52 protein-coding genes (1 of these 52 running past the window's edge) are annotated in these 55,971 nt (G+C 68.6%); 26 read left to right on the plus strand and 26 right to left on the minus strand.

Annotated elements, in window-relative coordinates:
• The 4 genes from def to ASG62_RS20005 form a co-directional block, all read left to right on the plus strand.
• Positions 1-434, plus strand: partial view of a peptide deformylase gene (def, locus tag ASG62_RS19990; protein WP_056696602.1) — the 3' portion only. It extends 82 nt beyond the left edge of the window; the window shows 434 of its 516 coding nt (coding positions 83-516); its start codon lies off the left edge, out of view; the stop codon is at positions 432-434.
• A 10-nt stretch (positions 435-444) separates the two neighbouring features.
• Complete coding sequence (gene fmt / locus ASG62_RS19995) at positions 445-1,398, plus strand: methionyl-tRNA formyltransferase (protein ID WP_056696600.1); 954 nt, start codon at positions 445-447, stop codon at positions 1,396-1,398.
• A complete protein-coding gene (gene truA, locus ASG62_RS20000) occupies positions 1,398-2,141 on the plus strand; it encodes a tRNA pseudouridine(38-40) synthase TruA (protein WP_056696598.1) in 744 nt (247 codons plus the stop codon). Before fmt ends, truA begins: the two co-directional genes overlap by 1 nt.
• A gap of 183 nt (positions 2,142-2,324) precedes the next feature.
• Positions 2,325-3,581, plus strand: coding sequence for an MFS transporter (locus ASG62_RS20005; protein ID WP_056696596.1), 1,257 nt, complete (start codon positions 2,325-2,327; stop codon positions 3,579-3,581).
• 9 nt (positions 3,582-3,590) lie between these two features.
• Here ASG62_RS20005 and ASG62_RS20010 read toward each other — a convergent pair whose 3' ends face one another.
• Positions 3,591-4,229 (minus strand): hypothetical protein, encoded by a 639-nt coding sequence (locus tag ASG62_RS20010; RefSeq protein ID WP_056696593.1) that lies wholly within the window; start codon positions 4,227-4,229, stop codon positions 3,591-3,593.
• On the minus strand, positions 4,189-5,391 hold the full coding sequence (gene dapE / locus ASG62_RS20015; protein WP_056696591.1) for a succinyl-diaminopimelate desuccinylase: 1,203 nt from the start codon (positions 5,389-5,391) through the stop codon (positions 4,189-4,191). Before dapE ends, ASG62_RS20010 begins: the two co-directional genes overlap by 41 nt.
• A gap of 172 nt (positions 5,392-5,563) precedes the next feature.
• On the opposite strand from dapE, the gene ASG62_RS27710 reads away from it, so the two are divergent.
• Positions 5,564-6,958, plus strand: coding sequence for a lytic transglycosylase domain-containing protein (locus ASG62_RS27710; protein WP_156382270.1), 1,395 nt, complete (start codon positions 5,564-5,566; stop codon positions 6,956-6,958).
• A gap of 432 nt (positions 6,959-7,390) precedes the next feature.
• Here ASG62_RS27710 and dapD read toward each other — a convergent pair whose 3' ends face one another.
• Positions 7,391-8,245, minus strand: coding sequence for a 2,3,4,5-tetrahydropyridine-2,6-dicarboxylate N-succinyltransferase (gene dapD, locus ASG62_RS20025; RefSeq protein WP_056696586.1), 855 nt, complete (start codon positions 8,243-8,245; stop codon positions 7,391-7,393).
• Between the two features lie 139 nt (positions 8,246-8,384).
• Between dapD and ASG62_RS20030 the strand changes: the two genes are divergently transcribed.
• Positions 8,385-9,242: an LOG family protein gene (locus tag ASG62_RS20030; RefSeq protein ID WP_056696584.1), complete on the plus strand. Its 858-nt coding sequence runs from the start codon at positions 8,385-8,387 to the stop codon at positions 9,240-9,242.
• A 71-nt stretch (positions 9,243-9,313) separates the two neighbouring features.
• Positions 9,314-9,613 (plus strand): hypothetical protein, encoded by a 300-nt coding sequence (locus ASG62_RS20035; protein ID WP_056696581.1) that lies wholly within the window; start codon positions 9,314-9,316, stop codon positions 9,611-9,613.
• A gap of 12 nt (positions 9,614-9,625) precedes the next feature.
• Here the strand turns inward: ASG62_RS20035 and ASG62_RS20040 are convergent, their stop codons facing one another.
• Positions 9,626-10,351 (minus strand): pyrimidine 5'-nucleotidase, encoded by a 726-nt coding sequence (locus tag ASG62_RS20040; RefSeq protein ID WP_056696579.1) that lies wholly within the window; start codon positions 10,349-10,351, stop codon positions 9,626-9,628.
• A 94-nt stretch (positions 10,352-10,445) separates the two neighbouring features.
• On the opposite strand from ASG62_RS20040, the gene ASG62_RS20045 reads away from it, so the two are divergent.
• Positions 10,446-11,354, plus strand: coding sequence for a DMT family transporter (locus ASG62_RS20045; protein WP_056696577.1), 909 nt, complete (start codon positions 10,446-10,448; stop codon positions 11,352-11,354).
• Between the two features lie 4 nt (positions 11,355-11,358).
• On the opposite strand, the gene ASG62_RS20050 is transcribed toward ASG62_RS20045, so the two are convergent.
• Entirely contained in the window at positions 11,359-12,648 is a 1,290-nt protein-coding gene (locus ASG62_RS20050; protein ID WP_056696575.1) for an MFS transporter, read from the minus strand.
• Positions 12,649-12,725: 77 nt separating this feature from the next.
• Complete coding sequence (locus ASG62_RS20055) at positions 12,726-13,787, minus strand: helix-turn-helix domain-containing protein (RefSeq protein WP_056696572.1); 1,062 nt, start codon at positions 13,785-13,787, stop codon at positions 12,726-12,728.
• Between the two features lie 149 nt (positions 13,788-13,936).
• On the opposite strand from ASG62_RS20055, the gene ASG62_RS20060 reads away from it, so the two are divergent.
• A complete protein-coding gene (locus ASG62_RS20060) occupies positions 13,937-14,974 on the plus strand; it encodes an alpha/beta hydrolase family protein (protein WP_056696570.1) in 1,038 nt (345 codons plus the stop codon).
• Between the two features lie 56 nt (positions 14,975-15,030).
• Here the strand turns inward: ASG62_RS20060 and argB are convergent, their stop codons facing one another.
• Genes argB through ASG62_RS20075 form a run of 3 tightly spaced genes read right to left on the minus strand, consistent with a single transcriptional unit; the run spans position 15,031 to position 19,188 of the window.
• Positions 15,031-15,924 (minus strand): acetylglutamate kinase, encoded by an 894-nt coding sequence (gene argB / locus ASG62_RS20065; protein WP_056696568.1) that lies wholly within the window; start codon positions 15,922-15,924, stop codon positions 15,031-15,033.
• A 56-nt stretch (positions 15,925-15,980) separates the two neighbouring features.
• Positions 15,981-17,213: a winged helix-turn-helix domain-containing protein gene (locus ASG62_RS20070; protein ID WP_056696566.1), complete on the minus strand. Its 1,233-nt coding sequence runs from the start codon at positions 17,211-17,213 to the stop codon at positions 15,981-15,983.
• A gap of 58 nt (positions 17,214-17,271) precedes the next feature.
• Positions 17,272-19,188, minus strand: coding sequence for a propionyl-CoA synthetase (locus ASG62_RS20075; protein WP_056696564.1), 1,917 nt, complete (start codon positions 19,186-19,188; stop codon positions 17,272-17,274).
• 420 nt (positions 19,189-19,608) lie between these two features.
• On the opposite strand from ASG62_RS20075, the gene ASG62_RS27060 reads away from it, so the two are divergent.
• Complete coding sequence (locus ASG62_RS27060) at positions 19,609-19,968, plus strand: response regulator (RefSeq protein WP_056696562.1); 360 nt, start codon at positions 19,609-19,611, stop codon at positions 19,966-19,968.
• Positions 19,969-20,152: 184 nt separating this feature from the next.
• Here ASG62_RS27060 and ASG62_RS20085 read toward each other — a convergent pair whose 3' ends face one another.
• The 10 genes from ASG62_RS20085 to ASG62_RS20130 all read right to left on the minus strand — a co-directional run bounded on the left by ASG62_RS20085 (position 20,153) and on the right by ASG62_RS20130 (position 29,334).
• The gene (locus ASG62_RS20085) at positions 20,153-20,518 is read right to left on the minus strand and encodes a hypothetical protein (RefSeq protein ID WP_056696561.1); all 366 of its coding nucleotides are present in this window, start codon (positions 20,516-20,518) and stop codon (positions 20,153-20,155) included.
• 35 nt (positions 20,519-20,553) lie between these two features.
• Positions 20,554-21,093, minus strand: coding sequence for a chemotaxis protein CheD (locus tag ASG62_RS20090; protein WP_056696559.1), 540 nt, complete (start codon positions 21,091-21,093; stop codon positions 20,554-20,556).
• Positions 21,093-21,482, minus strand: coding sequence for a response regulator (locus ASG62_RS20095; protein WP_057180565.1), 390 nt, complete (start codon positions 21,480-21,482; stop codon positions 21,093-21,095). The genes ASG62_RS20090 and ASG62_RS20095 overlap by 1 nt, the downstream gene beginning before the upstream one ends.
• A gap of 334 nt (positions 21,483-21,816) precedes the next feature.
• Positions 21,817-22,848, minus strand: a complete 1,032-nt coding sequence (locus tag ASG62_RS20100; RefSeq protein WP_056696557.1) for a protein-glutamate methylesterase/protein-glutamine glutaminase — start codon at positions 22,846-22,848, stop codon at positions 21,817-21,819.
• Positions 22,845-23,729 (minus strand): CheR family methyltransferase, encoded by an 885-nt coding sequence (locus tag ASG62_RS20105; protein WP_056696555.1) that lies wholly within the window; start codon positions 23,727-23,729, stop codon positions 22,845-22,847. Before ASG62_RS20105 ends, ASG62_RS20100 begins: the two co-directional genes overlap by 4 nt.
• A 68-nt stretch (positions 23,730-23,797) precedes the next feature.
• Positions 23,798-24,262, minus strand: coding sequence for a chemotaxis protein CheW (locus ASG62_RS20110; protein ID WP_056508398.1), 465 nt, complete (start codon positions 24,260-24,262; stop codon positions 23,798-23,800).
• Between the two features lie 5 nt (positions 24,263-24,267).
• Positions 24,268-26,550, minus strand: a complete 2,283-nt coding sequence (locus ASG62_RS20115) for a chemotaxis protein CheA (RefSeq protein ID WP_056696554.1) — start codon at positions 26,548-26,550, stop codon at positions 24,268-24,270.
• A 175-nt stretch (positions 26,551-26,725) separates the two neighbouring features.
• Complete coding sequence (locus ASG62_RS20120; protein WP_056696552.1) at positions 26,726-27,094, minus strand: response regulator; 369 nt, start codon at positions 27,092-27,094, stop codon at positions 26,726-26,728.
• Positions 27,091-27,411 carry an STAS domain-containing protein gene (locus ASG62_RS20125; RefSeq protein WP_056696550.1) on the minus strand — a complete coding sequence of 107 codons (321 nt, stop codon included), beginning with the start codon at positions 27,409-27,411 and terminating at the stop codon, positions 27,091-27,093. Before ASG62_RS20125 ends, ASG62_RS20120 begins: the two co-directional genes overlap by 4 nt.
• Entirely contained in the window at positions 27,412-29,334 is a 1,923-nt protein-coding gene (locus ASG62_RS20130) for a methyl-accepting chemotaxis protein (RefSeq protein ID WP_056696549.1), read from the minus strand.
• A gap of 272 nt (positions 29,335-29,606) precedes the next feature.
• Here ASG62_RS20130 and ASG62_RS20135 point away from each other — a divergent pair, with 272 nt between their 5' ends.
• The gene (locus ASG62_RS20135; RefSeq protein WP_056696547.1) at positions 29,607-30,962 is read left to right on the plus strand and encodes an FAD-binding oxidoreductase; all 1,356 of its coding nucleotides are present in this window, start codon (positions 29,607-29,609) and stop codon (positions 30,960-30,962) included.
• A 21-nt stretch (positions 30,963-30,983) separates the two neighbouring features.
• Here the strand turns inward: ASG62_RS20135 and ASG62_RS27295 are convergent, their stop codons facing one another.
• Complete coding sequence (locus ASG62_RS27295; RefSeq protein WP_056696545.1) at positions 30,984-31,319, minus strand: DUF2934 domain-containing protein; 336 nt, start codon at positions 31,317-31,319, stop codon at positions 30,984-30,986.
• Between the two features lie 171 nt (positions 31,320-31,490).
• Between ASG62_RS27295 and ASG62_RS20145 the strand changes: the two genes are divergently transcribed.
• The 6 genes from ASG62_RS20145 to ASG62_RS20170 all read left to right on the plus strand — a co-directional run bounded on the left by ASG62_RS20145 (position 31,491) and on the right by ASG62_RS20170 (position 37,638).
• Positions 31,491-31,982 (plus strand): hypothetical protein, encoded by a 492-nt coding sequence (locus ASG62_RS20145; protein ID WP_056696542.1) that lies wholly within the window; start codon positions 31,491-31,493, stop codon positions 31,980-31,982.
• Positions 31,983-32,003: 21 nt separating this feature from the next.
• On the plus strand, positions 32,004-33,947 hold the full coding sequence (locus tag ASG62_RS20150) for a putative bifunctional diguanylate cyclase/phosphodiesterase (protein ID WP_056696539.1): 1,944 nt from the start codon (positions 32,004-32,006) through the stop codon (positions 33,945-33,947).
• A 51-nt stretch (positions 33,948-33,998) separates the two neighbouring features.
• A complete protein-coding gene (gene betC, locus ASG62_RS20155; RefSeq protein WP_082537339.1) occupies positions 33,999-35,576 on the plus strand; it encodes a choline-sulfatase in 1,578 nt (525 codons plus the stop codon).
• Between the two features lie 150 nt (positions 35,577-35,726).
• On the plus strand, positions 35,727-36,608 hold the full coding sequence (locus tag ASG62_RS20160) for a DMT family transporter (RefSeq protein ID WP_244487623.1): 882 nt from the start codon (positions 35,727-35,729) through the stop codon (positions 36,606-36,608).
• Between the two features lie 131 nt (positions 36,609-36,739).
• On the plus strand, positions 36,740-37,036 hold the full coding sequence (locus tag ASG62_RS20165; RefSeq protein ID WP_056696537.1) for a hypothetical protein: 297 nt from the start codon (positions 36,740-36,742) through the stop codon (positions 37,034-37,036).
• 119 nt (positions 37,037-37,155) lie between these two features.
• The gene (locus ASG62_RS20170; RefSeq protein ID WP_056696535.1) at positions 37,156-37,638 is read left to right on the plus strand and encodes a CreA family protein; all 483 of its coding nucleotides are present in this window, start codon (positions 37,156-37,158) and stop codon (positions 37,636-37,638) included.
• A 4-nt stretch (positions 37,639-37,642) separates the two neighbouring features.
• On the opposite strand, the gene ASG62_RS20175 is transcribed toward ASG62_RS20170, so the two are convergent.
• Complete coding sequence (locus tag ASG62_RS20175; RefSeq protein WP_056696533.1) at positions 37,643-38,812, minus strand: M20 aminoacylase family protein; 1,170 nt, start codon at positions 38,810-38,812, stop codon at positions 37,643-37,645.
• A 158-nt stretch (positions 38,813-38,970) separates the two neighbouring features.
• Here ASG62_RS20175 and ASG62_RS20180 point away from each other — a divergent pair, with 158 nt between their 5' ends.
• Positions 38,971-40,236 (plus strand): D-alanyl-D-alanine carboxypeptidase family protein, encoded by a 1,266-nt coding sequence (locus ASG62_RS20180; RefSeq protein WP_056696531.1) that lies wholly within the window; start codon positions 38,971-38,973, stop codon positions 40,234-40,236.
• Positions 40,237-40,259: 23 nt separating this feature from the next.
• On the plus strand, positions 40,260-41,414 hold the full coding sequence (locus tag ASG62_RS20185; protein ID WP_056696800.1) for a CobW family GTP-binding protein: 1,155 nt from the start codon (positions 40,260-40,262) through the stop codon (positions 41,412-41,414).
• A gap of 13 nt (positions 41,415-41,427) precedes the next feature.
• Here the strand turns inward: ASG62_RS20185 and ASG62_RS20190 are convergent, their stop codons facing one another.
• The gene (locus tag ASG62_RS20190) at positions 41,428-41,667 is read right to left on the minus strand and encodes a sulfurtransferase TusA family protein (RefSeq protein WP_056696529.1); all 240 of its coding nucleotides are present in this window, start codon (positions 41,665-41,667) and stop codon (positions 41,428-41,430) included.
• 326 nt (positions 41,668-41,993) lie between these two features.
• Here ASG62_RS20190 and ASG62_RS20195 point away from each other — a divergent pair, with 326 nt between their 5' ends.
• The 6 genes from ASG62_RS20195 (at position 41,994) to ASG62_RS20220 (ending at position 48,019) form a co-directional block, all read left to right on the plus strand.
• Entirely contained in the window at positions 41,994-42,539 is a 546-nt protein-coding gene (locus tag ASG62_RS20195; protein WP_056696526.1) for a DUF924 family protein, read from the plus strand.
• 172 nt (positions 42,540-42,711) lie between these two features.
• Positions 42,712-43,989: a GNAT family N-acetyltransferase gene (locus tag ASG62_RS20200; RefSeq protein WP_056696524.1), complete on the plus strand. Its 1,278-nt coding sequence runs from the start codon at positions 42,712-42,714 to the stop codon at positions 43,987-43,989.
• 152 nt (positions 43,990-44,141) lie between these two features.
• A complete protein-coding gene (cysP, locus tag ASG62_RS20205; protein WP_056696522.1) occupies positions 44,142-45,143 on the plus strand; it encodes a thiosulfate ABC transporter substrate-binding protein CysP in 1,002 nt (333 codons plus the stop codon).
• Between the two features lie 139 nt (positions 45,144-45,282).
• Positions 45,283-46,104, plus strand: a complete 822-nt coding sequence (gene cysT, locus ASG62_RS20210) for a sulfate ABC transporter permease subunit CysT (protein ID WP_056696520.1) — start codon at positions 45,283-45,285, stop codon at positions 46,102-46,104.
• Complete coding sequence (gene cysW, locus ASG62_RS20215) at positions 46,104-46,997, plus strand: sulfate ABC transporter permease subunit CysW (RefSeq protein WP_056696519.1); 894 nt, start codon at positions 46,104-46,106, stop codon at positions 46,995-46,997. Before cysT ends, cysW begins: the two co-directional genes overlap by 1 nt.
• The gene (locus tag ASG62_RS20220) at positions 46,994-48,019 is read left to right on the plus strand and encodes a sulfate/molybdate ABC transporter ATP-binding protein (RefSeq protein ID WP_056696517.1); all 1,026 of its coding nucleotides are present in this window, start codon (positions 46,994-46,996) and stop codon (positions 48,017-48,019) included. Before cysW ends, ASG62_RS20220 begins: the two co-directional genes overlap by 4 nt.
• A gap of 107 nt (positions 48,020-48,126) precedes the next feature.
• Here ASG62_RS20220 and mce read toward each other — a convergent pair whose 3' ends face one another.
• From mce to ASG62_RS20240, 4 genes are all read right to left on the minus strand, one after another.
• The gene (gene mce, locus ASG62_RS20225) at positions 48,127-48,549 is read right to left on the minus strand and encodes a methylmalonyl-CoA epimerase (protein ID WP_056696515.1); all 423 of its coding nucleotides are present in this window, start codon (positions 48,547-48,549) and stop codon (positions 48,127-48,129) included.
• A 7-nt stretch (positions 48,550-48,556) separates the two neighbouring features.
• Positions 48,557-50,698 carry a methylmalonyl-CoA mutase gene (scpA, locus tag ASG62_RS20230; RefSeq protein ID WP_056696513.1) on the minus strand — a complete coding sequence of 714 codons (2,142 nt, stop codon included), beginning with the start codon at positions 50,696-50,698 and terminating at the stop codon, positions 48,557-48,559.
• On the minus strand, positions 50,698-52,701 hold the full coding sequence (locus ASG62_RS20235) for an acetyl/propionyl/methylcrotonyl-CoA carboxylase subunit alpha (RefSeq protein WP_056696511.1): 2,004 nt from the start codon (positions 52,699-52,701) through the stop codon (positions 50,698-50,700). The genes scpA and ASG62_RS20235 overlap by 1 nt, the downstream gene beginning before the upstream one ends.
• 130 nt (positions 52,702-52,831) lie before the next feature.
• Positions 52,832-54,364: an acyl-CoA carboxylase subunit beta gene (locus ASG62_RS20240; protein ID WP_056696509.1), complete on the minus strand. Its 1,533-nt coding sequence runs from the start codon at positions 54,362-54,364 to the stop codon at positions 52,832-52,834.
• A gap of 128 nt (positions 54,365-54,492) precedes the next feature.
• Here ASG62_RS20240 and ASG62_RS20245 point away from each other — a divergent pair, with 128 nt between their 5' ends.
• Positions 54,493-55,911: a helix-turn-helix domain-containing protein gene (locus ASG62_RS20245; protein WP_056696507.1), complete on the plus strand. Its 1,419-nt coding sequence runs from the start codon at positions 54,493-54,495 to the stop codon at positions 55,909-55,911.
• The last annotated feature ends 60 nt before the right edge of the window (positions 55,912-55,971 follow it).

Here is a 55,971-nt window from a genome sequence, read left to right on the forward strand (position 1 = left end):
TCAAGCGGCTGGCGGACGACATGCTGGAGACGATGTACGACGCGCCCGGCATCGGGCTCGCGGCGATCCAGATCGGCGAGCCGTTGCGAATGCTGACCATCGACCTCGCCGGCGAGGACGAGGAGAAGGCGCCGCAGGTCTTTCTCAATCCGGAAATCGTGGCGACCTCCGAGACCCTGTCGGTCTACGAGGAAGGCTGCCTGTCGATCCCAGACTATTATGCCGAGGTCGAGCGGCCGGGCACGGTGACGGTGCGCTATCTCGGGCTCGACGGCGCGATGCACGAGAGCGAGGCGACGGGCCTTCTCGCCACCTGCCTCCAGCACGAGATCGACCACCTGAACGGCGTTCTCTTCATCGACCATATTTCCAAGCTGAAGCGCGACATGGTCGTGAAGAAGTTCACCAAGCTGGCGCGCAAGGCGACGGCCTGAAAGGCCCGATATGCGCATCGTCTTCATGGGAACGCCCGCCTATAGCGTCCCGACGCTGAAGGCTCTCGTCGAAGCCGGTCACGAGATCGCCTGCGTCTACGCCCAGCCCCCCCGCGCCGCCGGCCGTCGTGGGTTGAAGGCGGTTCCCTCGTCCGTCCAAGCCGAGGCGGAGACGCTCGGCCTTCCCGTCCGCACCCCTCTTTCGCTGAAGGGCGAGGCGGAGATCGAGGCCCTGCGGGACCTTCGGGCCGATGTCGCGGTCGTCGTCGCCTATGGGCTGCTCCTGCCGCAGGCGGCGCTGGATGCGCCGCGTCTCGGCTGCCTCAACGGACATGCTTCCCTCCTGCCGCGCTGGCGCGGCGCCGCGCCGATCCAGCGCGCGATCGAGGCCGGCGACGCCGAGACCGGCGTGATGGTCATGGCGATGGAGGCAGGCCTCGACACGGGGCCGGTCGCTCTGACGAAGACGGTCGCGATAGGCGGCGCGGAAACCTCCGGCGAGCTGCACGACCGCCTCTCGCTCCTGACGGCAGACGCCATGGTCGAGGCGGTCGCCGCGCTCGGCGCGGGCTCGATCGCCTACGAGGCGCAGGAGGCCATCGCCGCCCGGACCGGGCGCGAGACAATCTACGCCCGCAAGATCGACAAGGCCGAGGCGGGGATCGACTTTTCCGGCGAGGGCGCGTCGGTCGCCTGCCGGATCAACGCCTTCTCGCCCTTTCCCGGCGCCTGGACGCTGATCGATCTCGGCCAGGGGCCGGAGCGCGTGAAGCTGCTGCGGGCCATGGCCGAGGCGGGTGCCGGCGAGCCCGGCACCGCGCTCGACGGGCGGCTTCTCGTCGCCTGCGGTTCGGGCGCCGTGCGGATTTTGGAGCTCCAACGGGCGGGCGGCAAGCCGATGCCGGCCGAGGCGCTCCTGCGCGGCGCGCCCGTCGCGGCGGGTTCGCGGCTCGGGCGCGGCTGATGCCGCGCTACAAGCTGACCGTCGAGTATGACGGCACGCGCTATGTCGGCTGGCAGCGGCAGGCGAACGGCCATGCCGTGCAGGAGGCGATCGAGACCGCGTTCCAAGCCTTCGTCGGCGAGCCCATTACGATCTTCGGCGCCGGGCGCACCGATGCGGGCGTCCACGCGACGGGGCAGGTCGCCCATGTCGATCTGCCGAAACCCTATCGCACCGATACGATCCGCGACGCGCTGAACGCCTACCTGCGCGAGGAGGCCGTGACGATCCTGGCGGCCGAGCCCGTGGCCGATACATTCGATGCCCGCTTCTCCGCCCGCAAGCGCCACTATCTCTACCGCATCTTCAACCGCCGCCCCCCGCCGGCGCTGCTCCAGGGCCAAGTCTGGTGGGTCAGCAAGGCCCTCGACATCCAAGCGATGGACAAGGCGGCCAAGCGCCTTCTCGGGACGCATGATTTCAACACGTTCCGCTCGGCCCATTGCCAGGCGAAGAACCCGGTCCGCACGCTCGACCGGCTCGACGTGATGAAGGGCCCCGGGGACGAGGTGCATATCCATGCGAGCGCGCAGTCCTTCCTGCACAACCAGATCCGCTCCTTCGCGGGGTCGCTGAAGATGATCGGCGAGCACCGCTGGACGGAAGAGGACCTCGTCTCGGCGCTGGAATCGCTCGACCGCAAACGCTGCGGGCCCGTTGCGCCGCCGGACGGGCTTTACCTCACGCGAGTCGACTACGACTGACGGGTCGTCGCGGCGCTATCGGGCATCTGGGATATCAGTGTCCGTGATTTGGCATGGGTGCCCTGCAGGATTGCGGGGAGTCCGGCCCGGCCGGATGCAGTAACCTGAAGCCTCCTGCCGATCGGTGCGCTCGGGCGCGCCTTGCAGATCCCGACATTTCCTTCGACAGTCCAGGAGCCCGTCATGGACGAAGCCTCGATCGTCGCGTCGTCCAGCGCGCGTCTCGCCCCGGCCGGCGTGCCGCCCCTCTCGCGGCGGGCCGCGGGCCTCACCGAGTTCGCCCTCGCCATCGGCGGTTTCGCCATCGGCACCGGCGAGTTCGCGATCATGGGCCTCCTGCCGGACGTGGCGGAGGGGCTCGGCGTCTCGACGCCGGAGGCCGGCCATGTGATTTCCGCCTATGCGCTCGGCGTCGTCGTCGGCGCGCCGGTCATCGCGCTCGCGGCGGCCAAGATGGCCAAGCGCCAGCTTCTGCTCATTCTGATGGCGATCTTCGCGCTCGGCAATCTCGCCAGCACCTTCGCGCCGAGCTATGGCAGCTTCGTTGTCTTCCGCTTCCTGTCCGGCCTGCCGCACGGCGCCTATTTCGGCGTCGCGGCGCTGGTCGCGGCCTCCATGGCGGCGCCGAACAAGCGCACCCAGGCGGTCGGCCGCGTCATGCTGGGCCTGACCGTCGCGACGCTGATCGGAACGCCCTTCGCCACATGGCTCGGCCAGCTCGCCGGCTGGCGCTCGCTCTTCGCCACCGTCGGCGCCATCGCCGCGCTGACCGTTCTTCTCGTCGCGATCTTCGTGCCGCAGGACAGGGTGAGGGACGGGGCGGGCGCCATGCGCGAGCTCGGCGCCTTCGCGCGCTCGCAGGTCTGGTTCACGCTCGGCATCGGCGCCGTCGGCTTCGGCGGCATGTTCGCGGTGTTCAGCTACATCGCCTCGACGGCGGTCGCGGTCGCCGGCCTTTCGGAGTCCAGCGTGCCCCTCATCATGGTCGCCTTCGGCGCCGGCATGGTGCTCGGCAATATCGCGGGCGCCTGGCTCGCCGACCGTTCGCTGATGGGCACGATCGGCGGCATGCTCGTCTTCAACGTCGTGGTGCTGACCGTCTTCGCCCTTTTCGCCTCGAGCCCGGTCGTCCTCTTCCTCTGCGTCTTCCTCATCGGCTGCGGCGTCGCCGTGGGGCCGGCTCTGCAGACCCGGCTGATGGATGTCGCCGGGGACGCGCAGACGCTGGCCGCCGCGCTCAACCACTCCGCCTTCAACGTCGCCAATGCGCTCGGCGCCTGGCTCGGCGGCGCGGCCATCGCGGCGGGCTACGGCTTTGCCTCCACGGGCTGGGTCGGCGCGGTTCTCGGCCTCGGCGGTCTCGGCATCTTCGCGCTCTCGGCCTCCGCCGAGCGCGCCCGGCCGGCCGCGGCCCTGCGCGAGGCCGACGCCTGCGCTTGAGCGTCTTCTCTAGAGAAGAGGAACGCCGGTGAGGTCCATGACCGCGCCGTAGGAGACGAGCGTCGAGACGATCATCAGCACGACCACGCCGGCCGCGATCGAGAGGTCGCGGCCGATCGCCGTGGAGGCGAGGCGGGCGGTGAGGATGATCGTGGCGATCGTCGCGGCCAGCCCCAGCATGGCACTCGCATCGTTGTTTCCGATCAGGAAGATCAGGATGTAGTAGGGCGTCAGCGCCCAGGCGAGAAGCGCGCCGCCCCAGTTCGTCGCCACCACCAGCGGCACGATCTTACGCCTCAGCCCGAGCGGCTTGGCCAGCAGCATCAGCACCACGACCGGCAGGACCCAGGCGACGACGTCGGCCAGCGCATGGGCCAGATAGACCGTGAGCGGCCCGGCGGAACTGGCCATGCCCGATTGCTGCTCGGCCGTCTCGAACTCGATCCAGGACAAGGCGACCGGGGGCGCGGCGACGAGGATCGCGGTGAACGAGGTCCAGAACCCGTCCGCCGAGAGATCCAGCCGCTTCAACCCCTCCGCCCGCCCCGCCATGAGAAGGGCGGCGCCCCGGAAATAGCCGAGCACTTCGGAAAGGTCGGGAACGCTGTCAGGCGTTTGCGGCGAACCAGCGGGAGATGAAGGCGTCATAGATGTCCGTCAGTGTCTCGAGATCGGAAACGGCGACCCGTTCATTGGACATATGCATGGTGCGCCCGACAAGGCCGAACTCGACCACGGGGCAATGATCCTTGATGAAACGGGCGTCCGACGTGCCGCCCGAGGTTGAAAGGTCCGGCCGGCGCCCGGTGACGGCCTCCACGGCTTCGCGCAGCGAGGCGATGAGCGGCTCGTCGCGCGTCAGGAACGCCTCGGCCGGCCGCTCGCGCCATTCGATCTCGTAGACGATCGGCTCGCTGCGCCCCGGCCGCCGGCTCGTGTCGCCAAGCGCGCCGTCGAGCCGGCGGCGCAATTCGGCGCCCAGCGTCTCCGGCGTCCAGATGTCGTTGAAGCGGACGTTGAAGGCGGCGCTCGCGGCGCCCGGTATCACGTTCACCGAGGGGCGCTCGCCCGTGTCGAGCGCGGTGATCTCGAGGTTGGACGGCGGAAAGCGCTCGTTGCCGGCGTCGAGAGGCTCGGCCAGCAGCGCATCCATCAGCGTGATCAGCCCGCGCACGGGATTGTCGGCGAGATGGGGATAGGCGACGTGACCCTGCCGCCCCTTGACGGTGAGGCGCCCGGACAGCGACCCGCGCCGCCCGATCTTGATCATGTCGCCGAGCGCGTCGGGATTGGTCGGCTCGCCGACGAGGCAGGCGGAGAAGCGGTGGCCGCGCTCGGCGGCCCAGTCGAGCAGCTTCGTCGTGCCGTTGACGGCCGGGCCTTCCTCGTCGCCCGTGATCAATAGCGAGACCTGGCCCTTCGGCAGGCCCTCGCGCGCGATCTGCCGGGCGAGCGCTGCGAGGAAGCAGGCGATGCCGCCCTTCATGTCCACCGCGCCGCGCCCGTAGACCTCGCCCTCGACGATCGCGCCCGAGAAGGGCGGCTCGCGCCAGTCGCCTTCCGGCCCCGGCGGGACCACGTCCGTATGGCCGGCGAAGACGAGATGCGGGCCGGTTGTCCCCAGCTTGGCGAAAAGATTTTCCACGTCCGGCGTGCCCGGATCGGAAAAGACGGGGCGCTCGACGGCAAAGCCGAGGGGCTTCAGGAAATTCTCCAATGCGCTCAAGGCGCCGCCTTCCTCGGGCGTGACCGACGGGCATCGAATCAAGGATTGCAGAAGGGCGGTCGGATCGGTCTGAAGCTTGTGCATGGCTTGTCGTATCCGATCGGAACGGCCGGTTCCAAGCACCAACATGTTGCCAAAAGGTTTCATGCCGGAACAGAATGTGTAAAGACGAAGGCGCGACGCCGTCTTCGCCTTCCGGCTGCCTTCTTTGCCGCCGAACGACGTTCGCATCGTTGAAACGGCCAAGGAGAACGGCATGCGACAGGCAACGGGACAGGGGCGGACATCGCGCCCCGAACGACAGGCCGGTGTTTTCGCCGTCGCCTGCGCCGTGGTCCCCCTCGCACTGTCCGGCTGCAACTCCACCGCATCCAAGCCCGCCCTGACCGACAAGCCCGCCGCGGGCTCCTACGGCTATGCGCCCGTCCGCGTGATGGCCTTCGCCGACGGCACCCGCGTCGCGATGCCGACGACCAAGCCCTCCGTCGCCGCGCTGGCCGATGCGAAAAGCGCTGTCGAAGCGACGAACGCGGTCGTTCCCGCCGCGCCGGCCGACGATGCGGCCAAGGCCGAGGCGCTGAAGGCCGACGTCGCCGATCGCAAGGCCGAGCAGGCCTCGCTCGCCATCGCCGATCTCTCCGCCGCCAAGCAGTCCTTCAAGCCGGGCGCGGAGCCCGCGGCAGGCGCCCCGGTCCAGACCGCCGCGGTCCAGCCTTCGGCCACGGCGCCCGGGTCCTCGCCCGTTGCGTCGAATGTCGAGCAGGCCACCAAGGGCGGTCGCCCGCACACGACGATGGAGACGGTCGCCGAGATCGCCGCCGTTCCGGTCAAGGGCGCGCGCGCCGTTGCCGGCGGTGCGAAACAGGCTGTCGCCTCCACGATCGAGACGGTCGGCGACGGCGCGGAAGCGGCCAAGGACGTGACGGTCGCCGCGATCGACACGACGGTCGACACCGCCCGCCGCGTTCGCCAGCGCATCGGCGACACGTTCAAAGGCACCGACACGATCACCGGATCGTCCTCCATCGATCAGCTGATCGAGAAGGCCGCGGCCGAGAACAACATTCCGAGCGATCTCGCCTATGCGGTCGTGCGGGTGGAAAGCCACTACAATCCGACCGCGATCGGCGGCGGCGCCTACGGCCTCTCGCAGATCAAGCCGGCGACGGCGCGCGGCCTCGGCTTCGCCGGCCCCGCCAAGGGCCTCTTCGACCCCGAGACCAATCTTCGCTACGGCATGAAGTATCTCGCCGGCGCCTGGGAGCTCAGCGGCCACGACGTCTGCGGCACCGCGATGCGCTACAAGGGCGGGCATCGCACGACCAGCATGAGCAAGGCCGCGTCCGTCTACTGCTCCAACGTCAAGCGCCACATGGCCGCCATCGAGCGCCGCCGGGGCCCGGTGAACAAGGGCACGATCACCGCCGCCGCCGAGCGCCAGAAGACGGTCGCCGTCGCCTCTCGCGAGGCCCTTCCGGGCGTGCCGCTGCCGACCTCGCGCACCATCGTCTCGGCCGCTGCCTCCGATGCCGGCCGCCGCGTGGCCGCCGCAGCGCCCGTCGTCTCGACCAGCTCGGCCCTCGCCACCCCGTCCTTCGCCGCCCCCGTCAGCGACCGCGGCGGCCGCGTCACCCATGTGGCGCTGGACTGATCGGTCGGGTTTGCCGGCGTTCTTCTGAAAGGGCCGTCTGAACGGGCCGAGGGAGGCACCCCCCTCTGTCCCGCCGGACATCTCCCCGGCAAGGCCTCTGTCCTGCCGGACATCTCCCCCGCAAGGAGGGAGATCTGCAGCTTTGCCGAGGATCGAAACCTCGCAGCACGGCGGTCACCCGAGTCTCAGGCGGCGGGGACAAGCCGTAGCTTTGCCGGCAGCGATGAGCCTACCCACAGACGGCAGCGATAAGCCGAACTTCACACGGCAGCGACAGGCCGATCTCCCTCATTGCGGGGGAGATGCCCGCCTCTCGACAAAGGCTCGGGAGGGCACAGGGGGGCCTCGCACCCAACCCTCGATGACAGGCCGCGCAGGCGCCGGCCCGCCCCGTGAACGCCCGGCCTCGCGACCGAGCGCCCCCAATCCGCCTCAGCTCCGCAGCAGCTCGTTGATCGAGGTCTTCGAACGCGTGCGCTCGTCCACGCGCTTGACGATCACGGCGCAGTAGAGGCTCGGCCCCATCTCGCCGTTGCCCATCGGCTTGCCCGGCATGGCGCCGGCGACGACGACGGAATAGGGCGGCACCTCGCCATAGGTGACGGAGCCGGTCTCGCGGTCGACGATCTTGGTGGACTGGCCGATATAGACGCCCATGCCGAGTACGGCGCCCTGGCGCACGATGCAGCCTTCCACGACCTCCGAACGCGCGCCGATGAAGCAGTCGTCCTCGATGATGGTCGGGCCGGCCTGCATGGGCTCCAGCACGCCGCCGATGCCGACGCCGCCGGACAGATGCACGTTCCGCCCGATCTGCGCGCAGGAGCCGACCGTCGCCCAGCCGTCCACCATCGAGTTCTCGCCGACATAGGCGCCGAGATTGACGAAGGAGGGCATGAGCACGACGCCGCGCCCGATGAAGGCCGAGCGGCGCACGACCGAGCCCGGCACGGCGCGAAGGCCGGCCTCGCGGAAGCGGTTCTCGCCCCAGCCCTCGAACTTCGAGGGCACCTTGTCCCACCAGGTCGCGCCGCCCGGCCCGCCCTCGATGATCGCCATGTCGTTGAGGCGGAAGGAGAGAAGCACGGCCTTCTTCAGCCACTGATGCACGGTCCAGGCGCCGTCCTCGCCGCGCGTCGCGACGCGCGCCTCGCCGCGGTCGAGGAGATCGAGCGCGGTGTCGACGGCCTCGCGGACCTCGCCCTTGGTCGTCGCGGAAATGCCGTCGCGCGCCTCGAAGGCAGCCTCGATCGTGCGTTCAAGGTCGGCATGGGCAGCGGCGGTCATCGAGCGTCCTTTTGGTTTCCAAGCGTCGGGCCGTGTCTTAGAGCATCGTGCGGTCGCGGCAAAGAGAACCGGTCCCATTCGCGCCCCGATGGTTCTAGAAGGAAGCCGGGCAGGCCGAGCGCGAGGGAGGGAATTCGAGATGACCGACGAGACCGGACCGGACGCCGAAGCCGCGACCTGGGATCCGTTTCCCAGCTCCGGCGAGGACCGCACGCTCGCCAAGGTCAAGCCGGACACGCCGCAGACGCGCTCGCCGACCTTCCGCCTCGCCTATGACGACGCCGAATTCCTGACGAGCGAGGCCATGCGCGGCGTGCGCCTGCAACTTGAACTGATGAAGCCGGAAATGGCGCTGACCGAGGCGGGCATCCTTTCAACGGTCGTCCTCTTCGGCGGCGCGCGTATTCCAGCCCCCGGCGCGGCCGCCTGGGCCGCGCGCAACGAGGGCCAGAGGCAGCGGCTGGAGGCCAATTCGCGCTATTACGAGGAGGCCCGGCGCTTCGCGCAGATGTGCTCGAAGCATTCGGCCAACACCTATGGCGGCAAGGAGTTCGTGGTGGTCACGGGCGGGGGCCCGGGCGTCATGGAGGCCGGCAATCGCGGCGCCGCCGATGTCGGCGCGGTTTCGATCGCGCTGAACATCACCCTGCCGCACGAGCAGGCGCCGAACGCCTACGCGACGCCGGAACTCTGCTTCAACTTCCACTATTTCGCCGTGCGCAAGATGCACTTCCTCCTGCGCGCCAAGGCCATGGCGATCTTCCCCGGCGGCTTCGGCACGCTGGACGAGCTCTTCGAGGCGCTGACGCTGATCCAGACCGGCCGCATGGCGAAGATGCCCGTCATCCTCTTCGGCTCCGACTTCTGGGCCCGCGTCCTTCATCTCGATACCCTCGCCGAAGAGGGCATGATCGCGCCGGACGACGTCGCCCTCATCACCTTCGCCGACACGGCCGAGGACGGCTGGGCCGCGATCCGCAGCTTCTACGGGTTCTGAGCGGTCGGAACGGGGACGTTCGCGCGACGTTTGAAGGGGCAGAGACCGCCTCCAGCGAAGGACGCAACGCCATGACCGACACCGACTCCGACATGATGCGCCGCCAGCAGAACCTCGACACGCCGCAGAAGATCGTCCCCGACGAGACCCGGGCGAGCAAGGACTGGACGGACAGCGACGCCGCCAGCGCCCATGCCCGCGAAGAGGCCCAGGCCGGAACCGCGACCTATGCGCGGGAGCAGCAGGACGCGATCTTCGAGGAGAACAAGGTCTTCGAGGAGCCCCGCGAGGCCGATGTCGAAATCTCGCACGCCGACCCCGACACCGAAGGCTCCCTCGTCCAGCGCGGCCGCTCGCAGCTGAAGCGCTGACGAGCGCCCCGGTTAGACGTTGGAAATGCGCGTCAGGAAGGTCGCGAGATCGTCGGTGATGAAGTCGATATGCTCGCCCTCCCGGCCCTCGTGCTCCCAGACGTCGCCGAGAAGCTCCTCGAGCGCGGGCGGAACGACGAGGATGGTGCGCATGCCGAGGCGCTTGGGCACGATGAGATTGCGCGCGAGGTCCTCGAACATGGCTGCGCGCGCCGGCTCGATGCCGTGGCGGCCGACGAAGAGGTCGTAGGTCGCGGCAGCCGGCTTGGGGTTGAGGCCGGCGGCGACGATGTCGAAAATATCCTCGAAATGGTCGAGAATGCCGAGCGCCCGCGCCGTCCGCTCGGCATGGCCCCGGTCGCCGTTGGTGAAGATGAACTTGCGGCCGGGCAGGGCCTTGATCACCTCGCCGAGCGCGGGGTCCGCGACGAGCCCGGAATAGTCGATGTCGTGCACGTATTGGAGGAAGGCGTCGGGATCGATGTCGTGGACGGTCATCAGGCCGCGCAGCGTCGTGCCGTAGTCGCGGTAGAAGCCCTTCTGCACGAGGCGCGCCTCGTCCCTCGACAGCTTCAGGAGGTCGGCGACGAACTCGGTCATGCGCACGTCGATCTGCGCGAAGAGATCGGTGCGGCGGGGATAGAGCGTGTTGTCGAGGTCGAAGACCCAGTCGCGCACATGGGCGAAGTCGGCGGGCACCGCCTCGGCGGTCTGGCGGATCAGGGTCTCGGAGCTCATGAAGGGGAAGCCTTTGGCTGAGGGCGGCGCGGCTTGCCCGTCCAGGGTGCGCGGCGCATAGAGCGGGCATGTCAGCAGCGTTCCAGGTGCCGCCTTGCCTCTTTGGATTCCCCTTACCATCGCCGCGGCCTTCCTGCAAAACGCGCGCTCGGCGCTGCAGAAACGCCTGAACGGCAGCCTGAAGCCGAGCGGGGCGACCTTCGCTCGCTTCGGCTTCGGATTTCCCGTGGTCCTGCTCTATGCCGTGGGGCTGCACGAGATCGGCGGCCTCGCTTGGCCGGAGACCTCGCCGCGCTTCTTCGCGGCGGCGGCGGTCGGCGGGCTGGCGCAGATCGGCGGCACGTTCTGCCTCGTCCAGCTCTTCGCGCTGCGCAACTTCATGGTCGGCACCGCCTATTCCAAGACGGAGCCGGTGCAGGCCGCGCTCTTCGGCCTTCTCATCCTCGGCGAGACCGTCTCGGCCGCGGGCCTTGCCGCCATTCTCGTCGGCGTCTGCGGCGTCGTCCTCATCTCGCTGGGCGGGCGCACGGCGGCCACAGGCGGCTGGCGGGGCGCTCTGTTTTCCAAGGCGGCGGGGATCGGCATTCTGTCCGGCGCGCTCTTCGGCGCCTCGGCGGTCTGCTTCCGCCTCGCCTCCCTGTCGCTCGGCGAAGCCGAAGTCGCGATGCGCGCGGCCTTCGCGCTCTGCGTCGCCACCGCCTTTCAGACAATCGTCATGCTCGTCTGGTTCGCGGTGCGCGATCGGGCGGAGCTTGCCGCCATCCGCCGGGCCTGGGTGCCGGCCTTCCTCGTCGGGATCGTCGGCGTCGCCGGCTCGGTCGGCTGGTTCACGGCCATGACGCTCCAGAAGGTCGCCTATGTTCGCGCGCTCGGGCAGATCGAGCTGGTCTTCACGTTCCTGTCCTCGGTGCTCCTCTTCAAGGAGCGCATCCGGCCGATGGAGGCGGCCGGATGCCTTCTCATTCTGGGTGCGATCCTCGGTCTTCTCGCGGGCGCGGCCTGAAGGCTCAGGCCTGTTCGAGGCGCGCCTTGGAGGGCGCGAGGACGAGAGCCACCGCGGTGACGGCGGCGGCCGCCGTCAGATAGAGCCCGACCGAGGAGATGCCGTAGGCGCCAGCGAGCCGCGTCGCGATGAGGGGCGCGAGCGAGGCGCCGAGAATGCCGCCGAGATTGAAGGTGAGCGATGCGCCGGTGTAGCGCACGTTCGTCGGGAAGAGATCGGACAGGGCCGTGCCGAGCGGGCCGTAGGTCATGCCCATCAGCGCGAAGCCGAGGATCTGGAAGGCGATGACGGCGCCCGTCGAGCCCGAGCCGAAGAGAGGGCCGAAGGTGAAGCCGAAGAGGCCGATGCCGACCGAAGCCGCGATCAGGACGGCGCGATGGCCCCAGCGGTCGGCCGCCATGGCCGAAAGCGGGATCGCGAAGCCGAAGAAGCAGACGCCGAGCATCTGGATCGGCAGGAACGTGCCGCGCGAGAAGCCGAGCGCCGAGGTGGCCCAGGAGAGGACGAAGGTCGTCATCAGATAGAAGAGGGCGAAGGTCGCGAGCGCGGAGACCGTGCCGGCGGCGAGCTCCCGCTTGTGCTCGGCGAAGATCGAGACGAGCGGAACGCGCTTGCGCTCGTTGCGCTCGATCGCCCGGGCGAACTGGGGCGTCTCCTCGATCTTCAGCCGGACATAGAGCCCGACGAGAACGAGCAGCGCGCTGGCGACGAAGGGGATGCGCCAGCCCCAGGCGAAGAACTGCTCGTCCGTGAGGAAGTCGGAAAGGAGGAGGAAGCTGCCGGTCGCGCAGATGAAGCCGATGGGGGCGCCGAGCTGCGGGAACATGCCGTACCAGGCGCGCTTGCCGGGAGGCGCGTTCTCGGTCGCCAGCAGCACCGCGCCGCCCCATTCGCCGCCGAGGCCGAAGCCCTGGCCGAGGCGGCAGAGAGCGAGCAGCAGCGGCGCCAGCACGCCCGCCGTCTCGTAGGTCGGCAGAAGGCCGATCGCGACGGTGGAGAGGCCCATCGTCATCAGCGCCGCGACCAGCGTCGCCTTGCGCCCGATCCGGTCGCCGTAATGGCCGAAGACGGCCGCGCCGACGGGGCGGGCGAAGAAGGCGATGGCGAAGGTCGCGAACGAGTTCAGCGTGGCCGAGGTCGGATCGGCGCTCGGGAAGAAGAGCGTCGGAAACACCAGCACCGCCGCCGTGGCGAAGATGTAGAAGTCGAAGAACTCGATCGTCGTGCCGATGAGGCTGGCGAAGAGAACGCGCGACCTGGAATTGGCGGGCTTTGCGAGAGCGATGCTGGACATGGGAAGCCTGCGACTGATGAGGACGCCGGACCCCTAGCGTAACGACGAGTACGGCGCAAGCCAAACCGTACCGTCCGTTACGGAGCGTCTCGGGTCGTCGCGTCTTTCTCGTCGGATGCGCGATGCCGCGCCCTCCAATCGCTGGGGGAGCACGAGGCGAGCCGTCTGAACTCGCGATTGAAGTTCGACTTGGTCTGGAAGCCGACCTCGAACATGATGTCGGTGACGGACCGATCCGTCGTTGCGAGCAGCCGCTGCGCCTCCGCCACGCGATGCCCGTTCACATATTGCGAGACGTTCTGGCCGCGGCGGCGGTTGATCGCGCTCGATACTTGTCGCGCCGGAACGGCGAGCTTTCGGGCGAGGCGCTCGAGCGTCAGATCGGGATCGCGGTGAAGACCGCGCTCCGCCATGGCCGCGTCGAGCCGAGCGAGAAGCGCGTCATCGGCTTCCTCGTCGGTTCCGGCGCCGACATCCGCCGGGGCCGGGCGTGAGGGTAGGGGCTCGCGCGGCGGTGCCCGGCCGGTCGCGGCCGCCACGATGCAAAGCGCCAGCAGCGCCGGCAGGTTGGCGATGGCGACGATCCGCGCGGCATGGCTGCCGCCCGTCCACTGGAAATCGAGATCGATCGCGAGGTCGATGAGGGCCGACAGGAGGAAGAAGACCGCCGTCGCCTGGAGCGAGCGGTAGATCAGGGGTGTCTCGTCGAGTGCGGCACGCGGCAGGGCATCGGCGCCGCCCAGCGCCAGGCGGCCGAGCGTCAGGCCCGCTGCCACGAAGAGGGCGATGATGACCCAGCCGATCGCACCCGGAACGATTTGCCCGATCAGGGCGACGCCCAGCGTGGGCAGGACGATGTCGAGATATCGGATGTCGCGGCCGGATCGATGCCCTGCCCATTTGTGGAAGGCCGAGACCGTCAGGCTCAATGCGAGGGTGGAGAGAACGGGCTGGAGCACGGCGAGAGCGGCGAAGCCGTAGCCCCAGCGCAGTCCGATGACGAAAGAGAGGAGCCCGTAAGCGGCGATCGATCCGAGCAGCGGGTTCCGGTCGCCGGTCGAGTGGCCGGCGGCGAGGCCTCGAACGACGAAGATCGTGCAGAGCAGGGTGACGAGGAACGGCAGGGGAACGAAGATCATATCCGTTGGAACCAGGAAGCGAAGGGGCCCCGATCCCGGCCTCGATCGCGATCCGGCACGACCTCGAACAGGAAGAAGGTCGAGCGGCGAGGTCCGCGAATGGTGAGCTCGGCCGGTCGAAACTCCTGCCGAAAAGGTTGCCAGCCTCCATGATCCGCTTTCTCAAGCCGCTTCTTCTCGTGGCGTTTCTCGCCTCGGGCGCCTCCTCGACGGCCGCCGCCGCCGAGACCGTCGGCACAACGACCCTCGCCGTCGCATCGCCCGAGCGAGATCGTCCGCTCCAGGTGACGCTCTGGTATCCGGCCGGCGAGGGAGGGACGCTTCGTCGGATCGGCGCCAATCCGCTTTTCGTCGGAACGCAAGGTTTCGCCGACGCTCCGGTCGTGCCCGGCCGCCATCCGCTGATCGTGCTGTCGCATGGTTCGGGAGGACGTGCCGCCAATCTCGGCTGGCTCGCCGGTTCCCTCGCGGCGCGCGGCTTCGTCGTCGCGGCACCCGACCATCCGGGAACCACCGGTGGCGATTCCAGGCCGTCCGAGACGGTCAAGATCTGGGAGCGTCCGGCGGACCTGTCGGCCGTCGTGACCGGGCTGGAAGCGGACGAGGCCTGGGCGGGCGCCGTCGATCCCGGCCGGGTCGGGGCGGTCGGCTTCTCCCTCGGAGGTTTCAGCGTCCTTGCCCTCGCCGGTGCCAGGGCCGATGCGGCGGCCTATGCCGACTACTGCTCCGTCGATCGCGGCGCCATGTCCGACTGCGCCTGGTATGCGAGAGGCGGCGTCGATCTGCGGCGGCTCGACGGGAAACGGTTCGGCGGGTCGTTCGAGGACCCGCGCATCCGAACGGTCGTCGCCGTCGATCCGGCGCTCGCGCAGGCCTATCGGGCGGACAGCTTGAAAGGCATCGCGATTCCCGTTCATTTCCTCAATCTCGGCAAGGCCGGAACGACATGGCTCGGGGTCGAGGCCTCCGGCTTGGCGCCCCTCGTTCCCGGCGCCTCCCTCGATCGCATCGCCGATGCGGATCATTTCTCGTTCCTGGGCGAATGCCGAGCCGATGGCGCGGAAATTCTCAGACGCGAGGGCGAGACCGACCCGCTCTGCGACGATGCCGGCGGTCGCTCCCGTCGCGACATTCACGATGACATCGCACGGCTTGTCGGCGATGCGCTGGCCCGGGATCTCGACTGATCGTCCGTGCGCCCCTCCCGCGGACGGCCGTCCGTCGCGGGAGGGGCGAGAGCGGATCAGGGAACGATCAGCGTTCCCGCGCCGTGCTCGGTCAGGAGTTCCAGGAGCACCGCGTGGCGGGTCTTGCCGTTGAGGATGACGACGCCGCCGACGCCGCGTTCGATCGCCTCGATGCAGGTCTCGACCTTCGGGATCATGCCGCCGGAGATCGTGCCGTCCTTGATGAGGGCGTGGGCCTGCGCGACCGAGAGCTCCTTGATGAGCTGGCCGGACTTGTCGAGGACGCCGGGAACGTCGGTGAGGAAGAGGAGCCGTGCGGCCTGCAGCGCGCCGGCGATGGCGCCGGCGAACGTGTCGGCATTGATGTTGTAGGTGTGGCCGTCCCGGCCGGGCGCGACGGGCGCGATGACCGGGATCATCTCGGAGCGGGCGAGAAGATCGAGCAGCGTGCGGTCGACCTCGACGGGCTCGCCGACGAAGCCGAGATCGAGCACGCGCTCGATGTTCGAGTCGGGATCGATCACGGTCTTCTTCGCCTTCTCGGCGAAGACCATGTTGCCGTCCTTGCCGCACAGGCCGATCGCCCATTCGCCCTCGGCATTGATGAGGGCGACGATCTCCTTGTTGATCGAGCCGGCCAGGACCATCTCGACGATCTCGACCGTCTTCTGGTCGGTGACGCGCAGCCCGTTCTCGAAGCGCGATTCGATGCCCATGCGCTTCAGCATGGAGCCGATCTGCGGGCCGCCGCCATGCACGACGATCGGATTGATGCCGGACTGCTTGAGCAGCGCGATGTCGCGCGCGAAGGCCTTGCCGAGATCGGCGTCGCCCATGGCGTGCCCGCCGTATTTCACGACCACGGTCTTGTGCTCGTAGGCCTGCATGAAGGGCAGGGCCTGCGCCAGGAGTTCCGCCTGCGCTTCCCCGTTCTCGGCATTCGTCGGCATGGATGGTCCTTTCGCGGGGGGAGGAGCGTGGCGTTTGGTCGGGCGCGCTCATAGCGCTATTCGCCGGAAGCGTCCATGACGGGACCATGACATCGTAAGGCCGCGAGCGCCGGGCCGAGGTCCCCGGCCGGGACGACCGTCACCTCGGCAAGGCCGAGCCAGCCCGCCATCACGACAAGCTCCGCCATCAGCGCCTCGGCGGTCTCGGCCGGCGCGTGGGGCTCGGCATGGGCGGAGAGGACGCGGAGCGTGCCCGCCGCCCGGTCGGCTTTGAGATCGACGCGCGCCACCAGCCGCTCGCCGAGGAGGAAGGGCAGGACGTAGTAGCCGTGCACCCGCTTCTCCGCCGGCGTGTAGATCTCGATCCGATAGCGGAACCCGAAAAGCCGCTCGGTCCGGTCGCGCTCGAAGACGAGGGGGTCGAAGGGCGAGAGAAGGGCGGTCGCCGTAATGCGCCTCGGCACGCGCGCGGCCGGGTGCAGATAGGCCGGCTGCGACCAGCCCTCGACGGCGACCGGCAGAAGCGCCCCGGCCTCCACGAGTTCGGCGAGGCGCGGGCGCACGTCCTCCGGCGAGAGGCGGAAATAGTCGCGAAGGTCGCCGGACGTCGCGATGCCGAGGGCCTGGGCCGAGCGCATCAGGAGCTCGCGCTGCGCATCCTCCAGACTCGGCGTCGGCGCGCCGTGGACGGCGGCGGGCAAGACGCGCTCGGGCAGGTCGTAGACGCGCTGGAAGCCGCGCCGCGTGGCGGTGGTGATGCGGCCGGCCCAGAAGAGATATTCGAGCGCCTGCTTGGTGTCGCTCCAGCCCCACCAGCCGCCCCGTCCTTTCGGACCCTCCATCTGGGAGGTCGCCAGCGCCCCTTCCGTCTCGATGCGCCGGAAGACGGCCTCGACGGCCTCGCGCCGGTCCTTCGCGAATCTTGCCAGCCCGCCATAGATGCCGAGGCCCGCGGCGGCCCGCTCCATGCGCCAGCGCAGGAGCGGCTGAAGCTCCAGCGGCAGGAGCGAGGCCTCGTGCGCCCAATATTCGAAGAGCCTCCGCGGCCGGCCCCAGGCGGCGCCTTCCAGCGTCGCGCGCGGATAGGCGCCGAGCCGCGAGAAGAGCGGCATGTAATGCGCCCGCGCCGAGACCGAGACGCTGTCGATCTGGAGAAGGTGCAGCCGCTGCACCACGCGCCCCATCCGCCGCCAGTCCAGCACCTCCGCCGGCCGCGCCTCCCCGAACCCCTGCGCGGCCAGCGCGATGCGCCGGGCACTCGCCAGCGACAGTCCCTCGCGCTTCACCATGACGAGCCTGATACCGGGTAGGGGGCAAGGCCGGGCATGGAGCCTGCCGGTCCTTCTCTCATGGCTCCCGCCGCTGCCGCTCGACCGCGCTTTCCACCTCGGCGAGCGCGGCAGGGTCCTCGATCGTAGCGGGCGTGTCGTAGGCGTCGCGGTCGATGATTTTCTTCAGGGTCGCGCGCAGGATCTTGCCCGAGCGGGTCTTCGGCAGGCGGTCGACGAGGACGACGCGCCGGAAGGCCGCGACCGGGCCGATGCGCTCGCGCACCCGTTCCACCAGTTCGGCCTCGACGCCGGAATAGGCCTCGCCCTTCGACGTCTTCAGGACGACGAAGCCGCAGGGCAGTTCGCCCTTCATCTCGTCGCGCATGCCGACGACCGCGCATTCGGCGACGGCGGGGTGGCCGGAGACGGCCTCCTCCATCTCGCCGGTGGAGAGGCGATGGCCCGCGACGTTGATCACGTCGTCGGTGCGCCCCATCACGACGATGTAGCCGTCGGCATCGATGAGGCCGGCATCGGAGGTCGAGTAGTAGCCGGGAAAGGCCGAGAGATAGCCGGAGCGAAAGCGCTCGTCGGCGTTCCAGAGCGTGGGAAGCGCGCCGGGCGGCAGCGGCAGGCGGATCGCGATCGCGCCCATGGTCTCGGGCGGCAGGGGCTCGCCGTCGGGATCGAGGATCGCCATGTCGTAGCCGGGCATGGGCACGCCGGGACTGCCGTACTTGGTCGGCAGAAGGCCGAGGCCGGCCGGGTTCGCGGCGATCGGCCAGCCCGTCTCGGTCTGCCACCAATGATCGATGACGGGCACGTTCAGCGCCGCCTCCGCCCAGCGGATCGTCTCGGTGTCCGCCCGTTCGCCCGCCAGGAACAGCGTGCGGAAGCGCGACAGATCGTAGGTCGCGGGCAGGCGTCCCTCCGGGTCCTCGCGCCGGATCGCGCGGGCGGCCGTCGGCGCCGTGAAGAGCGCGACGACGCCGTGCTCGGCGATGACGCGCCAGAACGTGCCGGCATCGGGCGTGCCGACGGGCTTGCCCTCGAAGAGAACGCTCGTGCAGCCTTTGAGAAGCGGGCCATAGGCGATGTAGGAATGGCCGACGACCCAGCCGACATCGGAGGCCGCCCAGAAGACCTCGCCGGCGCGGGCGCCGAAGATCGCCTCCATCGACCAGTGCAGCGCCACCATGTGGCCGCCCTGGTCGCGCACCACGCCCTTGGGCTGCCCCGTCGTGCCCGACGTGTAGAGGATGTAGAGCGGATCGGTCGCCTTCAGCGGGACGCAAGGCACGGTGCGGCCGCCCTCGATCTCGGCCAGGGCCTTGGTGCGGGCCGCGTCCCAATCGTGGTCGCGGCCCTCCACCATGTCCGCCGCCAGCTGCGGCCGCTGGAGGAGGAGCACCGCGCCGGGCTTGTGGAGGCTGAGCTCGATCGCGCGGTCGAGCAGCGGCTTGTAGGCGACGATGCGGCCGGGCTCGATGCCGCAGGAGGCGGTCAGCACGGCTTTGGGCTGCGCGTCGTCGATGCGGGTTGCAAGCTCGCGCGCGGCGAAGCCGCCGAACACGACCGAATGGATCGCTCCGAGCCGGGCGCAGGCGAGCATGGCCGCGACCGTTTCGGGCACCATCGGCATGTAGATGACGACGCGGTCGCCCTTGGCGACGCCGAGATCCTGCAGCGTGGCCGAAAGGGCCGTCACCTCGGCCAGAAGCTCGGCATAGGTGATGCGGCGCACTTCGCCGGTGATGGGTGAATCGTGAATGATCGCCGCCTGATCGCCACGCCCGGCCGCGACATGGCGGTCGAGCGCGTTGTGGCAGGTGTTGCAGACCCCGTCCGGAAACCAGCGGCCATAGACGCCGCTCGACGCATCGAAGGCGGTGCGCGGCGCCTCGAACCAGTCGATCGCCTCGGTCTGGCGCATCCAGAACCCTTCGGGATCGTCCCGCCATTCGGCGACGACCTCATGGTAGCGGCTGGTCATCCCCGATCCCCCCCGGTGGTTCTGCTCCAAACCGGCAGCGCCGGCCCCGCCGACAGTCTTAAGGGAGGAGAGCGCCGAGGGAAACGGCAGCCTTTCGCCGCCGCGTCCATCGCATGTGAGATATTCCTGCAACGGTTCCAAGCTTGCGCACGAAACTTGGGAACGTTTCCAGATATGACACGTTCGCCCCGTGAGACTCTCTGCGCGCCGCATCGCGCAAGACCTGCCGTCCTTGGGCGGGTCGTCCGTCGATGGGGTCGGCGGGTGGGAGGATCGAGGGGTGTTGGAGTTGGTATCGACCGTGACACACAGGACAATTCAGATCCCGCTGACCGCGGCTCGAATGGCCATGCTCGGCCGAGACGGCGGTTCGATGGTCGGCATGCCGCGCGTCCGGGTTCCGATAGATCCGTGTGCCGCATGAGCTTGCGCGTTCTCATCGTCGAAGACGAGCTGATCCTGGCGATGGATCTGGAAGACATGCTGGTGGATGCCGGGCATGAGGTCGTGGGCGTCGCCGCCGACATGCATCAGGCTCTGGCGCTCGCCGAAAGCAGCTCGCCGGACTTGGCTCTGATGGACGTCAATCTCGCGCGCGGCACGAACGGCGTCGAGACGGCGATGCACCTTCGCCAGCGCTTCGACGTTCCCTCGCTCTTCATCAGCGGCAATCTCGATCCGAAGACGCGCGCCACCGCCTCGCGATGCCGGCCCGTCGGTTTCGTGCCGAAGCCCTTTTCGCAGAACGACGTGCTGAGCGTGATCGCCACGGTCGGCTGACCTCGAAGGGTGCTCGCGCGCCGCGCCGCCGAAGCCGCGTCAGGTGCCCGCAGATCCCATGTCTCGTCCGGGTTCGAAGCCCTGGCGCTCGGTGTCTGGCGCTCGGCGTGAAGGCATCGAGCATCCGGGCCGCTTCCGGCGAGCTCGAGCGCCGTGCAGAGGCGGCCTGTCCCGGCCCGATCCTTCAGAAGAACTCGAGTTCGCCGTCCTGGTCAGCCGGAACCGCCTGCGGCAGGTCGGCTTCAGGCGCATTGCCGTTCAGGCGGTCCTTGAGGTCGCTGAGCGTGATCAGCGAAAGCGCCTCGTGCGCGTCGATCGTCACCGTCTCCGGCGAGGCCATGGCGAGGCAAGCCGTGAAATCCGACAGATTGGCGAGGATCTGCTGCGTGAGGTCGATGCTCTGCGTCGCCCGCACGAAATCGGCATTGGCGAGAGACGGCGTGCCGTCCGCGCCGAAGGCGAGGTGGTGGAACTCGTCCGTCGCCTCGGCCAGGGCGTGAAGCTCGTAGGACATGCGCATCAGGATATCGGAGACGGCAGTTTTCGCCATGGGTCGAGCTTTCGATGGAACGTGTCGGGCAGGGATCAGAAGAGTTCGAGATCGCCGATGGATTCCTGCCGGACCCGGATGGGCGGCGGCGGGGGCAGTCCGGCCGACTTCTCGATGAAGATCTGACGGGCGCGTCCCGTATGGGGCCAGTATTCGATGCGCCGGCCCTTGTCGCCGCCGAGGTCTCCACCGCGGCAGGGAATGCCTTCCATGGCGAGGAAGTCCTTGGCGAACTTGGCGTTCTTGGAGCCGATGTCGGTCAGCCCGTCCAGCGTGCGCGCGCCGCCGAAGAGCTTGACCTCCAGCCGGTCCTTGCGCGCGCCCTTCTTCATCAGGCCGTTGATCAGAAGCTCCATCAGATAGAGCCCGTAGCTTTCGGAGCGCGAGGAATGGCTGGCGTCTCCCGAGCCCGGCAGGAGAAAATGGTTCATGCCGCCGATGCCGGCGACGGGATCGCGAATGCAGGCCGCGACGCAGGAGCCCAGGAGCGTGGTGAGGACGAGGTCCTCCCCCGAGCCCCACTTGGCTTCGCCCTGGATGATGTTCAGACGGCGACGTGCGATCGGCTCGACCATTACTGCAAACGTCCCAGAACGGCTTCCATCGTCTTCTGGAGAACCGGCACGGAGACCGGCTTGACGAGGAAGTTGTTGACGCCGAGAGCGGCCGCCTTCTGCACCAGTTCCTTGTCGCCGCGCCCCGTCAGAATGACGAAGGGCGTCTTCTTGGTCGGCGCGTAGGAGCGGATGGCTTTGAGGAGCTGCAGCCCGTCCAGCTTCGGCATGTTGAAGTCGGAGATGATGAAGTTGGCGGGGGAGGCCATCATCATCTTCAGCGCCTCCTCGCCATCCGCCGCGAAGCTCACCTGGCTGATGCCGATCTGGTCGAGGGCGTCGCGAATCAGCATGCGGCTGGTGCGCTGGTCGTCCACGACGAGGACCTTGAGCATCTGTTTGCTGGCCATACCGTCTTTTCCTTCAAGGCTGGTCTTCCGAGCGGCGACATGGGTGGAAACCGGGCTGCGCGTCCGTCGGTCGAGGCAGACCTCTCCCCAGAAGAGATCGGCCCGTCATCCGTCGTCCGCCAACGGCCGGCACCCTTGCGAGCCCCTCGTTGCATCCGTCCGTTATTCAACCCTATCGACGTTAAGAAAAACCTTGCCGGAGTCCCAAAATCATTCGAAGAGTGCGCCGGCGACGTGGTTTTCGATCCGCGAGAGAAGCCGTAAATGTCTATAATATCATAGTCTTATGAAGCGGCGACGCCGTCGTCGCGCCGTCATCGACCGAGCTTTGCGCTCAGCCGAAGGTCTCCCGCGCGACGCCCTTCAGGGGCACGCGCTTCTGCGCCGCGCCGATCTCGTGGGCGACGCGCGGCATGCCGTAGACGAGCGAGGTGGCCTCGTCCTGCGCCATGGTCTTGGCGCCGGCCTCGCGCATCTTGAGAAGGCCCTCGGCGCCGTCGCGGCCCATGCCGGTCAGGATGATGCCCGTCATGCGGCCCTCCACCAGCTCGGCCACCGAGCGGAAGAGAACGTCCACGGAGGGCTTGTGCCCGTTCACCGGCTCGTCCGTGGTCAGCCGGATGCGCTGGCCGCCCCTGCCGGTCACCATCATGTGCTGCGCGCCCGGCGCGATGTAGACGTGGCCGCGTTTCAGGATGTCGCCATTGTGCCCCTCAACGACATGCGCCTTGCAGATCTTGTCGAGCCGCGCGGTGAAGGAGGAGGTGAAGGTGGCGGGCAGGTGCTGCACGATCAGCGTCGGCGGGCAGTCGGCGGGAAAGTCGGAGAGGACGGTGATCAGCGCCTCCACGCCGCCCGTCGAGGAGCCGATGGCGACGAGGTCGGGCCAGTCGGCATGCTGGGCGAAGACGGGCGCGGCGGCGCGCGGTGCGCCGCCGGCCCGCTCGGCCGAGCCGCGGGCCGCGACCAGACGGGGCTTGGCCTTTGCCGCTTCCTTGATGAGGTTGGGCAGGTGCTCCAGCGTGTTGCCCTGCATTCCGTTCGGCTTGGAGATGCAGTCGAAGGCCCCCGTCTCCAGCGCCTGAAGCGTCGCGGAGGCGCCGGGCTGCGTCAGGTTCGAGACCATGATGACGGGCGTCGGCCGGAGCCGCATGATCTTCTCGAGGAATTCGAGCCCGTTCATGTTCGGCATCTCGATGTCGAGAGTCACGACGTCCGGGTCGAGCTCCTTCATCTTGTCGCGCGCTTCGAGCGGATTGGCGGCTTCGCCGACCACCTCGATCTGCGGATCGTGGCTGATCGCGTGCTTCAAGAGGGCGCGCATGGTGCGCGAGTCGTCGACGACGAGAACGCGGACCGGGATCATTTCACCACGCCATCCAGGCGGCGATAGGCGGTCGTGCCCTCGAAGGAGAGGAACTCGGTCGCCGGTCCCGTCAGACGCTCGGAATGGCCCATGTAGAACCAGCCGCCGGGCTCCAGGTACCGGCAGAAGCGGTGCCAGATCTTCTCGCGCGTCGGCTGGTCGAAATAGATCGTGACGTTGCGGCAGAAGATCGCCTGGAACGTGCCCTGCATCGGCCAGTCGCCGATGAGGTTCAGCTCGCGGAAGGAGACGAGGTCGCGCATCGCGTCCGACACCTCGTAGGCATCGCCCGGCACCGGCTTGAACCAGCGCTGGCGCAGGGGCTTGGGAACCGCCTCCAGCGTCGCCTCGTCGTAGACGCCGGCCCGCCCGAAGGCGACGACGTTCGGATCGATGTCGGTGGCGAGGATGCGCACGTCGTGATTGGCCGCCTCCGGCATCATCGAGAGCACGCTCAGCGCGATCGAATAGGGCTCGTGCCCGTTCGAGCAGCCGGCCGACCAGATGCGCACCCGGCCGCCGCGCTTGGCGTCGGCCAGATGAGGCGGCAGGAGATCGCTCTTCAGGTGCTCGAAATGATGGTTCTCGCGGAAGAAGTGCGTGACGTTGGTCGTCAGCGCCGCGAGCATGCTCATGCGCTCGCTGGCGCCCTCGTTGCCCGCGATGAAGGCGCAGTATTCCTTGAAGCTCGAAAGCCCGAGGGTCCGCAGGCGCTTGGCGAGGCGCGAGTAGACGAGGTTGCTCTTGGAAGGCGCCAGCAGGATCCCCGAATCCTCGTGGAGGATGCGGGCGATCATCGTGAAGTCCGCATCCGTCAGGAGGAACTCGCCCGACCCCGTCCTGCCCTCGGGGTCGCGCCGGTCTGCATCGAGCCTCGACATTTGCGTTCATGCCTTCCAGTTGCGTGCCGGAAGGACGGCTCTTGGTCCGTCCTTGCAGAGGTCGAGCGTCAGGCCGCCATTTCGCTTGGCGGCAGGACGCTGTCGACCGCGATCATCGAGATCATGCGGCCCTCGAAGGCCATCACGCCGCGCACGAAGGTGCGGGCGAGTTCCGAGGCGATGTCGGGCGTCGCCTGGAGAAGATCGTCGCTGACCGTGAGGATGTCGGACACCGCATCGACGAGCAGGCCGACCATCTGGCGGTCGACGCGCACGACGATGACGACCGAGCGAGCCGTCGGCTCGGTCGGGCGGAAGCCGAGGCGCGCCGCGAGGTCGACGATCGGAAGGACCGTGCCGCGCAGGTTGATGACGCCGACGACGAAGTTCGGGGCGTGGGGCAGGGGGGTCGCCGCCGCGAAGCCGCGGATTTCGCGGACCGAGATGATGTCGACGCAGAACTCCTGCTCGCCGATCCGGAAGGCGATCAGTTCGCGCAATCCGACCTTTTCGTTGTGATCGTAGTCTGCCATGGCCGTCACTCCGCTGCCTGTAGGCCGTTGCCGAAGAAATTCTGTTCAAATCGCGAGGTCGCAGCGACCGCGTCGACGTCGAGGATCAGTGCGACGCGACCGTCGCCCATGATGGTGGCGGCGGCGACGCCGGGAACGCGGCCGTAATTCGATTCGAGGCTCTTGATGACGACCTGGCGCTGGCCCTGGATGCCGTCGACGAGAAGCGCGGAGCGGCTGCCGTTCTCGGCCTCGACCAGGATCGCGACGCCCTGGATCGCGTCGGTCGGCTGGTGCCGGTAGCCGAGCTGCTGGGCGACGTCGATCAGCGGCAGGAAGGCGTCGCGCACCGCGATGAGGCGCTGGTCGGAGCCGAAGCCGCGCACCTCGGAAGGCTTGGGCTTCAGCGTCTCGATGATGGCGGTCAAAGGCACGACGAGCGTCTGGCTGCCCGCCGAGACGATCATGCCGTCGAGGACGGCGAGCGTCAGCGGCAGGCTCATGGTGAACATGGAACCTTCGCCGGGCTTGGAGGCGATCGACACGCGGCCGCCCAACGCCTGGATGGAGCGCTTCACGACGTCCATGCCGACGCCGCGGCCCGAAAGCTCGGAGACCTCCGTCTTGGTCGAGAAGCCCGGCAGGAAGATGAGGTTGTCCGTCTCCTCGTCGGTGAGGGCGGCATCGGGCGGGATCAGGCCCTTCTTGATGGCGATCTCGCGAACGACCGGGCGGTTGATGCCGGCGCCGTCGTCGGAGATCTCGATGACGATGCGGCCCGAGCGGTGCATGGCGGCGACGCGCACGGTGCCCTCTTCCGGCTTGCCGGCGGCCAGACGCTTCTCCGGCGATTCGACGCCATGGTCGATCGCGTTGCGGATCATGTGCGTCAGCGGATCGGACAGGCGCTCGATGACGGTCTTGTCGACCTCGGTGCCTTCGCCTTCCGTGACGAGCTTGACGCTCTTCTTCGTGGCGTCGGCGACCTCGCGGACGAGGCGCGGCAGGCGCTGGAAGACCGACTTCACCGGCTGGGCGCGGATCGCCATGACCGAGTCCTGGATCTCGCGCGTCAGCTGCTCCAGCTCGTCGAGGCCGACGGCGACGTCGGAGGCGTGCGCGAGGCCCGCCTGCGTCACGCGCTGGGACAGCATGACCTGATGGATGACGAGTTCGCCCACGAGATCGATCAGGCGGTCGACGCGTTCGAGATCGACGCGGATCGTGGCGCCGGCCTGCGTGGTGGCTTCGCCGTTGGCGGCGGCGGGCGCGGCGGCGGCGGGGGCCGGGGCGGCCTTGGCGGGTGCGGCCTTCGCCGGCGCGGGCTTCGGCTCGGCGGCGGCGACGGGAGCCGCGGCGGGAGCGGGGGCCGCCTTCGCCTTGGCCGCCGGCTTCTCCTCGACCTTGGCGGGCTCGGCGGCCGCGTCGTCGGCGGCCTGCATGCGGGCGAGGAGGGCGGCGATCTCGGGATCGATGCCGTCGTTCTCTTCGTCCGTCGCGAAGACGCGCTCGATGATGACCTCGGCCTCGTAGGAGGCGAACTCGAAGATCTCCTGGAGCTCGGCCTCGTCGCGGTCGGTCGTCAGGTCGATCGTCCAGGCGAGGAAGGCGCCCTCCGGGTCGCAGTCAGGCAGGAGAGGCGTGTCGCTCGTGTCGCAGGTGACGCGGCCGAAGCCGAGCGCCAGGACCTCGCGGATGAGCCGCGCGGTCTCGTTCGCCTTGGCGTACATTTCCGGGCGCGGCTTGAAGGTGATGCGGAACTTGGAGCTGGAATCGGCCAGAACGTCGTCGAACTCGACGGCGACCGGCACGAAGTCGAGCCCGTCCATGCCGTCGCCTTCCGACATCGGGAATAGCGGCTCGTCCTCGGCCTCTTCGGCCTCGGGCTCGGCTTCCGCCACGACCTCGACCGCCGAGAGCGGCTTGCCCTCGACGAGCTCCTTCAGTTCGCCGACGAGCGTGCGGGTGCGCACCGCATCGACCGAACCGCCGTCGCGGGCGACGGTGATGAGGTCCGCCAGAACGTCGGCGGCGCGCAGGAGCACCCGCAGAACCTCGGGCGTGGGCTCCATCCGGTCCGAGCGGACCTCGTCGAGCGTCGTCTCGAAGATGTGGGCGAAGTGGACGAGGTCGTTGAGGTTGAACGCGCCGGCGCCGCCCTTCACCGAGTGGACGGCGCGGAAGACGGCGTTCACCGTATCGGAGTCGGCGGCCCCGCTCTCCATGGCGAGAAGGCCGGATTCGAGCTCCGCAAGCTGCTCGACGCATTCCTCGAAGAATGTCGCCCGGATTTCCGCCATCGCGTCCATAGAAGTCTCCTCGGGTGCCCGGGCCGTGCCGGACTTTGCTCATCGGACCTGGTCCCAACTCGTCCTTCTGGACGATCAGGCAGGATCGAGGCTTGTCGCCTCGCAGGTCGCCGCACGCGTTCGCGCGGAGACCGAAGCTGCGTCCGCCCGCATGCCAGCGGGCGGGAAGGGGACGTCAGGCGGCGACGCGCTTGATGGCGTCGACGAGCTTGACCGGATCGAAGGGCTTCACGATCCAGCCGGTGGCGCCGGCGCGGCGTGCGCGGGCCTTCTTCTCCGCGTCGCTCTCGGTGGTGAGAACGAGGATCGGAATGGCGCGGAAGGACTGGTCCGAGCGGACTTCCTCGATGAACTGCAGGCCGTCCATGCGGGGCATGTTGACGTCGGTGATGATGACGTCGGGATAGTCCATGCCCTGAAGGACTTCGATCCCGTGGACGCCGTCCTCGGCCTGAACGACGTTGAAGCCCGAGGCCTCCAGCGCGCGGCGCAGCATTTCGCGCATGGTGCGGGAGTCGTCGACCGTGAGAATGGTCTTGCTCATCGAGTGATCTCCTTGTCGATCAGGCTGTCGACGGTCAGCCCGAGAAGCTGCAATCCGTCTTGGAACCCTTGGCTGGGCTTTGCGATTTCGAGCGCCGTCATGTCGCTCTTCCAGGTCACGACCGCGGACAGAAGGACCTGCAGGCACTGGCCGCCGATGCGCTCGACGCTGGAGGCGTCGAGTACGATCGGGGCGCCGCGGGCGGCCATCAGGCTCTCGTGGAGCGGGGCCGCTGCGGGGTAGTCGAGGTGGCGGGGGAGTTCGAGGGTCGCCCCGGCTATGGGGGCCGGCTTGGCGGCCGTCTTTGGCTTGCGCATTTAGAACTCTTCCCAATCATCGGCGTTGCTGGTGGGGGCGGGAGCGGCACCGCTGCGGCCGACCGCGCGCATCTGCGCCACGGGTTTGGACGGAGCGGGAGCGGGGCGGCGGATGGGCCGGACGGCGGCCGGGGCGGCCGCGCGGACGCGGAAGCCGTCGGTCAGCGCGGCAAGGGCTTCGGTCTCGCTGGCCAGATGCTGGGCCGCCGCGGTCGTTTCCTCGACCATCGCGGCGTTCTGCTGCGTGACCTTGTCCATGTTGTCGGCGGCGGCGGAGACTTCCTTGAGGCTCAGCGCCTGGGCTCTCGCGCTCTGGGCGATGTCGGAGACGACCTGGCTCATCTTGCCGACCTGCTCGACGATCTCGTCCAGCGAGTGGCCGGATGCGGTGACGAGTTCGACGCCGTCCGCGACCTGCGCCGTGGAGGCGGCGATCAGCGTCTTGATCTCCTTGGCGGCGTCGGCCGAGCGCTGGGCGAGGCCGCGCACTTCCTGGGCGACCACGGCGAAACCGCGTCCCGCCTCGCCGGCCCTGGCCGCCTCGACGCCGGCGTTGAGCGCGAGGAGGTTCGTCTGGAAGGCGATCTCGTCGATGACGCCGATGATCCGGCCGATCTTCTCGGACGATTCTTCGATGGCGCTCATCGCCGCGACGGCGCGGCCGACGATCTCGTTGCCCTTCAGCGCGTCGCTCTGCGCCTGGGCGGCGGCGGCCTGGGCGCGGTTCGCCCCGTCCGCGGTCTCGCCGATGCCGCGCGTCACGTCGGAAAGGGCCGCGACGGTCTCTTCCAGGCTCGCGGCCTGCTGCTCGGTGCGCTGCGACAGATCGTTCGAGGCGACGGTGATCTCGCCGAGGCCGGTGCGGATCGCGCCGACCGACTGCACGACGGCCCCGAACGCATCCTCGAGCTTGGCGACGCTCGTGTTGAAGAGCTCGCGCATCGCCTCGTAGTCGGAGGAGAAGGGCTTGTTCAGCCGCGCGCCGAGATCGCCGTCCGAGAGCTTGGCGAAACCTTCCCCGACCTCCTGCATGAAGAAGGCATGGGCGACCGCATAGCCCTCGCTCATGGCCGCGTCGCTTGCCTGGCGCTCCTTTTCGGCGCGGCCGGAGGCAAGCGCGTCCGCCTCGAGAACCTGATGCTCGCGCGACACCGCCTTCAGCCGGTCGAGCGCGGCGGCCATCTGGCCGATCTCGTCCTTGCGGCCGAGCCCGGCGACGGCGATCGACGCATCGCCTCGGGCGAGCTTCTCCATGCCGTCGCAGAGGCCGGAGATCGGCCGGGCGAGGGTGCGCGTCAGGAGGATGGCGAGCCCGATGGAAAGGAGAAGAAGCGCGACCGTTCCGCCGACGAAGGTCCAGCTGGCTTGCGAGAAGGCGGCGTCCTGGGCCGCGACGTTCTCGGCGATGGCCGTCGTCTCCGCGTCGCGCCAGCCGTCCAGCGTCTCCTCGATCGGATCGATCAGCGCGGAGGCGGCGTCCGAGGTGATGAGCGCGGACGCCTCGCCGAGCGTTTCCGGCGAGCGGGCGAGCATCATGGCCTTCGCCGCGATCTCGCTCTGCCAGGCCGCGCTGTTCTTCGTGATGAGATCCAGCTTGGCGCTGAGATCGCCCATGATGCTGCCGATCCCGCGGATCGTCTCGATCTGCTTGGCGAAGCTGTCGGCATGGCGCTTCACGCGGCCGGAATAGTAGTCGTCGCGGGTGATGAGGAAGCCGCGGAGCGAATTCTCCTGCCGCGACATCGCGGCGCGCGCCTCGATCGTCGCGGTGATGACCGCGTTGTGCAGCGCGGTTGCCTGCTGCGCCGTCTCGATACGGTCCATGTAACCGCGCACGACGAGGCCCATCATGGCTGCGCCGAGCACGATGGCGGCGAAGGCAAGAGCGATCTTCTGTCGGATGCGAAGGTCGGAGAAGCGCATGACGTTTCTTTGAGAAGAGGATGAGGCCCGTCTGCGTGCGCCGACATTCGGATGCCCGTCGGGGCAACGTTGTGGTGCGTCCGTTTCGTTGGGTCTGCGAGAACTCAACGTAGAGCCGAACTCCTAAACCTTGGTTACTCAAAGTCCCAAGATCGCCAAAGCATTGCAGGCCTGCCCCTTCGAGACGCCGCCGCAGTCTTGGTTCGGTCTTTCCCAAGAATTTATTGATGACTTGTTCATAAGGTGCGCGGCGCGAACGGAGACTGTTTTCCATGTCGATTTCCTCGTCCGGCCACCCGGCCTCCCGACGTCTGACCGGATGGGGACGGACCGCGCACGCGACGACGGCGGTCTTCGAGCCGCAAGGGGCCGAGGCCGTCGCGGCGCGCCTTGCGGCGGAGGCGGGCGCGCGCGGCCTCATCGCCTTCGGCGCGGGCCGCAGCTACGGCGACGTCGCGCTGAACGACGGCGGCGAAACGCTCCTTTCCGCCGGGCTCGACGCGATGGCGCCGCTCGGGTCCGACGGCCTTCTCGTCTGCGGTCCCGGCGTCACGTTTCGCCAGGTGATCGAAACCCATCTCGCCGACGGCTGGGCCATGCCGGTCTCGCCGGGCACCGCCTTCGCAACCGTCGCAGGCGCCATCGCCAACGACGTCCACGGCAAGAACCACGACCGGGCGGGAAGCTTCGGCGATCATGTCGAGTGGATGTCCCTCGCGCTGCCGGGCGGACGCATCGCCCGCATCTCGCCGAGCGAGGAGCCCGATCTCTTCCGCGCCACGATCGGCGGCCTCGGCCTGACCGGCATCATCGTGGAGGCCGCGATCCGGCTGAAGCGGGTGGCGTCGAGCGACGTCGTGATGCGCGAGGACAGGGCGGGCGACATCTCCGCTTTGATGGCGGGCCTCCGCGAAGGGCGCGAGCGCGCGACCTACACCGTCGCCTGGATCGACGCGGTCGCGCGGGGCCGGCATCTCGGGCGCGGCATTCTGCAGACGGCGGAGACCGCGCCGTCGGGCCTTCGCGCGCCGGCGACCTCGAAGGCGCGGCGGCTGCCGGTCGATCTGCCGGCCATCGCGCTCAATCACCTGAGCATCGGCCTCTTCAACGAACTCTACTATCGCCGCGTGCCATCGGCCGGGCGCGAGCGCCTGACGCCGCTGACGAGCTTTCTCTATCCGCTCGACGCGCTGCTCGACTGGAATCGGATGTACGGCCGGCGCGGCTTCTACCAGTTCCAGTGCGTCCTGCCGGAGGAGGCGTCGGACATCGGCATTCCGAAGCTCCTGGAGGCCATCGCGGCGGATGGGTCCGGCTCGTTCCTGGCGGTCCTGAAGACGCTCGGCGGAGAGGGGCGGGGGCTCCTCTCCTTCCCCTTGCGGGGCTTCACCCTCGCTCTCGACTTTCCCGCCCGGCGCGGCACGCCCGATCTCATGCGCCGGCTGGAGCGCCTGACGCTCGACCATGGCGGCCGCATCTATCTGGCCAAGGACGCCTGCCTCTCGCCGCAGGGTTTCCGCCGCATGTATCCCGGGCATCCGCGATTTCGCGAGATCGTCGAGGCGGTCGATCCGAAGGGCGTCTTCGCGTCCGACCTCTCGCGGCGCCTGCGCCTGCGCGAGGCCTGACGCCGCAAGGATCGTCTCGCGTCAGCCCTTGGACTTGCCCTTGCGGGCCGGCTTCTTCTTGTCCACCGCCAGCGGCAGCTGGTCGGCGACGCTCTTCTCGCGGTCGCGGCTGGGTCCGCCGGAATCCTCGCCGACATCGGTGAGGCCGGGCACGTCGCCTTGGTTCTCCGCCATGAATTCGGGCTCGGCCACCTCTTCGAGGGTCTCCTCCACCGGTTTCAGCGTGGAGCCGAAACTGTCCTCCAGCGCCACGATCTCGCGCGCGGAGGCCCAGTGAGTGGCCGAACGCCCCTCCGGCCGGCCCTCGTGCTCCCAGAGTTCGTGGGCCTTGCGGCGGATTCTCTCGTCGTCGTCCATGGTCGTCTCCCTTCGCCTTCACAATGGCCGGCTTCGCCGCAGGGTTCCAGACGCCGCCCATCCCGACCGAAGAGGGCGCCGCCGCCGAGCGGGCGCTCGGGGGAGTATTCAATGAACGTTAAGGCCTGCCGGGTAGATATCGCCCGTCTCGCTTACGTCCTGGAGCCTGTCATGATCCCTACGCTCCATCGGCGTGCGCTGCTGCAGGGCGCGGTCGCCTTCGCGGCCCTCGCCGCCCGCCCCGCCTTCGCCGAAGCGCCGATCCTCACCGTCAGCGGCGCCGTCGCCGACGGCGCGAGCCGCAGCTTCACTCTGGCCGATCTCGAAGCCCAGCCGCGCATCGCCTTCACGACGAAGACGCCCTGGCATGCCGGCCCGACCGCGTTCGAGGGGATCGGCATCGATCGGTTCCTCGATCTCGTCGGGGCGAAGGGCACGAAACTGCGCCTCATTGCTCTCAACGACTACATGGCCGAGATCGAGATCGCGGACATCAAGGGCCTCGGTGGCATCCTGGCTTACCGCGAGGACGGCAACGTCATGCCCATCAGCGACAAGGGCCCGCTCTTCGTGGTCTTCCCCTTCGACAGCGACGAGCGCCTGCAGCAGCAGTCGGTCTATGCCCGCTGCGTCTGGCAGCTGACCACCATCGAGATCTTCTGATCCGATGGCGAGGATGACCCGATGACCCGTCGAGCCCGCTATCTCCGGCTCTTTCTGGCGCTGACCACCAGCGTCCTCGCCATTCTGGCCGTCGTCGCCTCGATCCTCGCCGTGCGCTATCAGGACGAGATCGCGGACGCGTCCCGCTACAACAAGACCTTCGATCTGGCACAGGCGGGCGCCGAGCTCCTGCGCCTGGAAGTCGCGATCGCCGGCGCCGTCATACCCGGCTCCGGCCTCGACCTTTCGGAGGTGAAGCTGCGCCACCAGATCGTGCTGGGCCGCATCAAGGCCTCGCTGGAAGGCGAGTTCTCGACCTACCGGTCCGACGAGCCCGATACGCTCGCGCCCTTGCGCGAACTGAAGACCATCATCGACGAGATCGGCCCGCTGATCGACAGGGTCGCCGAGCCGGAGGTCGCGGCCAGGGCCATCACGCTGATCCATCCCATGAACACCCGCCTCGCGCGGTTGTCCTCCATGTCCCATGCGGTCGCGGGCGACGTCGTCGCGGCCAAGCAGACCAAGCTCCTCGGCGTCTTCGCCTATCTGTGCACGGTCATCCTGGCGCTGATCGGCTTCGGCGTCGCCCTCGTCGTCTTCGTCTACCGGCAGAACGCCAAGGCCAACCACATGGCCCATCACGACGCGCTGACCGGGATCGCCAATCGCTTCACGCTGAACGAGAAGCTGCGGTCGCTGAAATCCACCAAGGCGCAGGCGATCATTCTTCTCGACGTCGACAACTTCAAGGACATTAACGACACGCTCGGGCACATCGAGGGGGACCGCTTCCTGGTGGCCCTGTCGCGGCGTCTGGCGGGCGTCCTCGGAGATGCCGACCTCTTCGCGAGACTGGGAGGCGACGAGTTCGCCATTCTCTTCGAGGGAGCGCTGGCGGGCGACCGGGCGCGCGTCTGCGCCGACGCCATCCTCCTCGCCTTCCGCGATCCCCTGCAGATGCCGGGACAGTCGGTGCGCGCGAGCGTGTCGATGGGCCTTGCCACGCATCAGCCCGACACGGCGCTGGACCCCGGCGTCCTTCTGAAGAACGCCGACCTCGCGCTCTACGCCGCCAAGGCCGGCGGGCGGGGGAGGACCTGCGTCTACGAACACGAGATGCACCGCACCGCCCTGCGCCGCCAGCGGCTCGTCCAGCGCCTCGCGGGGGCGGTGGCGGCCGACGACCTCTTTCTCGTCTTCCAGCCGATCGTCGATCTGTCGGATCAGCGGATCGACGGGTTCGAGGCGCTCCTGCGCTGGCGCCATCCCGAGCTCGGCCTGATCTCGCCCGCCGAATTCATCCCCATCGCCGAGGAGAGCGGCCTCATCGTCGAGATCGGGCGCTGGGTGGTCGACGAGGCCTGTAAGGCCGCCGCCGGCTGGCCGGAGGCCATCACCATCTCGATCAACGTTTCGGCGCGGCAGTTCGCCGATCCCTCGCTCTCGCGCTGCATCGAGGAGGCCCTCGCGCGGCACGGCATCGCCCCGGCGCGCCTGACGATCGAGATCACCGAAAGCGTCCTCATCGAGAACGACGAGGCGGTTCTGGGCGTGCTCGCGCGTCTTCGCGCCCTCGGCGTCGCCATCTCCCTCGACGATTTCGGCACGGGATACGCCTCGCTCGGCTATCTCCGCCGCTTCTCCTTCGACAAGCTGAAGATCGACCAGAGCTTCGTGCGCTCCAGCGAGACCGATTCCTCCAGCCTCGCCATCGTCAGCGCGATCTGCGGCCTCGCCCGGACGCTCGGCCTCCAGATCGTGGCGGAGGGCATCGAGACCGTGGAGCACCGCGACCTCGTCGGCGCGGCCGGTTGCCATCACGGCCAGGGCTATCTCTTCGACCGCCCGCTGTCGCGCGACGTCGCGACCAGCCGCGTGCGCCTCGGCGGAACGCCGCGCGACCCGTCCCGAAAGATCGAGCGGCACGCCGGCGCTTCGCCGATCGCCCGTCAGGTTGCCTGAAGCGGCCACCGCCGCGCCAATGACGACATTCCGTTGCGCGCTGAGACGCGCATGGTGGCGGCCCAGTTTCTAGCGTCCGTGCCGACGACAACAGACCGGAAGCCCGCCGCCGTGACACAGCGCCCGAACGTCCTGATCTTCATGGTGGACCAGCTGAACGGGACGTTCTTTCCCGATGGGCCCGCCCCGTTCCTGAAGGCGCCGCATCTCAAGGCGCTTGCCGGGCGCTCGCTGCGCTTCGCCAACGCCTATACGGCGAGCCCCCTCTGCGCCCCGGCGCGGGCCTCCTTCATGGCGGGCCAGCTTCCCTCGCGCACCGGCGTCTACGACAACGCCGCCGAGTTCGCCTCCTCGATCCCGACCTATGCCCATCATCTGCGCCGCGCCGGCTATCACACCGCGCTGTCCGGCAAGATGCACTTCGTCGGCCCCGACCAGCTCCACGGTTTCGAGGAGCGCCTGACGACGGACGTCTATCCCGCCGATTTCGGCTGGACGCCGGACTACCGCAAGCCCGGCGAGCGGATCGACTGGTGGTATCACAATCTCGGCTCGGTCAGCGGCGCCGGGGTCGCGGAGATCACCAACCAGTACGAGTACGACGACGAGGTCGCCCATTTCGCGGGGCAGAAGCTCTACGACCTTTCGCGCGGGCGGGACGGGCGGCCCTTCTGCCTCACCGTTTCCTTCACCCATCCGCACGACCCCTATGTCGCGCGCCGGAAGTACTGGGATCTCTACGAGGACTGCGCCGAGCTTCGGCCGGAGGTGGAGCGCATCCCCTACGAGCAGCAGGACGCCCATTCGCAGCGCCTGATGCGGGCCTGCGAGGACGAGAAGTACGAGATCACGCCGGCCGAGATCGCCCGCGCCCGGCGCGGCTATTTCGCCAACATCTCCTATGTCGACGAAAAGATCGGCGAGATCCTCGACATCCTCCGGCGCTGCCGGCTGGAGGAGAACACCGCCATCCTCTTCCTCTCCGACCACGGCGACATGCTGGGCGAGCGCGGCCTCTGGTTCAAGATGAACTTCTTCGAGGGCTCCTCGCGCGTGCCCCTGATGGTCGCCGCGCCCGGCCTTGCGCCCGGCCTCGTCGAGGCGCCCGTCTCCACGCTCGATCTCGTGCCGACGCTGGCCGAGCTGGCCGGCATCGATCTCTCCGAGGTCGAGCCCTGGACGGACGGGCTCTCCCTCCTCGGAACCGCCGCCTCCGGCCGGCGCGCCGAGCCCGTGCCGATGGAATATGCCGCCGAAGGCTCCATCGCCCCGATGGTGGCGCTGCGCGACGGGCCGTTCAAGCTCTCCCGCTGCGCGGCCGATCCCGATCTCCTCTTCGATCTCGCCGCCGACCCGAAGGAACTCCACGATCTCGCGGGCGATCCCGCCCATGCCGAAACGCGGGCGCGGCTCGGGGCCGCGATCGAGGCGCGCTGGGACCTCGCCGCCTTCGACCGGGCCGTGCGCGAGAGCCAGGCCCGGCGCCACGTCACCTACGAGGCGCTGCGCAACGGCGCCTACTACCCTTGGGACCACCAGCCGCTCCGCCAGGCCTCCGAGCGCTACATGCGCAACCACATGGACCTGAACGTCCTGGAGGAGCAGCAGCGCTTCCCGCGCGGGGAGTAGCGGCGGCCCGTCGCCGGGATCGTGCCGGAGCGAGATTACGCCGGAACGAGATCACGCAAGAACACGGGGCATGAGAGATTGTGCGATGCGCAGGGCGGCATCGCGCGCTAAGGGAGGGCCCGCTCCCCTCCCTCCTGCACGGCGACATTCGTGAACGGCAACAGACTTCTCGTCGGGATTCTCCTCACCGTCTTCGCCGGCATGGTCTTCTCGGTGATGGATGCGGGCGGCAAGTATCTGACCGGCCACCTTCCGGTCCTGCAGGTCGTCTGGGGGCGCTACGTCTTCCAGACCGTGATCATGACCGGCTATCTCTCGGCGACGACGGGAACGCGCTTTCTGAAGACCAAGCGCCCGGTCATCCATATCCTGCGCGGGCTGGCGCTCCTCGGCGCTTCCGTCCTCATGTATGTCGGCCTTGCGCGGGTGCCGCTGGCGGATGCGACCTCCGTCATGTTCTGCTCGCCGATCGTCATCACCATCCTGTCGGTCATCTTCCTGAAGGAGCGGATCGGCATCCACCGCATCCTCGCCGTCGTCGCGGGGTTTCTCGGCGTCCTGATGATCGTGCGGCCGGGCGTCGCCGGCACCGATCCCTACCTCCTCTTCCCGCTTCTCGCGGCCGGCGCGAACTCGGTCTACATGCTCCTGACGCGGCAGCTGGCCGGCAGCGACGAGGCGCCCGCCACGCAGTTTAACACGACGGCGGTCGGCGCCGTCATCCTGACGATCCTCGTCGTGCCGCAATGGCAGACGCCCACCTCCGAGCAGATGGCGCTGCTCGTTCTCGTCGGCTGCGTCGGGGCCGTCGGGCATTTCTGCCTCGTCGTCGGCTTCCGCTCGGCCTCGGCCTCGCTCCTGTCGCCCTTTCTCTACAGCCAAGTCCTCTTCTCCACGATCCTCAGCCTTCTCCTCTTCGGCGATCACCTGCGCTGGACGACGCTTCTGGGCACCGCCATCCTCATTTCCAGCGGGCTCTACATCTGGTGGCGCGAGAACCGCCGGGTCCTGCCCGCCGTCCTCGACGCCTGACGACCGGTCCCGTTTCCATCTCGCGGCGGGCGCCGGGCGGGTGTGTAGGAGCCTGTCCAAATCTCGATCGACGATCGAGGAACCGGTAGGCGCCGCAATGGCTTGATCGTTCAAACGCCGAGGAGCCGACCTTGCTGATCTTCGAGCCGATGCTGATTGCGACGGACAGCGAGGACGAGGAGGGCCATCTGGCGCTCTACAACGGCAAGCTCGTCGGCGTCTTCGTGCGCCTTGCCGGCGCCGAGCATCTGGAGGAGCGCGGCCGGCTCTATCTCGAAGCCGCCTTCGGCCAGCTCGAGGGCCTGCCGACGACCACCTTCGCCGACCTCGATGAGGCCGCCCGCTGGGTCGAGACCGAACTCGAGCACCCCTGCGGCGAGGACCCGGTGCGGTCGTCCTTCGGCAAGGCGCGGCCGACGCGCGCCTGACCCCGGGACGAGGCCCCGCGATCGGCCCTCGCGCGACCATGCTCCGTCACCGGCCTTATTGAAGCTGATTTGCGCCAGCGCCATCTGAGGCGCGTGCTTCTCGCTCCAAGGCTTGCCACATGCGCCGCTCCCTTCTCGCCCTCGTCGCCGCGCTTCTTTCGGCGGCCCCCGTCCTCGCGCAGGAGGTCGGCGAGATCGGCACGGACTGGCTCGGCAACGAGATCAAGATCGAGGCCGTGGCCGACCCGAAGATCCAGGGCATCACCTGCCATGTCAGCTACTTCGATCGCGGCGTGGTCGACCGCCTGCGCCAGGGAAACTGGTTCGAGGACCCGTCCAACTCCTCGATCGCCTGCCGCCAGACCGGCCCGATCACCGTCGGCGACATCGATCTCGGAAAAGACGGCGAGGAGATCTTCTCGGCCCGCCGCTCGCTGGTCTTCAAGTCGCTGAAGGTCAACCGCGTCTACGACAAGGCCAACGACACGCTGATCTATCTGACCTTCGCCCGCGAGATTTCCGAAGGCAGCGCCAAGATGGCGATCTCGACCGTGCCGCTCTTCTCGGCCAACGCGACCTGGGAGAAGGGCAGGCCGCAGTGAGGCGCTAAGCCGGGGACAGCGCCTTTTCCGTGAGCGCCACCCAATAGGCGATGCCGTAGGGGATGGCCCGGTCGTCGAAATCGTAGAGCGCGTGGTGCAGATTGGCGGAGGGGCCGTTGCCGATGAAGGCGAAGGCGCCCGGCCGCTGCTCCAGCATGTAGGAGAAGTCCTCGCCGCCCATCAAAGGGTCCACGGCGCGGTCGATCGCTTCCTCGCCGACCAGCCCGGCGGCAATGTCGCCGCAGAAGGTGGCGGCCGTCGGGTCGTTGACGGTGACGGGATAGTTGCGCTGGTACTCGACCTCCAGCGCGCAGTCGTGCGCCAGAGCGATGCCGGCCGCGATGGCCCTGATGCGGGCTTCCGCCGCCGTCCGCGTCTCGTCGGAGAGCGAGCGCACGGTGCCGGAGACGATGGCATCGTCGGGAATGACGTTGTGCGCGAATCCGGCATGGAACTGCGTGACGGAGACGACGAGCGAGGCCAGCGGATCGGTGTTGCGCGAGACGATCTGCTGCAGCCCCTGGACGAGCGCCGCGCCCGCCAGGATCGGGTCCGCCGTGCGGTGCGGGATCGCGGCATGACCGCCGCGCCCGGTGATGGCGACGCGGAACTCGTCGGTCGCGGCCATGATCGGGCCCGGCCGCACCGCGAAGGTGCCGAGCGCGATGCCGGGAATGTTGTGGAGCCCGTAGAAGGCGTCGGGGCGGAACCGCGTGACGAGCCCGTCCTCGATCATCGCCCGCGCCCCGGCGCCGCCCTCTTCGGCGGGCTGGAAGACGAGGATGACGGTGCCGTCGAAATCGCGCGTCTCGGCAAGCGTCCGGGCGGCGCCGAGAAGCATGGCGGTGTGCCCGTCATGGCCGCAGGCATGCATCGCGCCGGGCCGCTGCGAGGCATAGGGCAGGCCGGTCTCCTCCTTGATCGGCAGCGCGTCCATGTCGGCGCGCAGCGCGATGCGGCGCTCGCTCGTGCCGCGCCGGCCCCGGATCGTCGCGACGACGCCGGTCCGGCCGATCTCCGTCTCCACCGTGTCGCAGCCGAAGGATCGCAGCCGCTCGGCGACGAAGGCGGCGGTCTCCTCGACCTCGTAAAGCAGCTCCGGGCGCTCGTGGAGGTGGTGACGCCAGAGCACGGCGTCGTCGATGGCCGCCGCGATGCGGCTTTCGTTCAGCATAGTATCCATTTCCGTCCCCGGCGTTGCCCGAAGGCACCGCCCGTCATATCGCGCTCCATCTTGCCATGACATGGTCACACAGGCGAGATAGCGCGCAATCGAAGCCCCAACTCGTTCGAGCGATCCGCGCAGAGGGGCGAAACCTGAAGGATGTCAGCTTGAAGGCCATTCGGCTTGCCAGGCGCTGCACCGCGGTCCTCTTCGCCGCCGGCCTTGCCGCGTCAGCCCTCTCCGCCGCCCGCGCCGAGACCTCGATCGTGGTCGACGTCGCGACCGGCGCCGTCCTCTCCCAGAAGGATGCGACGAAGCGCTGGTATCCGGCCTCGACGACGAAGCTGATGACGACCTACGTCGCGCTGAAGGCCGTCAGCGAGGGCCGGGCCGGGCTCGACACGCCGGTCGTCATGACGCGCTATGCCGCGACGCAGGCCCCCTCCAAGATGGGCTTCGAGCCGGGCTCGGTCATGCGCCTCGACAATGCTCTGCGCATGCTGATGGTCAAGTCGGCCAACGACGTCGCCGTCGCCATCGGCACGGCGCTGGGCGACGGCTCGGTCGAGACCTTCGTCGAGAAGATGAACGCCGAGGCCGCGGCGCTCGGCATGAAGGATTCGCACTTCGTCAATCCGCACGGGCTTCCCGGCGCCGGACAGTATTCGAGCGCCCACGATCTCGCCCTCGTCGCCGCCGCCCTGCGCCGCGACTTTCCCGCCTTCTCCGACTATTTCTCGACCGAGGCGATCAAGGTCGGCGACGCCGTCATCAACAATCACAACGGTCTTCTCGGCAGGTTCGAGGGCGCCGACGGCATGAAGACCGGCTATATCTGCGCCTCCGGCTTCAACCTCGTCGGCTCCGCGACGCGGGACGGGCGCACGCTCGTCGCCGTCGTGCTCGGCGCGGACGGGACGGCCGTGCGCGACCGTCACGCCGCCGAACTCCTGGAGGAGGGCTTCAAGGCGACGCCCGGCTCCGGCTCGATGAAGCTGTCCGACATGCCCGTCGGCGGCGGCGAGGTCGCCGACATTTCCGAGCGCATGTGCTCGCCCGCCGGCCGCACGGCCCGCGCCAAGGAGGCGAAGGCCGAGGAGGAAGCCGAGGCCGCGGCGGCCGCCAAGGGGCCGGCGGCGGTGGAGAAGCGCAGCCAGCTCGCGCAGCTGCAGCGCCCGCGCTCCGTCGTCCAGGTCGGGCTCGGCGGTGCCGCCGGCACGTCCAAGGTCGCGCCCGGCATCTCGCTGATCGCGGCCTACGGCCTGCCCATCCCGACCTTCCGCCCGCCGCAGCCGGACGATGCCGCCCATGCCGCGGCCGCCGAGCTTCGCGCCGCGGCCGAGCCGCAGACGATCGCCTCCTCCGCGCCGCCCGTCGATCTCGGCGTCACGCGCCGCGGCATTCCCGTGCCGACGCCCCGGGTGGCGAACTGAGCGCCCCCGGCCGGCCCGGCGCGCTGCCGGCTCCGGTTCGCGTCACCGTCCTCACCGGCTTTCTCGGCGCGGGCAAGACGACGCTCCTGAACCGTCTTCTCGTCGATCCCGGCGTCACCGAGACCGGCGTCATCGTCAACGAGTTCGGCGAGGCGGGCATCGACCATCTCCTGGTCGAGACCGCCCGCGACGGGCTGATCGAGCTTTCCGACGGCTGCCTCTGCTGCACCGTGCGCGGCGACCTCGTGGACACGCTGGCCGATCTCGCCGACCGCATGCAGACCGGCCGCGCGCCGGTGCTGAAGCGCGTCGTCATCGAGACGACCGGCCTTGCCGACCCGACGCCGGTCCTCGCCGCGCTCATGGGCCATCCCGCCCTCGTCCAGGCCTATGCGCTGGACGGCGTCGTCACCGTCGTCGACGCGCTCTCAGGCGAGGCGACCCTGGCCGCGCATGAGGAGGCACGCCGACAGGCGGCCGTCGCCGACCGCCTCGTCGTCACCAAGACCGATCTTGCGCCGGCCGGCGCCAAAGCCGCGCTCGTCGCCCATCTCGCCGCGCTCAACCCGCGCGCGCCGATCCTCGACGCCGCGCTCGGCGAGGCCGGCCCATCGGCTCTCTTCAACTGCGGCCTCTACGATCCCGAGACCAAGATCGCCGACGTCGCCCGCTGGCTGGGCGAGGGCGCGCCCTCCGGCGACGCCCACGACGACCACGCCCACGATCATGCGCACGGCCATGATCATGACCACGATCACGGCGCGCACGGTCATCATCATCACGGCACCACGGCCTCTCGCCATGGCGGCATCAACTCCTTCTCGATCCTGCACGAGACGCCGATCCCGGTCGCCGTCATCCACGAGTTCCTCGACCTTCTGGCGGGCACGCAGGGGCCGCGGCTCCTGCGCATGAAGGCCGTTGTGGCGACGGTGGAACAGCCCGGCCGCCCGCTCGTGCTGCACGGCGTTCGCACCTATCTCCATCCGCCCGTGCGCCTGCCCGCCTGGCCGGGCGACATGAAGCCCGCCTCGCGGCTCGTGCTGATCGGCGACGGTCTCGACGAGCGCCACATCCGCGACCTCTTCGCCGCCTTCACCGGCGTGCCGAGGCTGGATTCGCCCGACCGCAAGGCGCTGACGGACAATCCGCTCGCCATTCCCGGCATGAGCTTCTGAGGGGCCGGACGCTTCAGTCCACCCCGCAGCGCTCGATCACGAACCGCCGGAACCCGTCCTGCGCGCCCGTCTCCACGAGCCGGTGTCCTTCCGTCCGGCAGAGATGGGGAATGTCGATGCCCGCCAGGGGATCGTCGGCGAGCACGACCAGCCTCTCGCCGGGGGCCGCGTGCCGCAGGGCCTTCTCGGTGCGCAGCGCGGGGAGGGGGCAGCGCAGGCCGCGAAGGTCGAGTTCACGCGCGTCTTTCTGCATGGCCGTCTCGTTCCTAGAGGCTGTTATGAACCTTGGACAGGTGTTGTGTCGTGTCAGCGACGTTCAGGCCGGTAGGAGGGTGGAACAGGCAAGACTATCTGTCTTGTCTGTTCTACCCGACACCCCGGATGGCGTCGCTCACACGACCCGAAGGGCCGCTTGTGTTGGGCCGCGGATGTGCGTCGCCCTCTTTGCCGGTAGCCCCGCTACCGGCGGCATCGGGCTCCTACCCCGCGACCCAACACAAGCGGCACAACACCTGTCCAAGGTTCATAACAGCCTCTAAATAGGCGTCGAAGCACTGTTCGTCCCGACGGAACCCCGACATGAGCGATTACACCATCGACCCGCAACGGATCGTCGATTTCTGGCGCGAGGTCCCCGACAAGTGGTTCGAGAAGGACGAGGCCTTCGACGAGACTATCCGCCAGCGCTTCGAGGATATCTACGAGCGCGCCGCGCAGGGCGATCTCGACGCCTGGGCAGAGGATGCGACGGGCGCGCTCGCGCTGGTCCTCCTGCTCGATCAGTTCCCGCGCAACATGTATCGCGGCAGCCCCCGCATGTTCGCCACCGACGAGAAGGCGCTGGCCATCGCCAAGGCGGCGCTGGCGCGCGGCGACGCGGTGACGCTCGGCGAGGACGTGAACCAGTTCCTCGCCATGCCGCTGATGCATTCGGAGGATCTCGGCGATCAGGAGGCCTGCGTCGAGTGGATGCGCGAGATCGGCCCCGAGAACCTCCCCTTCGCCGAGGAGCATCGCGACATCATCGCCCGCCACGGCCGCTTCCCCCATCGCAACGCCGTCCTCGGCCGCGACAGCCGGGACGAGGAGCACGCTTTCCTGAAGGCGGGCGGCTTCGCCGGCTGATCGGCTCGCGCCGTCATGTGGCGCGTGAGCGTTTGATCATCCTTGCGAACGGAGCCTTAAACTCCCGCTGTTAGCATCGTTCCCAAGACGAACGGCGTTCGAGCGCTTCGTCCGGTTCCTGTCGGGGCCGGCGCATCTCTCCCCGGAGTCGAGACCTTCCGCGGAGCGACCGATGAGCGCCAAGCCTCTCGCCGACGAACTGATGGCCTCGCCGAGCGCGGCCCCGGCCATGGCGCTCGTCGATGCCGACGATCCGCGGGGCCTGCCCGATGCCAGCGTGTCCTTCCTGCGCGAAGATGGCGTGCGCCGCGTCTCGATCTATCGCCCGCGCGCCGCCTTCGGCCTGATCGACGAGCTGGATTTCCTCACCCGCCGCTCGATCGACCAGAACGTCTTCTTCTCCCCGCAATTCCTGATCCCGGCCATGCCCCGGCTGGACGATCGCAGCGTGCGCCTTCTCGTGATGCGCGACGAGGGCGCCCGGCGCAGCCGCGTGCGCCTGCTCATGCCCTTCTCGGTGGAGCGCGCCGGCCTCTTCGGCGGCCCCGCGATCATGCGCGCCTGGACCCATCCCTTCGGCCCGCTCGGCACGCCCCTCGTGGACAGCGACGATCCGCTCCAGACCCTGGTGAGCTTCCTGGAGGTGCTGAAGGAGGACGGCTTGCGTCTTCCCGGCCTCCTCGTCCTGCCCGATCTTCGCCTCGACGGCCCCTTCGCCCGCACGCTGATGAGCGCCGCCGAAAAGCTCGGCCTTCCCATGGCGAGCGCCAACGCCTTCGAGCGCGCCTCGCTCGACGCCGGCGCCAAGACGGGCGTCGAGGCCGCGCTCTCCTCGCGCCGCCGGCGGGAGGTCGCGCGCCAGCGTCGCCTTCTGGAGGCCAAGGGCACGCTCGATTTCCAGGTGGCGCGCGAGCCGACCGACGTTCGCCATGCGCTGGAGGCCTTCCTCCATCTGGAGGCCAGCGGCTGGAAGGGCCGCTCGCGCAGCGCGCTCGTCATGGACCGCTACCGCGCCGCCTTCGCCCGCGAGAGCGTCAACCGCCTTGCCGAGAAGGACCGCGCCCGCATCTTCACGCTGCGCCTCGACGGCGCGCCGATCGCCAGCCTCGTCGCCTTCGTCACGGGCGGGGAGGCCTTCGCCTGGAAGATGGCCTATGACGAGACCCATGCCGCCGCCTCGCCGGGCCTTCTCATGATGATCGAGGCGAGCGACGCACTGATCGCCGATCCCGCCGTGACGAGGGCCGATTCCTGCGCGGTGCCCGATCATTTCCTGATGAACCGGCTGTGGAAGACGCGCCTGCCGATCGGCAGTCTCGTCGTCGGACTGTCGGAGAACGCCGGAAAGCGCGTCGATCAGGCGGCCGAGGGGCTCGCCCGCGCGCGCAGCTCCCGCAACATGGTTCGCCTCATGCGCGAGCGCCTGAAGTCCATGCTTCCCTTGCATTGAAGGACGCGGCGGACGGCGGATTTGCGCGACCGCCCCCGTATCCGGAATAATCTTCCCCCCGGCAGCGCAAGGACAAAGCGCCGCGGCCTCGTGCGCGGGAAGCGCGGCCCCTAGGCTGGAGCCGACCGTTTCCCCGACTCGAGGATGAATTCATGAAGAAGACGCTGGCGCTCGGTGCGGCCATTCTGGCGCTGATGATCGGGCAGGCCTCCAGTGCCGAGCCGACCAAGATTCTGAATGCGTCTTACGACGTCTCGCGCGAGCTGTTCGCCGCCGTGAACAAGGGCTTCACCGAGGCCTACAAGGCGGCCGAGGGCAAGGACGTGACGGTCGACCAGTCGCATGCCGGCTCCTCCAAGCAGGCCCGCGCGATCCTCGAAGGTCTGGAGGCCGACGTCGTGACCTTCAACCAGGTGACGGACGTCGAGGCGCTGGTGAAGGGCGGCTTCGTGGAGAAGGGCTGGCAGGCCGAGCTTCCGAACGACGCTTCGCCCTACTATTCGCTGCCCGCCTTCCTCGTGCGCGCCGGCAACCCGAAGAACATCCGCAACTGGGACGATCTCGTGCGCGACGACGTGAAGGTCGTCTTCCCCAACCCCAAGACCTCCGGCAACGCGCGCTACACCTATCTCGCCGCCACCGCCTTCGCCCGCGAGGCCTTCGAGGGCGACGAGGAGAAGGTGAAGGCCTTCATCGCCAAGCTCTTCGACAACGTGCCGGTCTTCGACACGGGCGGGCGCGCCGCGACGACGACCTTCGTCGAGCGCGAGATCGGCGACGTGCTCATCACCTTCGAGGCCGAGACGCGCGGCATCGCCAAGGAGTTCGGCGAGGACAAGTTCACCACCGTCGTGCCGCCGGTCAGCCTTCTCGCCGAGTTTCCGGTCGCCGTCGTCGACAAGGTCGCCGATGCCCGGGGCTCGCGTCCCCTCGCCACCGCCTATCTCAACTACCTCTACACGCCGGCCGGCCAGACGATCATCGCCGAGAACGGCAATCGCGTGCGCGACGAGGCGGTCGCCAAGAGCTTCGCGTCGAGCTTCCCCGAGGTGCGGCTCCTGACCGTGGAGGACACGTTCGGCGGCTGGGACAAGGTCCAGGCCGAGCACTTCGCCTCCGGCGGCCTGCTCGACCAGATCTACGGCGACCGCTGAGATCGATCGGGGGCCGGCCCCATTTGCCGGCTTCCCTCCGGGCCGCGATCCTGTAGGACGTCATCAATGATCGAGGGCCGGCCCGCGCCGGCCCTTCCCATGTTCCGGCCCTTCTTATGTCGAGGAGCATCGTTCGCCCGTGTCCCGCCGCGTCCTGCCCGGCCTGAACCTCACGCTCGGCTTCACGCTCCTCTTCGTGTCGGTCGTCGTCCTCCTGCCGCTCGGCGCGCTGGTCTTCAAGGCCGCGAGTCTCGGCTTTGCCGACTATTGGCGCATCGTCTCCTCGCCGCGCGCGGTGGCGAGCTATCGCGTCACCGTCCTTAGCGCGCTTGCGGCCACCGCCTTCAACGCCGTCTTCGGCCTCGCGCTCGCCTTCGTCCTCACGCGCTACCGCTTTCCCGGCCGGCGCCTGCTCGACGCGGTGGTGGACCTGCCCTTCGCCCTGCCGACCGCCGTCGCGGGCATCGCGCTGACAACGCTCTTCGCCTCCAACGGCTGGCTCGGCCAGGCGCTGCAGGCGATCGGCGTGACGGTCGTCTACACGCCGCTCGGCATCGCGGTCGCCATGGTCTTCACCAGCCTGCCCTTCGTGGTGCGGACGGTCCAGCCCGTGCTCGAAGACCTCGATCCGGCGCTCGAGGAGGCCGCGCTCTCGCTCGGCGTCGGCGAGGCCCGCATCTTCCGCAAGATCCTCCTGCCGCTTCTGGCGCCCTCGCTGCTGGCCGGCGTGTCGCTCGCCTTCGCCCGCTCGCTCGGCGAGTTCGGCGCGATCATCTTCATCGCCGGCAACCAGCCGCGCTCCACCGAGATCACCGCGCTTCTCGCCTTCATCCGGCTGGAGGAATACGACTATCCCGCCACCGCCGCGCTCGCTTCGGTCATGCTGATCGCCGCCTTCCTCATGCTCGCGGTCACCGGTTTCCTCCAGTCCCGCGCGCTGCGCTACACGAGGCGCGGCTGATGGCGGCCCGCAGATCCACCCGCGCGCGCATCGGCGAGCGCGGCCCCGTCCGGCGGCTTCTGATCGGCGCGACGGTGCTGCTCGCGCTCCTCGTCCTCGTCGCCCCGCTCGCCGTCATCTTCGCGCAGGCCTTCTCGGCCGGCCTTTCCGCCTTCGGCTCGACCATCGTCCATCCCGACACGCTCCATGCGATCGGCCTGACGCTGCTGACCGCGCTCATCGCCGTTCCCGTGAACACCGCCTTCGGCGTCGCGGCGGCCTGGGCGGTGACGAAGTTCGACTTCCCGCTGAAGCGGCTTCTCGTCATCCTGATCGAGATCCCCTTCTCGGTCTCGCCCATCGTCGCGGGCGTCGCCTATCTCTTCGTCTACGGCCTGCAGGGGCTCTTCGGGCCGGCGCTGCAGGGGGCGGGCGTGCAGGTTCTCTTCGCGCTGCCCGGCATCGTGCTCGCCTCGCTGTTCGTCACCGCGCCCTTCGTCGCGCGCGAGCTGATCCCGCTGATGCAGGCGCAGGGGCGCGATCTGGAGGAGGCCGCGACCTCGCTCGGCGCCGGCGGCTGGCGCACGTTCCGAAAGGTGACGCTGCCCAACATCCGCTGGGCGCTGCTCTACGGCGTGGTGCTCTGCAACGCCCGCGTCATGGGCGAGTTCGGCGCGGTCTCCGTCGTCTCCGGCAACATTCGCGGCCAGACCAACACGCTGCCGCTCCATGTCGAGCTGCTCTACCACGACTACGACACGGCCGGCGCCTTCGCCGCCGCCGCTGTCCTGACCGTCCTTGCCGTCGTCACCCTGTCGCTGAAGGTCTGGCTTGAGGGCCGGGGCGCCGGCCGCCGGCCCTCGCGCCCGGCCTTGATCGACGCGACCATCCCGCCCGGAAAGACCGCCCGATGAACATCCATCTCGACGGCATCCACCGCATCTTCGAGGGCGCGGCCGCGGTGAACGGCGTGACGCTCGACATCGGCTCGGGCAAGCTCGTCGCCCTGCTCGGCCCCTCCGGCTCCGGCAAGACGACGATCCTGAGAATGGTCGCCGGGCTCGACTTCCCCGACAAGGGCTCGATCCGCTTCGGCGAGGAGGATGCGACGAACATCCCCGTCGCCAAGCGCGGCGTCGGCTTCGTCTTCCAGCACTACGCGCTCTTCCCGCATATGACGCTCGCCGAGAACATCGCCTTCGGCATGGAGGCCTTGAAGCCGCGTCGCTCGAAGGCGGAGATCGCCGCGCGGGTCGAGGAGCTTCTCGGCCTCGTGCGCCTGCCCGGCCTCGGCCGGCGCTTTCCCGCGCAGATTTCCGGCGGCCAGCGCCAGCGCGTGGCGCTCGCCCGCGCGCTGGCGGTCGAGCCGCGCGTCCTGCTGCTCGACGAGCCCTTCGGCGCGCTCGACGCGGCCGTCAGGCGGGATCTGCGCCGCTGGCTGCGCGAGATCCACGACGATCTCGGCATCACCACGATCTTCGTGACGCACGACCAGGAGGAGGCGCTCGATCTCGCCGACGAGGTCGTCATCCTCAGCGAGGGCCGCATCGTGCAGTCGGGCACGCCGCGCGAGGTGACGCGCCGTCCGGGTTCGGCCTTCGTGCTGAACTTTCTCGGCGACGCCAACCGCCTGCCCGTCGAGATCCGCGGCGGCGGCGCCTTTCTCGGGCCCCTGAACCTCGCCGCTCCCGGCCTTGCCGATGGTCCCGCCGCCCTCTATGCGCGGCCCCGCGACATCGCCTGGAGCGGCCCGCTCGATCCGAACGGCCTCCCCGCGCGCATCGAGCGCATTCTCGACCGCCCCGACAGCCGCCGTCTCGTCGTCCTCGCGGCCACCGGAGAGACCGTCGAACTCGACGCCACCCCGGACGACGAGTCGCGCCCCGGCGACGCCGGCTCGATCCGCCTCCACCGCTGGCAGATCTTCAAGGACTGACGGCGTTCAGAGTTTGTCGGGGATAAGTGGGAACCGGTTATCCCGAAAAGGCAAACGGTATCATAGGAATCTCGAGTCCGTCTGGTTCAGTATGAACCTGACGAACTCTAGGGACGGGGCGCCGGCGTCGCCGCCTGTTCGAACTCCATCAAAGCTCCCCCGAAATCCTTCGGATGGGCGAAGAGGACGGGAAGCCCGTGGGCCCCGATCGCCGGCTCGCCCGATCCCAGCACCCGCACGCCGCTTTCCGCCAGCGTCCGGCCGGCGTCCCCGATGTCGGCGACCTCGAAGCAGACGTGATGGATGCCGCCCGACGGATTCTTGGCAAGGAAGGCGGCGATCGGCGAGCGCTCGCCCAGCGGATGCAGAAGCTCGATCTTGGTGTTCGGCAGCCGGATGAAGACGACCGTGACGCCATGTTCGGGAAGGTCCTGGGGCGCGGACACGTCCGCGCCCAGCCGCTCGTAGAGCGCGATGGCCGCCGCAAGGTCGGGGACGGCGATGGCGATGTGATTGACGGGTCCGAGCATCGTCGCCTCACCAGTTCCGCAGCTTGCCCTGCATCAGATCGAGAACCGCGCGGCCGGCTTCCATGACGTTGGTTCCGGGTCCGAAGACGGCGGCGACGCCGTGGTCGAGAAGGAACTGGTAGTCCTGGCGCGGCACGACGCCGCCGCAGACGACGATGACCTCGCCGCCGCCCCTGGCCTTCAGCGCCTCGATCAGCTGCGGCAGAAGCGTCTTGTGCCCGGCCGCCAGCGACGAGACGCCGACGACGTGGACCTTCGCCGCGAGCGCCATCTCGGCCGCCTCGTCCGGCGTCTGGAAGAGCGGCCCGGTCAGAACGTCGAAGCCCATGTCCCCGAAGGCCGAGGCGATGATCTTGGCGCCGCGGTCGTGGCCGTCCTGGCCGAGCTTGGCGACCATGATCTTCGGCTTGCGGCCGATCGACTGCGCGACGCTCGCCAGCCTTGCGGAGAGGACGGCCAGTTCCGGCTCGTCCTTGTAGGCCTCGCCGTAGATGTCGCTGACGACCTCGGGCACGGCCGTGTGGTCGCCGAAGACGGCGCGCAGGGCGTCGGAAATCTCGCCGACCGTGGCGCGGGCGCGGGCGGCGGCGACGGCGGCGTCGAGCATATTGCCGGTTCCGGTGCGGGCGGCGTCCTCCAGGGCCCGAAGCGCCTCCGCGACCTCGCTCGCGCTGCGCCGCCGCCGCGTCTCCTCGATCCGCCGGATCTGCGAGCTGCGCACCGCCGCGTTGTCGATGTCGAGAATGTCGATCGCGTCCTCGGTCTCGAGCCGGTACTTGTTGACGCCGACGATAACCTCCTCGCCCTTGTCCACGGCGGCCTGCCGGCGGGTCGCGGCCTCTTCGATCAGGCGCTTGGGCAGGCCCTCGGCCACGGCCTTCGTCATGCCGCCGCGCGCCTCCACCTCTTCCATCAGCGCCCAGGCCTTGTCGGCCAGATCCGCCGTCAGGCTCTCGACATAGTAGGAGCCCGCCAGCGGATCGACGACGCGGGTGACGCCGGTCTCGTGCTGCAGGATCAGCTGGGTGTTGCGGGCGATGCGCGAGGAGAACTCCGTCGGCAGGGCGATCGCCTCGTCGAAGGAATTGGTGTGCAGCGATTGCGTGCCGCCGAGCACGGCGGACATGGCCTCGAAGGCGGTTCGGATGATGTTGTTGTAGGGGTCCTGTTCCTGCAGCGAGACGCCGGAGGTCTGGCAATGGGTCCGCAGCATCAGCGAGGACTGCTTCTTCGGCGCGAACTCCTCCATGATCCGCGTCCAGAGGAGCCGGGCCGCGCGGAGCTTCGCCGCCTCCATGAAGAAGTTCATGCCGATGGCGAAGAAGAAGGAGAGCCGGCCGGCGAAGTCGTCGACGTTGAGGCCCTTGGCGATGGCGGCGCGCACGTATTCGCGGCCGTCGGCGAGCGTGAAGGCCAGTTCCTGCACCAGCGTCGCCCCGGCTTCCTGCATGTGATAGCCGGAAATCGAGATGGAGTTGAACTTCGGCATCTCGCGCGCGGTGTAGTCGATGATGTCCGCGATGATCCGCATGGAAGGTTCCGGCGGGTAGATGTACGTGTTGCGGACCATGAACTCCTTGAGGATGTCGTTCTGGATCGTGCCGGACAGCGCGGCGCGCGGCACGCCCTGTTCCTCGCCCGCGACGATGAAGGCGGCGAGGATCGGAACGACCGCGCCGTTCATGGTCATCGAGACCGAGATCCTGTCGAGCGGAATGCCGTCGAAGAGGATCTTCATGTCCTCGACCGAGTCGATCGCCACGCCCGCCTTGCCGACATCGCCCTCGACGCGCGGATGGTCGGAATCGTAGCCGCGATGGGTGGCGAGGTCGAAGGCGACGGAGACGCCCTGCTGCCCGCCCGCCAGCGCCTTACGGTAAAAAGCGTTCGACGCCTCCGCCGTCGAGAATCCGGCATATTGCCGGATCGTCCAGGGCCGGCCGGCATACATGGTGGCGCGCGGGCCCCGGGTGAACGGGGCGAAGCCCGGCAGCGAGCCGAGATGGCCGGCCGCTTCGAGATCGGCCTCGGTGTAGAGCGGCTTGACGGCGATGCCCTCGGGCGTCTGCCATGTCAGCGCATCGGGCGGGGACTTCACCTCGCGCTCGGCCAGCGCCGCCCAGTCGGAAAGCGTCTTGTCCCCCGCCATCACTCGAACGCCATGATGAGTTCGTCCACCGCAAGGCTCTGGCCGGCCGCGACCGCGATGTGCTTCACGGTGCCCCGCCGCTCCGCCCGCAACGTGTTCTCCATCTTCATCGCCTCCACCGTCGCGAGCGCCTGGCCGGCCTCCACCGTCTGACCCTCGGCGACGGCGATGGCGGTGATGATGCCGGGCATCGGGCAGAGCAGCAACTTCGACGTATCCGGCGGGACCTTCTTCGGCATGAGCCGGGCAAGCTCGGCGACGCGCGGGCTGCGCACATGGGCGCGGACATCCATGCCGCGCCAGCGCAGGCGGATGACGGCGCCGGAAAGGTCGATCTTCACGCCCATCGCCGTGCCGTCGACCAGGAAGTCGGCATGGCTGCTTCCGGGCCGCCAGTCCGTCGCGACCGTCAGCGCCGTCCCGTCCGACAGAGCGACCCTTGCGCCGTCCGGGGTGGTCTCGATCGCAGCGGTCTCGTCGTGGCCGGCGAAGGTGACGACCCAGTCCCGGCCGATGACCCGGCGGTGGTTGCCGATCGTGCCGGAAATCTGCGCGGCGCGTTCCTGCAGCGTATGGTGCACGAAGGCGGCGACCGCCGTCAGCCGGCGCACCGATGCGGGATCGGGCTCGACGCCGTGGAAGCCGTCCGGAAACTCCTCGGCGATGAAGGCCGTGGTGATCCGGCCTTCGCGAAAGCGCTCGTGCTGCATGACGGCGGAGAGGAAGGGTAGGTTGTGGCCGATGCCCTCGACCTCGAAACCGTCGAGCGCGGCGGACATGGCGTCGATCGCCGCCAGCCGGTCCGGGGCCCAGGTGCAGAGCTTCGCTACCATCGGATCGTAGTACATCGAGATCTCGCCGCCCTCGAAGACGCCGGTGTCGTTGCGCACGATCGTGCCGTCCGGCCGCCGCCCCTCCGTCGGCGGGCGATAGCGCGAGAGGCGGCCGATCGAGGGCAGGAAGTTGCGGTAGGGGTCTTCGGCATAGAGCCGGCTTTCGATGGCCCAGCCGTCGATGCGCACGTCGGACTGGGCGAAGGCCAGCGCCTCGCCGGCCGCGACGCGGATCATCTGCTCGACGAGGTCGATGCCCGTGATCAGCTCCGTCACGGGATGCTCGACCTGGAGGCGGGTGTTCATCTCCAGAAAGTAGAAGTTGCGGTTGCCGTCCACGATGAACTCGACGGTGCCGGCCGAATGGTAGCCGACGGCCTTGGACAGCGCGACCGCCTGCTCGCCCATGGCGCGGCGCGTCGCCTCGTCGAGAAAGGGCGAGGGGGCCTCCTCGATGACCTTCTGGTTTCGCCGCTGGATCGAGCATTCGCGCTCGTTCAGGTAGAGGACGGTGCCATGCTTGTCGCCGAGCACCTGGATCTCGATATGGCGCGGCTGGGTGACGAACTTCTCGATGAAGATGCGGTCGTCGCCGAAGGAGGACTTGGCCTCGTTGCGGGAGGCCTGGAAGCCCTCGCGGGCCTCTTCGTCGCTCCAGGCGATGCGCATGCCCTTGCCGCCGCCGCCGGCCGAGGCCTTGATCATCACGGGATAGCCGATCTCGGCCGAGATCCGCGCGGCCTCGTCGGCATCCTCGATCAGGCCCATATGGCCGGGCACGGTGGAGACGCCGGCTTCCGCGGCGAGCTTCTTGGAGGTGATCTTGTCGCCCATCGCCTGGATCGCGCGGACGGGCGGGCCGATGAAGGCGACGCCCTCTTTCTCCAGCGCCTGCGCGAAGGCGGCGTTTTCCGACAGGAAGCCGTAGCCCGGATGAACCGCGTCGGCCCCGGTCTGACGGATGGCGTCGAGAAGGGCGTCGATGACGATATAGGACTGGTTCGACGGCGCCGGCCCGATCCGCACGGCCTCGTCGGCCATCTTCACATGCAGCGCCTCGGCATCGGCGTCGGAATAGACCGCGACGGTGGCGATGCCCATCTTCTTCGCCGTCTTGATGACCCGGCAGGCGATCTCGCCACGGTTCGCGATCAGAATTTTATGAAACATGGAAGATCCAACGATTGTCGCGCATGTGACGATGTGTGGACGAGGTCATCGGGCAGAGACGGAAGGCCCGAGGAGCGCCGGCGGCCGAGGAGAGGAAGGCCCGGCCGGCCGGTCGCAGCGGGCCGGACGGTCACAACGGGATCGTGTCGTGCTTGCGCCACCGCACGTCCGTCTGCTTGTTGCGAAGCGAGGCGAAGGCGCGGGCGATGCGGCGGCGCGAGGAGTGGGGCATGATCACCTCGTCGATGAAGCCGCGTTCGGCGGCGACGAAGGGATTGGCGAACCGCTCCTCGTATTCGCGCGTGCGCTCGGCGATCTTCTCGGGATCGCCGAGCTCCGAGCGGTAGAGGATCTCGGTCGCCCCCTTGGCGCCCATGACCGCGATCTCGGCGGTCGGCCAGGCATAGTTGACGTCGGCCCCGATATGCTTGGACGCCATGACGTCGTAGGCGCCGCCATAGGCCTTGCGCGTGATCAGCGTGACCATGGGAACGGTCGCCTGGCCATAGGCGAAGAGAAGCTTCGCCCCGTGCTTGATCACGCCGCCATATTCCTGCGACGTGCCGGGCAGGAAGCCGGGAACGTCGACCAGCGTCAGAATCGGAATGTTGAAGGCGTCGCAGAAGCGGACGAACCGGGCCGCCTTGCGCGCGGAATCGATGTCGAGACAGCCGGCCAGAACCATCGGCTGATTGGCGACGACGCCGACCGACTGGCCCTCGATGCGAACGAAGCCGGTCAGGATGTTCTTGGCGAAGGCCTCTTGGATCTCGAAGAAGTCGCCCTCGTCGGCGATCGCGAGGATCAGTTCCTTCATGTCGTAGGGCTTGGCGGAGGAATCGGGGATCAGCGTGTCCAGCCGCATGTCGATCCGGGCGGGATCGTCGTGGAACGGGCGGACGGGCGGCTTCTCGCGGTTGTTCAGCGGCAGGAAGTCGAAGAGCAGCCGCACCTGCTCCAGGGTCTCCACGTCGTTTTCGTAGGCCCCGTCCGCGACGGAAGACTTGGTCGTGTGCGTCCGCGCGCCGCCCAGTTCCTCGGCGGTGACGATCTCGTTCGTCACGGTCTTCACGACGTCGGGGCCGGTGACGAACATGTAGGAACTGTCGCGGACCATGAAGATGAAGTCGGTCATCGCCGGCGAATAGACCGCGCCGCCCGCGCAGGGGCCCATGATGACCGAGATCTGCGGGATGACACCGGACGCATCCACGTTCTTCTTGAAGACGTCGGCATAGCCCGCCAGCGAGGCGACGCCTTCCTGGATGCGCGCGCCGCCGGAATCGTTGAGGCCGATCACCGGCGCTCCGTTGCGCACCGCCATGTCCATGATCTTGCAGATCTTCTGCGCGTGCGTTTCCGAGAGGGAGCCGCCGAGGACGGTGAAGTCCTGCGAGAAGACATAGACCTGCCGTCCGTTGATCGTACCCCAGCCGGTGACGACGCCGTCGCCCGCGATCTTCTGGCCGGCCATGCCGAAATCGACCGCGCGGTGGGTCACGTACATGTCGTATTCTTCGAACGAGCCCTCGTCGAGGAGAACCTCGATCCGCTCGCGCGCGGTCAGCTTGCCCTTGCCGTGCTGGGCGTCGATGCGCTTGCGACCACCGCCGAGGCGCGCTTCGGCCCGTCTCGTATCCAGCTGCTCAAGAACGGATCGCATGCCATTTCCACTTCAGGGGCGGTCGCTGTCGGCCTCGCTTGTAGCGTCTGTCCGGCGTTCACAAAACGCTTGATCGTGCGTGCATGAGTAAACTATAAATTGCAAACTCGATTTGCGAATTTGCGAACATGGCGATCGGAAAGCTCTTCATCGGCCGCAAGGTCCGCGAACTCCGGGACGCCCACAAGGCGACCCAGGCCCAGTTCGCCGAACGCATCGGCATCTCCACGAGCTACCTGAACCAGATCGAGAACAACCAGCGGCCGGTGTCCGCCGCCGTTCTTGTCGCGCTGGCCGACAAGTTCCAGATCAACATGAGCGAGCTCTCCTCCGGCGAGGGAGACCGGCTTCTCTCGGCCCTCACCGAGGCGCTGGCGGACCCTCTGTTCGAGAACCTCGCGCTCAACGTCCAGGAGCTGAAGCTCGTCACCCAGAGCGCGCCCAATCTCGCGCGCGCCTTCATCCGCGCCCATCAGGGCTACAAGCGAAACAGCGAGCAGCTCGTCGGGCTCAGCGACAGCCTCGGCCGCTCCGCCTCCCTGGCCGAGACGACGCCCTACGAGGAGGTGCGGGACTTCTTCCACTTCGTCGACAACTACCTCCACGCGCTCGACGTGGAGGCGGAGCGGCTGGCGGGCGAACTGGGCCTGGGGGAGGGCGACAGCCATGCGGCCCTGTCCGGCTTCCTGAAGGCGCGGCACGGCATCGAGGTGAAGCGCGCCGAGCCCGACAAGGATCGGCTCCGGCACTTCGACCGATCCTGCGGAACGCTCTTCATCAATCGCTACGCGCCGGCCTCGACGCGCGATTTCCAGATCGCCCTCCAGGTCGCCCAACTCCACGCCCACGCCCTCATCGACACCATCGCACGCGACGCCAATTTCCGGACGGCCGAGGCGATGGAGATCTGCAAGATCGGCCTGCAGAACTACTTCGCCGGCGCTCTGCTTCTGCCCTATGGCGAGTTCCTGTCGGCGGCGAGCGGCCTGCGCCACGATCTCGACCTCCTCGCCGCCCGCTTCGGCGCCAGCCTGGAGCAGGTCTGCCACCGGCTAAGCACCCTGCAGCGCCCCGGAAACAAGGGCGTGCCGGTGTTCTTCGCGCGCATCGACCGCGCCGGCAACATCACCAAGCGGCACAGCTCGACCAAGCTGCAATTTGCCAGATTCGGCGCGGCCTGCCCTTTGTGGAACGTTCACGAGGCCTTCGAGGCGCAGGGGCGGATCATCCGGCAGCTGGCCGAGACGCCCGACGGCGTGCGCTATCTCTGCCTCGCCACGCAGATCACCAAGTCCGGCATGGGCTATCACAGCCCGCAGCCGCGCTACGCCATCGCCTTCGGCTGCGAGATTTCCTATGCCGATGCCTTCGTGCAGGCCGACGATCTCGACCTCTCCGCCAAGGCCAACTTCTCCCCGATCGGCATTTCCTGCCGGATCTGCGAGCGCGCCAATTGCCCGCAGCGCGCGGTTCCCCCGCTGATGCGCAGACTGCAGGTCGATCACGACACGAGAACCGCTCTGCCCTACACGGTCGGCGAGGCCTGATCGCCCGAGTCGGAATGCGGCGGCGGTGCGGTCTCTCCCGACGTCTCCGTGAGGGATGGC

It is taken from the genome of Aureimonas sp. Leaf427 (assembly GCF_001425485.1).
Taxonomy (GTDB): domain Bacteria; phylum Pseudomonadota; class Alphaproteobacteria; order Rhizobiales; family Rhizobiaceae; genus Plantimonas.

Excerpts from the sequence above, each read along its gene's own strand:
- fmt (WP_056696600.1), top strand. The coding sequence starts at position 445 with ATGCGCATCGTCTTCATGGGAACGCCCGCCTATAGCGTCCCGACGCTG.
- truA (WP_056696598.1), top strand. The coding sequence starts at position 1,398 with ATGCCGCGCTACAAGCTGACCGTCGAGTATGACGGCACGCGCTATGTC.
- ASG62_RS20005 (WP_056696596.1), top strand. The coding sequence starts at position 2,325 with ATGGACGAAGCCTCGATCGTCGCGTCGTCCAGCGCGCGTCTCGCCCCG.
- ASG62_RS20010 (WP_056696593.1), bottom strand. The coding sequence starts at position 4,229 with ATGACGCCTTCATCTCCCGCTGGTTCGCCGCAAACGCCTGACAGCGTT.
- dapE (WP_056696591.1), bottom strand. The coding sequence starts at position 5,391 with ATGCACAAGCTTCAGACCGATCCGACCGCCCTTCTGCAATCCTTGATT.
- ASG62_RS27710 (WP_156382270.1), top strand. The coding sequence starts at position 5,564 with ATGCGACAGGCAACGGGACAGGGGCGGACATCGCGCCCCGAACGACAG.
- dapD (WP_056696586.1), bottom strand. The coding sequence starts at position 8,245 with ATGACCGCCGCTGCCCATGCCGACCTTGAACGCACGATCGAGGCTGCC.
- ASG62_RS20030 (WP_056696584.1), top strand. The coding sequence starts at position 8,385 with ATGACCGACGAGACCGGACCGGACGCCGAAGCCGCGACCTGGGATCCG.
- ASG62_RS20035 (WP_056696581.1), top strand. The coding sequence starts at position 9,314 with ATGACCGACACCGACTCCGACATGATGCGCCGCCAGCAGAACCTCGAC.
- ASG62_RS20040 (WP_056696579.1), bottom strand. The coding sequence starts at position 10,351 with ATGAGCTCCGAGACCCTGATCCGCCAGACCGCCGAGGCGGTGCCCGCC.
- ASG62_RS20050 (WP_056696575.1), bottom strand. The coding sequence starts at position 12,648 with ATGTCCAGCATCGCTCTCGCAAAGCCCGCCAATTCCAGGTCGCGCGTT.
- ASG62_RS20055 (WP_056696572.1), bottom strand. The coding sequence starts at position 13,787 with ATGATCTTCGTTCCCCTGCCGTTCCTCGTCACCCTGCTCTGCACGATC.
- ASG62_RS20060 (WP_056696570.1), top strand. The coding sequence starts at position 13,937 with ATGATCCGCTTTCTCAAGCCGCTTCTTCTCGTGGCGTTTCTCGCCTCG.
- argB (WP_056696568.1), bottom strand. The coding sequence starts at position 15,924 with ATGCCGACGAATGCCGAGAACGGGGAAGCGCAGGCGGAACTCCTGGCG.
- ASG62_RS20070 (WP_056696566.1), bottom strand. The coding sequence starts at position 17,213 with ATGGTGAAGCGCGAGGGACTGTCGCTGGCGAGTGCCCGGCGCATCGCG.
- ASG62_RS20075 (WP_056696564.1), bottom strand. The coding sequence starts at position 19,188 with ATGACCAGCCGCTACCATGAGGTCGTCGCCGAATGGCGGGACGATCCC.
- ASG62_RS27060 (WP_056696562.1), top strand. The coding sequence starts at position 19,609 with ATGAGCTTGCGCGTTCTCATCGTCGAAGACGAGCTGATCCTGGCGATG.
- ASG62_RS20085 (WP_056696561.1), bottom strand. The coding sequence starts at position 20,518 with ATGGCGAAAACTGCCGTCTCCGATATCCTGATGCGCATGTCCTACGAG.
- ASG62_RS20090 (WP_056696559.1), bottom strand. The coding sequence starts at position 21,093 with ATGGTCGAGCCGATCGCACGTCGCCGTCTGAACATCATCCAGGGCGAA.
- ASG62_RS20095 (WP_057180565.1), bottom strand. The coding sequence starts at position 21,482 with ATGGCCAGCAAACAGATGCTCAAGGTCCTCGTCGTGGACGACCAGCGC.
- ASG62_RS20100 (WP_056696557.1), bottom strand. The coding sequence starts at position 22,848 with ATGATCCCGGTCCGCGTTCTCGTCGTCGACGACTCGCGCACCATGCGC.
- ASG62_RS20105 (WP_056696555.1), bottom strand. The coding sequence starts at position 23,729 with ATGTCGAGGCTCGATGCAGACCGGCGCGACCCCGAGGGCAGGACGGGG.
- ASG62_RS20110 (WP_056508398.1), bottom strand. The coding sequence starts at position 24,262 with ATGGCAGACTACGATCACAACGAAAAGGTCGGATTGCGCGAACTGATC.
- ASG62_RS20115 (WP_056696554.1), bottom strand. The coding sequence starts at position 26,550 with ATGGACGCGATGGCGGAAATCCGGGCGACATTCTTCGAGGAATGCGTC.
- ASG62_RS20120 (WP_056696552.1), bottom strand. The coding sequence starts at position 27,094 with ATGAGCAAGACCATTCTCACGGTCGACGACTCCCGCACCATGCGCGAA.
- ASG62_RS20125 (WP_056696550.1), bottom strand. The coding sequence starts at position 27,411 with ATGCGCAAGCCAAAGACGGCCGCCAAGCCGGCCCCCATAGCCGGGGCG.
- ASG62_RS20130 (WP_056696549.1), bottom strand. The coding sequence starts at position 29,334 with ATGCGCTTCTCCGACCTTCGCATCCGACAGAAGATCGCTCTTGCCTTC.
- ASG62_RS20135 (WP_056696547.1), top strand. The coding sequence starts at position 29,607 with ATGTCGATTTCCTCGTCCGGCCACCCGGCCTCCCGACGTCTGACCGGA.
- ASG62_RS27295 (WP_056696545.1), bottom strand. The coding sequence starts at position 31,319 with ATGGACGACGACGAGAGAATCCGCCGCAAGGCCCACGAACTCTGGGAG.
- ASG62_RS20145 (WP_056696542.1), top strand. The coding sequence starts at position 31,491 with ATGATCCCTACGCTCCATCGGCGTGCGCTGCTGCAGGGCGCGGTCGCC.
- ASG62_RS20150 (WP_056696539.1), top strand. The coding sequence starts at position 32,004 with ATGACCCGTCGAGCCCGCTATCTCCGGCTCTTTCTGGCGCTGACCACC.
- betC (WP_082537339.1), top strand. The coding sequence starts at position 33,999 with ATGGTGGCGGCCCAGTTTCTAGCGTCCGTGCCGACGACAACAGACCGG.
- ASG62_RS20170 (WP_056696535.1), top strand. The coding sequence starts at position 37,156 with ATGCGCCGCTCCCTTCTCGCCCTCGTCGCCGCGCTTCTTTCGGCGGCC.
- ASG62_RS20175 (WP_056696533.1), bottom strand. The coding sequence starts at position 38,812 with ATGCTGAACGAAAGCCGCATCGCGGCGGCCATCGACGACGCCGTGCTC.
- ASG62_RS20190 (WP_056696529.1), bottom strand. The coding sequence starts at position 41,667 with ATGCAGAAAGACGCGCGTGAACTCGACCTTCGCGGCCTGCGCTGCCCC.
- ASG62_RS20195 (WP_056696526.1), top strand. The coding sequence starts at position 41,994 with ATGAGCGATTACACCATCGACCCGCAACGGATCGTCGATTTCTGGCGC.
- ASG62_RS20200 (WP_056696524.1), top strand. The coding sequence starts at position 42,712 with ATGAGCGCCAAGCCTCTCGCCGACGAACTGATGGCCTCGCCGAGCGCG.
- cysP (WP_056696522.1), top strand. The coding sequence starts at position 44,142 with ATGAAGAAGACGCTGGCGCTCGGTGCGGCCATTCTGGCGCTGATGATC.
- cysW (WP_056696519.1), top strand. The coding sequence starts at position 46,104 with ATGGCGGCCCGCAGATCCACCCGCGCGCGCATCGGCGAGCGCGGCCCC.
- ASG62_RS20220 (WP_056696517.1), top strand. The coding sequence starts at position 46,994 with ATGAACATCCATCTCGACGGCATCCACCGCATCTTCGAGGGCGCGGCC.
- mce (WP_056696515.1), bottom strand. The coding sequence starts at position 48,549 with ATGCTCGGACCCGTCAATCACATCGCCATCGCCGTCCCCGACCTTGCG.
- scpA (WP_056696513.1), bottom strand. The coding sequence starts at position 50,698 with ATGGCGGGGGACAAGACGCTTTCCGACTGGGCGGCGCTGGCCGAGCGC.
- ASG62_RS20235 (WP_056696511.1), bottom strand. The coding sequence starts at position 52,701 with ATGTTTCATAAAATTCTGATCGCGAACCGTGGCGAGATCGCCTGCCGG.
- ASG62_RS20240 (WP_056696509.1), bottom strand. The coding sequence starts at position 54,364 with ATGCGATCCGTTCTTGAGCAGCTGGATACGAGACGGGCCGAAGCGCGC.
- ASG62_RS20245 (WP_056696507.1), top strand. The coding sequence starts at position 54,493 with ATGGCGATCGGAAAGCTCTTCATCGGCCGCAAGGTCCGCGAACTCCGG.